Raw genomic sequence first — 57,671 nt, forward strand, 5'->3', positions numbered from 1 at the left:
ACCTTGTCAAACTCAACTGGCCGAAGGTAAGTTCCTATCATATCAGTATAATGATCAAATTTTTGTTCATGGCGGGCGTTGTCTAGAACTTATTGATTCGAATATTGTTTCTACTGCACACGCCTCACTGCTGGTCACTATTCTTTTAGAAGGTAGACTCTCGTTTGGCTACGACGATTTGCAATTTGATTTAGACGCGAGCGACGGCCCTAAGGGTGTAGTGGTGAACTTACTCAAACCTGCAAATTTTCGTCGTTCACTGCTCAAAGATAACCTCATTAATAAGATCAACATATTGGTTAAGCCCCAATGGCTAGAGGCCCGCCTTGAGCAAAATTGTAGTCATCGAGCCTTTTTTAACTCTCATCAGGCGTTTCAACAGTTGGAGCCTAACCAGACGCTATGCGAGTTGGCCGAAACGTTAACAAATAGAGAAACACCGCAAGAGTTCCAAGAAAAGCTAGAGGTCGAAAGCTTGATCTATCAAATATTACATCAAGCCACCAAGCAAATTCCTAAGAATTTCAGTGCTAAAAACAGCAGTATTGAACGACACATTGATGGTCGAATTGAGGATATTGTCAGCTATATTGAAACTCACCTTGATCAAGAACTACGCTTGGAAAAGTTGGCGAGCCAATTCTCAATGAGTGTTTCAAACCTGCAGCGTCGATTTAAACAATCACTTAATATGACCATAAACGGCTACATTCGTTTTCGACGTCTTGAGATTGCTAGGCAACATTTGGAACGTGGCCTAGTGACGATAACAGAAGCCGCCTATGAAGCCGGATACCACCACCCTTCTAACTTCACTTATGCCTTTAAAAAGGCATTTGGTGTGCCACCACATGAAGTGATTAAAGAGTAAGGGGACTCTAGGTAACTGACTGTTATTTAGGAGTGTCTTATCCACAACATCGGTATATACTCGCCTTAAACGTTATGGAGGTTAAACATGAATATTGGTGCCGTCGCGAAGCTCACTGGGCTTTCATCTAAGTCGATTCGATTATATGAAGACAAAGGGATCATATCTCCACCAGCGCGTAGCGACTCTGGCTATCGCGAATATTCAGATAATCATATTCAAGAGCTTAACTTGGTATCACGCGCAAAAAGCGCAGGCTTTTCGTTGCAAGAATGCAAAGAGTTCGTACAACTTGCTCATAACCCCAATCGCAAAAGTAGCGAAGTAAAAGCAAGAACCATGGACAAACTGAGAGAGGTTGAAGAAAAAATTGCACACCTCATGGAGATCAAAACGCAACTTGAAGGTTGGGTTTCTTCTTGTCCTGGAGATGCAGAGAGCCGATGCCCAATCATAGACGAGCTCACCAAGTAAGCCCGCCTATCTATTGATCTCGTTAAAAACGAACTAGCTCGCTTAATGATAAGTACACATGCGCTTACCGTTTAACTCTATGATGTTAAATGGCGTTTCATAGATGTCCTCTAGCGTAGACGCTTGAATAACATCTTCAACCGCACCACTCGCCACAACTTTACCTTTCTTAAGCGCCAATATGACATCTGAGTAACACGCCGCGAAATTAATATCATGAATCACGACCACCATGGCTTTATTCATGTCATGGGCTAACTGCTGCACAACTTTCATGATCTGAAGAGAGTGTTTGATATCTAAGTTATTAAGAGGTTCATCAAGAAAGACATAATCTGTATCTTGTGCAATCACCATAGCAATAAATGCAAGCTGTCGCTGACCACCACTTAATTCATCCAAGTATTTGTCTTGAATATCTTGCAAATCTAAGTAGTCGATCGCTTGTTCTATGACCTCATGATCTTCTTTAGTCAGATTTCCTTTAGAGTATGGGAAACGACCAAAAGAGACTAACTCTTTTACGGTAAACCGCATTGTAATCGAGTTAGCTTGGCGAAGTACTGCCAGTTTTTTCGCTAGCTCTTTTGTGTCCCATTCCGCGATTTCCTTGCAATCAATGATAACACTACCGCCATCTCGCTCCGTTAAGCGCGAGGCCATAGATAACAGCGTGCTCTTTCCCGCGCCATTTGGACCGATAATCGATGTTACCTTGCCCTTTTCAAACTGAGTATTGGCCTCGTCTACGACTTTGTTTGAACCGAAAGCCTTCGTTAATTTGTCTATTACTATCATATTTATACAACTTTGTTTTTCAGCAGCAGGTATAAGAAATACGCACCGCCGATAAAGTTAATTACGACACTCAACGTCGTCTCAAAACTGAACACGTTTTCGATTATCCATTGCCCAGCAAGTAATGAACTGATGGATAGAAACGAACATCCGACCAATAGCGTTTTATGTTGGTAACTTCGGAACATTTCTCGGCTTAAGTTGGTCACTAGTAAACCAAAGAACATGATTGGCCCTACCAAAGCCGTAGAAATAGCAATCAAAACCGCCGAGATAATAAACACATTTCTCGTCACTTTAGGTACATCAACACCCAAACTTTTCGCATTGTCTTGGTCGAGCCAAAACACATCTAAAGTGCGATGCATCCTAAACAACAACCAACATGCAAACATCAAAGCCGGAGCACTAAAGTAAACCAAGTTCACTTTGACATTATTGAAACTGGCGTACAGTTTCGACTGAACAATTGCATATGTGTTTGGGTCCATCAGCAAAGAAAAGAATGACGCCGCATTGGAAAATAGCTGACCAAAGATCAAGCCGACCAATAGCAACGTAATCAAGTTCTTGCTGCCTTTTGAAAAGTAAAACCCAAACAGCAGTAGCGAAAACGACACCATTACAATTACTGCAATCGCGAAATTGACGTACAAGTTAAGAACTAAGGTACTCAACCCACCAAAAATCAACACGATCAAAATTTGGGTTAACACATACAGCGCATCAAAACCCATGATACTTGGCGTTAAAATTCGGTTGTGCGTAATGGTTTGAAATACAAGTGAAGACTGAGCAATGGCCACACCCGCTAGCACTATCGCCAATACTTTAGGAACTCTACGAGACAAAAAATATTGGTAGTTGTCAGCCGTTAGCCCAATACCAATAAACAGACACGCGAAAAGAATCGCAATGCCACCTAGCAGCAGGATTTTCGTTGAATCACGCATGTTGCTTACCTCGCAACAACATTGCGATGAATACCACGCCACCCAATATGCTAATCACGATAGAGATTGGCATTTCATGAGGGAAAATAATTAAACGACTCACCAAATCGCAACACAACACTAAAATGGCCCCATACATGGCCGTAAGCGGAATGTTCTTTTTGAGGTTATCGCCATAAAAGTGACTCACGAGATTCGGTACAATCAGCCCTAAGAATGGCAACTGGCCAACAATCATCACGACACTTGCTGACATGATGGACACCAATAGCACGCCAATCGTCACAACCTGCTGATAATTCAAACCCAAGTTAATCGCGAAATCTTTTCCGATACCTACGGCAGAGATCCTTGCGGCAAAAAGATAGCTGAGGATAACCATTGGTACCGCGATGTACAGCAGTTCAAAATCACCACGCAAGATGTTGGCGAAGTTTGCGACTGTCCAAGCATTCAGACTTTGAAGTGCATCATATTTGTAAGCGATAAACGTAGTCATGGATTGGATGACATTGCCGAAAATAATCCCGACAAGTGGCACAAAAACCACGCTCTTAAATTGAATGCGCTGAATAAAGAAAACAAACGCCAGCGTCCCAAATACCGAGATGCCGAACACGAGCCAAAGGTGATTATCATTACCAAAGAAAACCACGCTCAGTACATAGCCCAGCATGGCACATTCGATCGTACCAGTTGTAGAAGGTGCCGCAAATCGGTTCTGGCTGATTTGCTGCATGACAAGACCCGCAATACTCAAGCCAGCACCAGCAAGCAATATGGCAAATAAACGTGGTATACGGCTGGTAAAGAAAAGTTCTAATGCTTTCTCATCACCTGAAAAGAGTTGTTGGGGCGTCATGTTTGCCACCCCAACAAATAACGAAACCGTGCTTAAAACCACAAGGGTTAGCAATAACTTCTTCAAAGTTAACCTCTGCTATCTTGGATTACAGTTCAACGGTTTGCTTTATCTCACTGACCATTTTTTCTGTTGCTGTCACACCAGACATCGACAAGTACCACGCGTCCACATCTAAATAAGTGATTTTATGATTTTTATATGCCGCAGTCGCTTTGACTAAGTCGTTATCCATGGATTTACGAATATCGTTATCCGGCGTACCTGTCAGAGAATTTCGGTCAACCACGAGAATATTTTTCGGGTTAGCTTCACGAATAAACTCATAAGAAATGACATCTCCGTGAGTGCTCGTTTTCACGTGCTCAACCGTTTCCAAGAAGCCAAAGTCGTTATAAATGACGCCAAATCGCGACTGGGCACCAAACGCGCTGATGTTGTCACCCATGCTCAAAATCGTTAATGCATCATTTTTGTTCGATTGGTTGTAGTCACGGATTGCTTTAAATTGAGCATCTAGCGCTTCAATTTTCTGCTCTACTTTTTCTTCGATATTGAAGATCTTACCAATATTGCGCCATTGCGCTTGCGTGCCTTCCCAATAGCCTTGGTTCTCTTTCGCCGCAAAAACAACTGTAGGGGCAATTTCACTCAGCTCTTCATATTTCGCAGACGCTCGCGGACCAACCAAAATCAAATCCGGTTTTTGCATGTAGATGGTTTCAAAATCAGGTTCAAACAAACTACCCGCAGAGGTGTAGTTATCTTTGCTGTATTTTGAAAGGTAACTAGGAAGATTAGAAGAGTTAGATACTGCAACAGGATCGATACCAAAGTTGTCCAGCGCATCTAGCGGGCCAAAGCCAATCACAACCACACGCTCTGGGGATTGTTCTAGCTCTGTTTGACCCATGTAGTGGTCAATCACAACTTTAGCAGCAAAAGAAGGAGAAACAGTAAATAACGACAGCATAGCCGCACCGACGAATTTTTTCATTTTGTTAAGCCTTAATGAGATCTATTATCATACGCGTTCGCAATATAACGCTACTCTTTAATGCATTCAACAAAATTTAAGGTACTTTACATTAGTTACGTTTACTCAAGACTTAGATATATCAAAGACTTATAAAACTCATCAATTTCAATACCTGGGCGTATCATTCATGCGCATCAATAAACGCTTTGAGTGCCAGCTCATCAATAATCTCCAAACCGTTGTCTGTTTTGGTAATCAATCCCTTTTCAATCAAGTCCTTAACTGCACGTCGATAGACTCGGCCTGAGGTGCCAAACCGCTCAGCCTCTTGGTTCACTTTATCAAAACCACCAAGCAACTTATCCGTCTGATTACGGACGAGAAGATCATAGGCAATGTTGTAAGTAATGGGATGCAACAAACGATTAGTGTAGATATCCATGGAGTCTTGATAATCCTCAGCCAATGCTGAAGCGAAGAACACCATCATTTGGGGATGATTTTGCAGTGCTTCGGTTAGTTTTTGGATACAGATAACATCAACCTGCATATGTTCATCTGCTATCACATTCCATTGACAAGGAGTCTGAGTGAAGAACTCCATTTCACCATAAATATGATAGTCGCAGTTAGCTTCCCCTAATTGAAAACGTCGTCCATTTGCGGCCAATATGTTCATCGAGACTCGACCTACTGGCACAACATACAAGTACTGAAGTTGCTCACCTTGGCGGAGAATTGCTTCCCCAGCATCAAAGTAACGCGAATTTATTTGGCATTGATAAATCAAATCGCGAAAGGTGGCACTCTTTTCTTCAAGGTATGTTTTGAAGCGACCAGTCGGATAAGGGCTGATTTTCATTTTCTGCTCTCTCAGAAAAAGTTACGGACAACTATTTAAGGTGGATTGTACCCCGTAACTCCAAATAAAAAAGCGACAGTGACCTGTCGCTTTACATCTATTCTGTTTATGTGACTTACTGAGATAGAGACTGGCTAACGCTGAGCAACCAAGGCTTCTAATGCCGTAATCGCGGCACTCTTCTCACCTTGCATCATTACTTTGGCCTCATCAACGTACTGACCAACACCTTCTTTCACATCTTGTTGATACAGCACCACGTTGTTTAATATCGAAGCCACATGAAGGCCTCGTAGTCGACCGACCGTAAACAGCGCAGAGGTTTCCATATCTGCACCTAAGATGCCTTTCTTGTTCCAATGTTGGCATATTGCATCCTCGTCATCGGTATAGAAACTGTCGTGAGAACGCACCACACCAAAATGATAATGCACTTTTTGCATCGACAAGTAACGCTCAACTTCCTTTAACAGTGAAAAGCTTGCGTAGGCTGGATAAGACGAATCGACATACGCTTTAGAGCCGCCCTCATCTCTTACCGCGCCTTCGGCAATGATCAACTCGCCAAGATGAATGCCTGATTGCATTGCCCCCGCCGATCCAACGCGTACCACATGAGTCACACCGCACTGTTTTAGCTCTTCCACTGCGATGATCATCGATGGCGCACCTATACCTGTACTACACACTGAAACAGGCTTGCCTTTGTAGTTGCCGGTAAACACACGGTACTCGCGGTTTTCCGACACCATTTCTGCATCATCAAATAATGCCGCGATACGATTCGCTCGATCTGGCTCGCCGCATACAATAACGAGGGGAGCGATTTGTGTTTCATCCACTCCGATATGAGGTTGTTTGGCCATTTTTCGTTCCTTACGCAGCAGCGTGCGCTAAGGTTTTATCGCCATTGCGCTTAGCGCTACGAGCCCACTCACGCGTGCCATTGGCAGCGATGAACATAAGAATCGCGTACTGAACAGACATTGCGTAAACACCTTGCGTCGCGTAGATACCCACACTGATAATATTAATCACGACCCATAGAATCCAGTTTTCGACGTATTTACGTGTCATCAGAATTTGTGCAACAACAGAAAGTACTGTCATGGTCGCATCCCAGAACGGAAACGCGTCAGGTTCAAGCACCGGTTCAGCCAAGCCAGCACCAAAGAGATTCAAGCTATCAACAGCAATGTTTGCTAGCGCAAAGAAAAATGGGTCGATATAGATCGTTAATAATGCGATACATGCAACGCTAATAGAGGCAGTAGTAATAAGTTTCTGTTTATTTAACCAGCGAACTTCCAGCGTTTCACCTTGTGCGTTTGGACGGGTCCACGCATACCAGCCGTAAATGTTCGCACAGAAGAAAAACAATTGAAGAAGCAATAATCCGTATAACTGAATTTGAAAAAAGATAACGGCAAAAAGCGTGACATTCAGCAAACCGAATAAGTAGTTGATGGTTTTTTCTTGGCTGGCAAACCAAATGCAAAGCAGTCCAAAAACGGTACCGAAAGCTTCGACCCAACTCATTGCGTAGCCGTCGCCGATCGGAATGTTAACGAGAGTATTATTAATATCGAGTAAGGCAAAGAGGTCCATAACATGTCCTTTATTATTTTGTTTGGAGTACGCTTATATTAGAGTGTGATCCCCAACAAAAAGGAGGACATTTGTCCTCCTCTTGATGCACTCGATCATAATTCAGTTCAATGTTTACTTGAAAGCAATAAATGATGCTATTGAACGATGTTGGAAATAGACGTGCCTATGAATCCAAGCCTAGATAGCGTTTTTTGAATGCAGAAGCTGATGCAAATAAAGCTGACGCCAAAAGTGTAATAATAAAGCCAATTGCGTACTCAAATGCTTCATTAACCAGTAGCTGATAGCAGCTCACAAAAAAAATCAATACAACTGTAATAACATTAACTCGGTGAAACCAAGGGTGTTTTACAGATAACTTAGCGTAACCTTTTGATAACATTTGACTAATCCGCCAGACAACAATTAATAGTTTTATTTATAATCAACGACGATAGTAAGGCTTTATCGTATAAAGAGAAACGACTTTTTTAATTTTTTAGCTCAACATCACACGTCATTCAGTGACGTTTGACTTTAACCTCTTGACGCTTTTTCGTTCCACTAGAGTCGGTTCTAATTGTACGACCTGTGCCTCTGTTGACTTTTCATCCAACTTTCGGACAAGAGTCTCAACGGCAGCCTGCCCCAAACGGTACTTAGGCTGATGAATGGTAGTTAGCGATGGCGACATAAATTTCGCGATATGGATGTCATCGTAACCAATAATGGACAGGTCGTCCGGCACTTTAATATCGAGCTCATTTGCGGCGTTAATCACCCCCATCGCCATCATATCGTTAGAGACGAAAATCGAGCTAGGTAATGCGCCACGCTGAGCCATTTTTTTGAACGCTTGATACCCACCCTCACATTCGAAGTCAGACTCAATGATCCAATTGGCATTAAATTCCAAGCCAGCTTCGTTCATTGCTCGCTTATAACCTTCGTATCGCATTTGCGCTTGGTGTTTAATCAAAGGGCCTGTGATGCACCCAATTTCGGTATGGCCGCAATCAATTAAGTATTTCGCCGCTAAGTAACCGCCACGAAGTGAGTTGTCTTGGATTTTATCGCTTGTAAATAGCATCGGCCCCCAGTCCATTACCACAACTGGGATATCTGGGTAACGCTCAAATACATCGATACGCTCTCCTTCTAGCGACGAGCACATCAAGATCAAACCATCGACACGCTTTTGCAATAGCGTATTAATGGATTGACGCATACGTTCGTTATCACCCTCGGTGTTACATAAAATGAGGCTGTAGCCTTTTTGGTAGCAGCTGCGTTCGACGCCTTTTACGACTTCGCCAAAGAATGGGTTGGTTGAGGTTGTCACGAGCATACCAATGGTTTTGGTACGATTGACTTTGAGGCTACGCGCCAACGCAGAGGGCGCGTAGTAGTTAAGCTCTTTTGCGGCATTGTTAACGCGTTCAGAGATCTCTTCGCTCACAAAACGCGTCTTGTTAATAACATGGCTCACTGTTGAAGTGGAAACCCCTGCCAGTTTTGCGATGTCTTTCATCGTCGCCATGTTACTACTCCTATTTTAATGAGGCGTTGTGCGCCTTATTGTTCAGCGAGAAACGCGTCCACCTCTTCGCGGGTTGGAATCGACGTTTGCGCGCCAAAGCGGGTCACAGAAATTGCAGCCGCCGCATGTGCAAACTTAATCGCTGATTCTAAAGGTAAACCTTCTAGGAGACCAGTGACGAATGCCCCATTAAATGTATCGCCCGCAGCGGTAGTATCCGTCGCTTCAACGCGGAAACCCGAGATGATTTCGCCTCGACCGTTTTGGCTTAGCCAAACGCCTTTTGCACCGAGTGTGATCATGACAATTTCTATACCTTTACCATGTAGCACATTCGCCGCTTCTTGCGCGCTTTCGTTGTCTGTTACAGTAATACCTGTCAGAACTTCAGCTTCCGTTTCATTTGGCGTAATCACGTCAATGTAAGACAGTAATTCATCTGACAATTCACGAGCTGGCGCAGGATTCAAAATTACGTTGGTTTTGGCATCTTTCGCTACACGCGCAGCTTTCTCAATGCCGCACATCGGCGTTTCCAATTGCATTAGCAAGTAATCTGCTTGGCGAATACGCTCTAAATCTGGCTCAATCGCTTCTGCTGTCAGTTTGGCGTTCGCTTCAGCTGAAATGCAAATGCTGTTCTCACCACTGTCCGACACTTGAATCATCGCGATACCTGTCGGGCAATTTGGCTGCATCTTCACACCAGTGATATCGATGCCGTCCATTTTGAAGTTTTCGCGAATGTTAATGCCGAATGAGTCGTCGCCCACACAAGCGATAAAACCGATGTCTGCATTTAATCGCGCCGCCGCGACGGCTTGGTTGGCACCTTTGCCACCTGGGATAACTTGATAGTTGCGACCATGCAGCGTCTCGCCTGGGCGAGGGAAAGAAGGCACTTGAAGAACATGGTCAGCGTTTACACTACCTAACACCACTAACTTATTCATACGGTTATCCTCGGTTCTGAATGAACCCTTTTTAAAAACTGTTTAGGAAAATACATTAGATGACTTTAACTTCTCTTCCTGATGAAGGAGTCTCGATAAAAAGCCAAAGGCATCTATACCCCACACTTTGCAGTATTTTGGGTAAGTTTGCCCTCACCTCCTAAACGACAGATATAAACGGAGGAGAGAGCAAAAATTAGGATGATTTATTGGAACTTGAAACTTACTTAGTGACTACTTTTAGTGGTACTGGGATGTACTTTTCTACTTCTTCACCTTTCAAAACTTTGTCAGCCGTTTCAACACCTAAAGCACCGATAAGGTCTGGTTGCTGAGCAATAGTTGCCGCTAGTTTGCCACGGTTAACTGCTGCAATGCCGTCTTCCGTACCATCAAAACCAACGATAACGACATCTTTGCCAGAAGCTTGAACTGCGCGAAGTGCACCTAGCGCCATTTCATCATTCTGTGCAAATACCGCTTGTACATCCGGGTTAGCCGCTAGCAGGTTTTCCATTACGTTTAGACCTTTTGTGCGGTCAAAGTCAGCTGGTTGGCTAGCAAGAAGATCCATATCGCTGCCCTTCACGGCATTCATAAAGCCTTCACCGCGCTCACGCGCTGCCGATGTGCCCGCAATACCTTCAAGTTGAATGACTTTTGCTTTTTCGCCTACTTTTTCCATGATGTAGTGGCCTGCCATTTCACCACCAATTACGTTGTCCGACGCGATGTGACTCACAACTTCACCACGGCTTGCACCACGGTCTAATGTCAACACAGGGATCTTAGAACGGTTCGCCATACGAATTGCATTAGACACTGCATCAGAATCCGTTGGGTTGATAAGAATTGCTTTTACGCCGCGAATACTTAAATCCTCGATGTTCGACAGTTCTTTACTCGGGTCATTTTGCGAGTCCAGTACAATTAAGTCGTACCCCAATTCTTTCGCTTTTGCTTCCGCACCGTCTTTCATCGTTACGAAGAACGGGTTGTTTAGCGTCGAAACCACAATCGCCATGGTATCTTGAGCTTGCGCCGCTACCGATACGGTTGAAGAAAGAAGTGCAGCAGAGATAAGAGTTGCAAGTTTTTTCATCGTTCTAGTCCTTTGTGTAGGGTGAGCCAGTACACGTCCCCTGACTCGGTTTGTATTCACTGTTTTATATATACAGATTGTTATGAATTACTTGTTTTTGTTGTCTACCAATACCGCAAGCAAGATAACCACTGCTTTTGCAATCATTTGGTAGTAGGAAGAAACATCAAGTAGGTTAAGTGCATTGTTCAAGAAACCGATGATCAGCGCACCAATCAAGGTACCCATGATACGGCCTTTACCGCCCATCAAGCTGGTACCGCCAAGAACAACCGCTGCGATAGCGTCTAGCTCGTAGCCCATACCCGCTGTTGGCTGCGCCGAAGAAAGACGAGACGTTACAATAATGCCTGCAAGCGCTGCTAACATACCGCAGATGGCGTAGACACCAATCTTCACTCGGTCTACATTGATACCTGATAGGCGAGTCGCAGACTCATTGCCGCCTAGTGCGTAAACATAGCGACCAAAGCGCGTGTGGTTAAGTAAATACCAAGCCGCAGCGAACACAACCACCATTAACCAAACAGGAACTGGAATGCCTAGCGCGTAGCCAGTACCAAACCATGCGAACGCATCTGCGGTGTCAGTAAAGCCTGTCGAGATTGGACGACCTTCGGTGTACACCATGGTCACACCGCGTAGTAACGTCATGGTAACCAGCGTAGCGATAAATGCCTGCACCTTACCCTTCGCAATAATGATACCGCTGATCGCACCTAACGCTGCACCTGCGACTAAAGCAGTTGGAACCGCCACCAGCACCGGAACCTCAAGCGCAATCATGCTTGCCGCAAAGGCACCACACAATGCCAATACCGAACCAACACTTAAGTCGATGCCTGCTGTTAAAATAACTAATGTCATACCCACTGCGATAATGGCATTCACGGAGGTTTGACGAAGAATGTTGAGAATGTTGTCGACCGTAAAAAAGTTCGGGTTCAAAAATGACACAACAACGATCAGAAAGATCAAAGCTATCAGTGATTTTTGCTCAATCAGCCACTCTTTTGTGAACAACTTCTTGTTGCCAGTTTCGGTTGGTTTGCTCATGGTATTCGTACTCATGCTGCTTCCTCATTGATCTCTTTGCCTACGGCACAGGCGAGTAATTTTTCTTGATCGGCGTCTTTCGCATCAAATTCGCCAGTGATACGACCTTCATGCATCACTAAAATACGGTCGCTCATGCCGAGCACTTCAGGCATCTCGGAAGAAACCAAGATGATGCTCATGCCTTCGGCCTTAAACTTGTTGATGAGCTGATAAATCTCTTTTTTTGCTCCGACATCAACACCACGTGTTGGCTCATCCAGAATCAGAACTTTAGGTTTCGTCATTAACCCTTTCGCAATCGCAACTTTTTGCTGGTTACCACCAGATAAGTTGCCGATGATTTGATCTCGCGTTGGGGTTTTAATGTTGAATAACTTAATAAAATCTTCCACTGCAATCACTTCGTCGCTGTGTTGAATCTGGAAGCCTTTGGTCAGCTGGTTTAGCGAACAAAGTGACATGTTCTCCTTAACTGAAAGACCTAAAACCAAACCATCGCCTTTGCGATCTTCAGAGATGTAAGCGATACCATTTGCTAAGCCATCTTGCGGGCTAACCGGGTTAATAGTTTTGTTGTCAAGATTGATAACACCATGCTCACTAGGTAATGCGCCGTAAATGACTTTCATGAGTTCAGTGCGGCCTGCGCCCATCAAGCCAGAAATTCCGAGAATCTCACCGCGCTTGAGAGTAAAGCTCACATCCTGAACGCCAGACCCAGTCAAACCAATGACTTCAAGACAGGTTTCGCCATGTTGGACATCAATACGTGGATATTGCTCTTCTAATTTTCGGCCAACCATCATTTCAATTAGGCCATCTTCATCAGTGTCGGACACCTTGCACTCACCGATAAACTTACCATCACGAAGCACTGTAATATCATCACAGATTTCAAAGATTTCTTTAAGACGATGCGAAATGTATACGATGCCGCATCCTTGCTCGCGGAGCTCATTAATCACTTTAAACAGTGATTCCGTTTCGGTATCGGTCAATGCGTCCGTTGGCTCATCCATAATGATGACTTTCGACTCAAACGAAAGTGCCTTTGCAATTTCCACCATTTGTTGTTCACCAAGGCTTAAATCGCCAAGCAATGTTTTTGATGAGTGCTTTACATTCAGACGTTTTAAAAGCTTGTCAGCTTCGTCATACATTTTGCCCCACTGGATACGCCCTAAGGAGCCAGTGAACTCTCGTCCCAAGTAAATATTTTCGGCAATCGTCAGTTCAGGAATCAGGTTCAGCTCTTGGTGAATAATGCTAATACCAGCTTCCTGTGAATCGCGTGGACCTTTAAAGGCCGCCGGCTGACCTTGATATTGAATGCTCCCCGCATCCATGTGGTAAATGCCTGTCAACACCTTCATTAACGTTGACTTGCCTGCTCCATTTTCACCCATCAGCGCCATAACACGGCCTGGATAAACATTCAGGCTTGCTTTGTCGAGTGCTTTTACGCCCGGAAACGCCTTCTCAATTTCGCTTAGTTGTAGAATGGCTTGAGTCATAATCTGTCCTCAATATCTCTGGCTTAAAAAACCACGCCCGCTTGGAAAATAACGTTCGCATATGGCGAGCATTCGCCGGTTCTTACGATAGCGCGACTTTGCGCCGTGCGTGCTTTAAACGCTTCATGTGACACGTAGCTCACTTCAATAGATTTGCCCGTTTCTTCACTCTCTTTGCTCAGTTCGTTGAGCAACGCTTCATGCAAAACTGGGCTTGCATCAGAGAACTCTTCCGCAATGATGACCCCTTCGATTTGGGACTCAGATAGAATTACGCGAACAGTATCAAGAAAACTTGGTACCCCATGCGTTAGCGCCAAATCGATTCGCTGAACATGCTCTGGGATTGGTAGACCAGCATCACATATCGTGATCTCGTCGGTGTGGCCTAGCGTCGCCACCAAGTAAGAAATATCTGAGTTAATTAGGGTACTTTTTTTCATCTCATCGACCTTTCGGTTACACGTTCATACAACCATGAGCGCCTGTCTTAAAGTGTTTTCGTTATTAACAGAAAACTCATCGAAACGTTTCGATGAAATAATAATTCGTCATCGCAATTTGACCAGTGTGAGATCGATAAGGTGTGAGAATGATCTGTAATTCAATTGTCATTGAATAGGAAAAGTGCACTTGAGTCACACTTTACCATCGAAACGTTTCGATGATGGTATTTACCTGTCATTACGGTTAGGTTTTATACAGGGAGGAAGGAAAAGAGACGTCCAACTACTGAGAAAACCTCTAGTTAATAAGCTCGAAACCTTTCACGTCATCACAATTCTTAGATAGCTGCCTGATTTTGGAGAACGCTCACCTTACAATCTGGTTACAATTTGCCAAAACACATCATCCGTTCAGTACCTTACCTGGTACGCGACGTTTGTAGGGACACAAACGGAAACTAAGAACCATAATGAAGTTAAGCAATAGAGTCATTTTGCTTGTCGCGCCAGTGATCTTATTAAGCGCGTTAGTATCTAGCTATATTATTTATAGCATTCAAAAAGTGACGCTCATCAAGCGGGAAGACAGCTATATTCAGTTGCAAATGGAAAAGCTCGCCGGGCAGTTTCGACAAGCGAATATTTTTCTTAATAGTTATGCCTATACGCTCAGTAAAAGTGATGTATTACAAGACTATTTGGTAAATCATAACAACCCCTATCGTGAACGAGTCTTGTTTAACCGATTAGACGAGACCGCTGAAGTATTGAGCCATGGTTACAAAGGCGATGCGAGCATGGCGATCCTCGACGGCAAACAAAACCTTCTCTACTACACAGAAAACAAATATTACGAATCATCGGGCGTGGTCGACCCAAAGGTGTTAGAGTACATATCACGAAGTTTCAATGAAAGAGAGGCTTTCAGTCACACTGGCTTTATTTATAACTCCAGTGGACAAAGCATTCTTCTTCAATATGAGGTCGTCGACAAAAGAACGGGGACTCACCCTTTGAGCTTTGACTCGAAAAATGTGTTTTTTGTGGTAGTTTCCGTATCACTTGAAGCCTTTAACGAGATTAAGCATGACATCGAGTTTGACACACACAGCGTGATTACTTTCGCCGACAAACCCATTTATCTTGATATTCCTCTCGCTCAAACCATTGAGCTGCTGCCGCACTTTTATGCCGTGCTTTCTCCTGCCGAATATTTAATGTGGAATAAAGTCGATAAAGTGTGGCTAGAACTTGCTTTCTCCTTTGGCGTAGCGGCGTTTTTCACCATCACATTAATCATTTTGGTGTTGTACCGCTATGTGTTGCGCCCTGTTTCTCGCCTTGATAAGCAGCTGAACGAACTTGAATCTAATCAACGTGACAATATTGAAAAGCTAGAAACAAACGATGAAATAGGACGCCTCTCTGCACGCTTTTTTGATATGTATGAGGAACTTAATGTCATCTATAAAAAGACAAAACGCCTAGCTGAAACGGATCACCTGACGCAACTCGCCAATCGCCATCGTTTTCATGAGCTTGCCACTCGTGAACTTCTCTCCCCTTCGCAGTTTCTGTGGGTTGTTTACGTCGATCTTGATAACTTTAAATACGTGAATGATAAATACGGGCATGAATTGGGAGATAACTTATTAAAAGTGTTCTCATCACACATCAAGAATGCCTGTCAAAAGTTCTCGCACGATTACAACAGCCCCTGCTTTGCCGCCAGGTTATCTGGTGACGAATTTGCAATTTTGCTGAGCTCAAATCAAGAGGTAAAACGCTTGCCTGATTTGCTTGCATCAGAGTTACTAAAACCGATTAGTAATCTCAGTTCATCTTGGAGTAATTCATTTCCCGTTACGGCAAGCGTAGGTATTGCACAATATCCTCAAGACGGTACTGACATCGCGAAGTTACTCTCCAGTGCCGATGCGGCTATGTATCAAGCAAAACGGGCAGGGAAAAATCAATACGCCTATTATTCAGCCGCTCTCAATATTGAGTCTCAAAGACGAAGTCAACTTGAACGTGCGCTCCGAAAAAGCAATGTAGAGGAAGAATTTCACCTTGTTTTTCAACCCTATATGAACAATCGAAGCAACGAAATTGAGGGGTTAGAAGTCTTGTTGCGCTGGGAAGCCGAAGGTATCGGCCCTATCCCTCCAAAGGAGTTTATTCCAATTGCTGAGCAAGCCGGATTATTTGATAAAATTGACCGCTGGGTTTTCGCCAATGCAACGGCGGAATACCATCAATTAAGGAATATTTTCGGTAAGAATATTGTTCTTTCGGTCAATCTTTCATCAGCAGAGCTAAACTCGATAGAAATGGCAAACTACATCCATGAACAAGCGACACTGCACAGTGTTAAACCAGAATGTATTGAGATAGAAATAACCGAAACCTTTGCCGCAGAACAACAAGGCACGGCTCTACTTGATGAGCTATCAAAACGTGGCTACCGTCTTGCAATTGATGACTTTGGTTCTGGTTACACATCGTTAACTCAGCTCGTTCAGTATCCGGTTCAAAAAATCAAATTTGATCGAGAGTTCCTCGTTACATTGATGAAGACCAACAACGGCCATGTGATCAAACCTATTATTGAGCTATGCCATGCCCAGAATAAAACGGTTACAGCAGAAGGTATTGAACACAATATGATGCATGAATGGCTATCGGCATACCGCTGCGACTATATGCAAGGCTATTTATTTGGCAAACCAATGACTAAAGAACAATTGAGCTTGTGGTGGCAATCGGCAAATGACGACAGTCGATTTGATGCGTCCATGGCCAGCTCAATTAGGGTTTCAAGAACATAAGTTAAGGGGAGACGTACAGCTGTCACAACTGTGGCGGCTGTATTTAGTTATATATGAGCTTCATTGATAGATGCTCAGCTTTTGTTCCCCCATACCTATATCTATGACTTTAGTCGAGTAAATCACTATTTATTCGTTTTTAAACCAGCACTTCCTTGAAATCCAAACCGGTCAAATTCAGCGCTTTGACGCTATCGTACAAGCCACCTTTTTTGTCCGTGCAAAACGTTCTGAGCCCAGCACCTTTTACTCTGAACAAGTCAGATTCATTAACGGCTTCCCTATTCAAAACGAGTTTCTTAAACGGTCTAGCACGACTTAGCTTACCATGACGAAGATTATACTCGGTAGCAGAGGTATCAATGGCATCAATTTGAGTGACAATGTTTAATGCTCGCCAAGGCTTTCCTTGTAGATTTAATGGTAAAAATTCGACATTCTCGCTCAACACATCGAGCTTATCCGCAATAGAAGCGGATACAGCAAGAGTAAAAGATCCCCATGCTGCAATATCAGGCCTGGGTAATGGCTTTTCACCCTTAACGTCTAACCATTCAATATCAATACTTTTCCAACTGGCTTTAACAGACTCTCCATAGAGTTGGATAGGTTTGCTTGCCGTTACTTGAAGAGACATTTCCAATGGCGACTCTCGCAACATTGCAAAATCATTAACATTGGGAGTGACAATAAACACTTTATTAAATGCTGTCATAACCGTCCTTAAATCAATTTGAGCGCTTTCAAACCAAACATAATAAATAGAGTTTACTTTCATGTTCAAAAATTTAATGAATTCAGATCTGGCGTTCTTATCTTTTAATTTCTAAGTTTTATTATTTATATATTTTAATCCACACGATAGAATTATTTTTTAAATTTTTACTATGTACCCTTCCTTATGTAATCGAATAAATTAGAGAATAAACAATAGCACGCATCACTTCACTTTTTTCGAGCTCATCACTCTCACTTAAACGATACATTCACAAGTTCAATTTTTGTACGACTTAGACTTGGCTTTGTCAATCGTGAATTAAAAACAACCGATTCACCGCTGTTTTACTGCCTTTTCTTACCACCCTGTTGTTTATTCATACATTATAAATGCACTTATACACATAACGATTCGGCGTTACGATTTGTTACGAGTTAAATCACAAACTTTTGAGGTATTGGATAAAGCGTAGAAAAAGAAAACACATTGAAATAAAAAGAGTTTCTAAAGTACGAAAAATAAAACGCCGTTTTTATAAATTAGCAACTTCACAAATATCCTTAAACACAGTTTTATTAATTACATATATCAGATATTATTTACGCCGAAGTTTATAGAAACCATCGTTAAACTTCATATTTTATATAAGTTTCAATTAGTTAGTTTTTAACTCGAAAACTTATCGTCAACCCAATATCAAGCACCTAAGCGTGCAATAAGAAACATTGGGAATAGAATTATATTGATGTGCATGTTGTTTTAACGAATGCATGAAGCAATCGGTAAATTTGTAACACCATAGAGTTTTATTTAGCCAAGATGAAAAAGTTAATTTTATTATTTACATGTGCGCTGTTGTCTGTCTCACCTTTTGCTTTTGCAAAACAATCAGATAACGAACCCAGGGATCATTTACGACCAAAGCAAGTTGAACATGTGTTTAAACAAGCCAAGCTAGATGGCATAGTAGACTTTAAGTTGTTCAGTGACGCTTACATCGCTTATCAGAAGACACCCGATAGAAAGAAGTCGGTACTAACGATCATCGACTATAGTAAACCATCAACTGAAAAGCGTTTTTATGTGGTTGATTTAGATAAAAAGAAGCTAATCTACAATACGTATGTTTCTCACGGCGTGAACAGCGGAAAGAAAACAGCGACACAGTTTTCAAATGTCGTGAACTCGCGAAAAACATCATTGGGCACTTTTTTGACTGATACCACTTACTACGGCTCAAATGGCTATTCACTTCGATTAGATGGGCTAAGCTCTGGATTAAACGACAAAGCTCGCGAGCGTTACATTGTCGTGCACGGTGCCGATTACGCAAACCCTTCCTTTATCAAGAAGAATGGATACCTCGGACGCAGTTGGGGTTGCCCTGCTTTACCAAAGAAGTTGTCTCGCGAGATCATTGACACTATAAAAGGCGGCAGCGTTATTTACGCAAGCGCGTAATACCGATGCGACACATATGGGGAAGACAAAAGAAGATTCTATTTCTTCCCCAGTAATAATCCTGTTAGCTTAATCGTCCTTGTGCAACGACTCTCTTTCCATTTTCGCTTACTCGAAAGCGAAAACTATTGTGTTATTCGCTGATATACCTAAGTGCGATCAGAAAACTCTGTTCATCCCCCTTCCATCTCGTTAGTATACGCTGAGTTCATCAGACACTGGCTTTCGTCGTTATCATAGTTCCACTAAGATTCCTTAATCATGGTGGGTAACTGTGGCTTTATATGTTTAGGGTTACTTCTTGCGTTATCTACACCATATATTATTGATGCTTTCTTTGTCCCTGCTCTCAGGGCTCATCACAGCTTCATATGCGCATGAGTGGCACCACACCAAACATTACACTTCCGAGCGCCTACTTAAACTCTCTCAACAAGACGATTTTGAGCTAGCACACACTGATTTTCATGCCTCAGCTTCTCTGAGCTCTTGGGGTTCAGAAAGTTACTACCTACATATAAAGCGCGAGTTGTTCGGGCTTGTCTCCTGTCGCCGAACATCAGCTACTGATGGCGTTTTATCATCAGATTTTACTCCTGATTATTTTTTACTTATTGCTTTCTCTTCTCCACCACTACTGGAGTTGGCAAAACAAGCATCTCGCTTACCTCTAGACAGTTATGGCGGACTCATGAGTCAACGCTCTCTTTATCGCCTCTCAGGAAGAAAGGAAGCGAACTTAATGTACGTCTTTACTCATGGTCGCAACGCCTTCTCTGTTGTTTAACTTTTTATGACATACAGAGAACACGAAAATGTAACGATAAGAGCCAATATGCTCATTGTTACTAGAACCAATTTGAGGTCCATATAATGACAAGAATCGCTACAACCATCGCACTAGCATTACTATTTTCAGCGGGCTCAACCTTTGCAAACACAGAAACTAAGCCAGAAGAAATGAGTAACGACACTCTGTTAGAGTGTGCCAACGTTTCTAACGCACGTATTGCAGTTCCGGAACACAGAGCGATGTTCAGACACTACTTAATGTCTGAGAGAGACTACAGCTTTGACCAGCTATCGTCTGCCGAACTCGAATTTAAAGCAGCAGATAAGAATGAGTCTGAAGTAGAGAACATCTACAAGTCTCAGTGCAAAGAAGTTGGCGAATACCTATATAGCATTGGCTATTAAATTCGAAACCCTAACGACACTCAAAAAGAAAGGCGCAATGTATGCGCCTTTCTTTTTACTGACAAAAGCCTGTCGATTAGATGTCTAATCTGCATACAAGCTTAAAAGTGCAAATCAAGTAAACTTACTGAGAAAACTCAGACACATCCTTGGGTTTACAGAACGCTCGACGTGCTTTAACAAACAAGAAACTAAGCACTCCAATCACAAGAGTAATTATTGGGGCCGCCATTAATAGCATTGTGATTGCTTTGCTCATATTTTCCGGTAGCAAAGGAAGTAATGAACCGAAACCGCATAATATCAGCGTCCATAAAATCGCACTCAGCCACGCAAAGTAATGGAATTTACTAATACGTTTCACTCGCAACCCCATCATTAATGGCAATAGGGAACGAACAACCGGAATAAACCGCGCGCACAAAAGCGCAATCAATCCATGTTTACTGAGTAATACGTCGACTTGTTCCAAACGCTTTTGAGGAACCGCACTCACCCAGCCTTGGACCTTAGGTAAGCGATTTAGCCACTTGCCTTGTAAATAAGCCGCCCAACTTCCCAACCCCGCACTAACAGCTATCACCAACATGATCATAATTGGGTCAAGGACGCCAACCGCCGCCAGCGTACCGGATAATACGACGACACTGTCGCATGGGAAAGGTGCAGCAGGAATAAAACCACTTTCCAAAAAGATAATCACAGCAACAACAAAATAAACCAAACCTGCACTGCCTGGCGCCATTAACGCCGTGAAATCTTGATGCCAAAAAGCACTCAAGACCTGAATGATCAAATCAAACATAAACCGCTCCTAAGCATAATTAACCAAAAGTTGCAAAAACATGGAATGTGTTAGCGAGCATGTATAAAGCGGTATATGAAATTCGATTCTTTTCTCACTCCGATTCTGTATTTAAAGTGAGTAAAAATACTTTCAATACAACAACCTAAAGCCTCATTGCCGATGCGTTTTAGCCGCTTCATCGAGTAAATTGCCGAACGATGCGCCCACCATGCTACATCAAGCATTTCAAACCATTCGGGTTCTACATCGTCGTTCGAGCTCATTTCCTTAGCATGGCTAACCCTCAATCTATTCCGGCTGTTTAAGCTCGGATAGTCTTGTTGTACTGGAGAGATAGGATGTTCTGAAAAGTGCTTCGACTTAGCGTCAACAGCAATATTCTGGTTATGAAAGGAAAGAAAATTTGGGTGTGAGTGCGCAAGGCTCATGCTCGGAGCCAACAAGCAGAAAAGTAGTCCGAGTAAAGCAATCAGAGTCGTACGCACAAAGGTAACCAGAACCAAAATGATAAGTTCTTTTAACCCTGTGCGTAACTATTGGCAATTAGTATTCTTAATCGTTAAGAATACTAATTATTTTTCACCGTAAGGGTAGCTTTCAAACATCTTCGCGATTTCTTCTTGGATGAGAGATTCTCTTTTCTCAGAGCTCATTGACTCAGACAGTTTACGACTTGAAACGCCTTTCCAAACGACTTGATTAGCCTTTGCATCAACCAGTTCAACCACCAACTTCCCATACTTACGTTCTTTATATCTTTCTGGGCTTGAAGTGATCACACCAAAGCTATTCCAGCCATAGCCAAAGCTCACCGACGATCCTGAAGAAACAAGCTCGGATTCTTCTACGATATCATGATGTACGTAAAGGTCACCGCCACTATTTACCTTAATTAAACCCTTACCCTCAAGCTGTTCAGCAAGCCCTTGCTCAATACGTCGACCATCAATACTGGTAGGAGCTTCCGCCTGAGCACCGAAGTCAAACGTTCTGTAAGCTGAAAAGTCGGCTTGTTTATCCACATCGGTTGTAACGGTAGTACAAGCAGATACCAGCATCACCACCAGCCCTAATATCAAACCTCTCATCATGTTAAATCTCCTTTGGTTAAGCTGACTGTTTCAGCAGAATTACCCTGTGTTATACATACGCATCAACAGTAAAAAGTAATCATTTCAATATTTAGTCTTGACCATGAAACGTGACTGTTCAATAAACGAGATTAACCTTTACACAGAAAATCTTGAATATCATCAACATCTAAACACCTAAGAATTCGGTGTTTACGACCTAATTGGAAGCCTCTAAGCTTAGTAGCGAAATCGCGAGTGCCACAAAAAACCAGAGACAATGAACACTTTAACATCAGTCCGCTACTTTTTTAGGCAACTGACAAACATTTGATGAGAAAAGACTTTTCTTTTTCGTCCAGTGTGGCATATTAACTGAGTCCTATCGATGCGCGGGCATCGTATAATGGCTATTACCTCAGCCTTCCAAGCTGATGATGCGGGTTCGATTCCCGCTGCCCGCTCCAATCTCTTTATCCCAATTTACTCATAAAAATCCGATGGCGGAGCGAACAAACGGCGGCAGCGTTGTTTCCATGATAAGTTTGGTCGAGTTACGTCATAAAACATGTCTTTCCATTCTGCAAACGTCACACGGATGGGATTAAAGCTGTTTACAGGTTTAGAAACCCCATACCGAACCGTTTCCACCTCTGGTTCAAACGTTCCGAACATTCGATCCCAAATAATTAATACACCCGCATAATTTTTGTCGATGTACTGACGGTTCACACCATGATGAACGCGATGATGAGACGGCGTGTTAAATACCCACTCTAGTGGCCCGAGCGAACGAATTGATTGGGTGTGAACAAAAAACTGTAAGCCCAGATTAAACAACACAACGAAGACAACCCATTTTGGCTCAAAACCAATAATCACCAAGGGCAACCAAAAAATCCACATCCCCGCTAGCGGATACATTAAACTTTGACGAAAGGCGGTACTGAAGTTCATTCTTTCCGAACTGTGATGAACAACGTGCGCGGCCCACATCCAACGAATACGATGGCTAGCCCGATGAAACCAGTAATAGAAAAAATCTTGCAGGACAACAAGTAAAAGAAAAGCTGAGACGCTCATTTCGATATCAAACAAACGCCAATCGAACCACCACAAATACAACTGAGCAATCAGTAAACCCGTGAGTATGTCTGTCGCTTGGTGTAAGCCCGCAAGAACAAAATTACACGCTACTTCAGGGAAGTAATACGTCGCGCTTTCAGGCAAGCGTCCCCTTCTTTGTCCGAACCAATATTCGGCAAGCATGCAGAAAAAGAAAACTGGAGCCAGAATCATCAGAAGTAATTCTGGGCGGTCCATCAACTGCGTCCAATCCATTGTGTTTCTACCATTTTGCATAGTGATCTTCAGTAAGACCCATAACTTCTTCTAACTGATGTTTGATGCCATTTCCATCGATAAGATAGCCAGAGAAATAACCGATATACTGACGAAAGTTACTTTTGAGAAGCCAAAAATTTTTCTTCTCTGAGCGTCGATTCAAAGGCGTGAACTGTAAGTTAACTCGTTTATCTTCAGACGTAATATGCCACTTTTGCCCTTCATCACTTCGTGAAAACTGAAACTGCACAGGTTGCAAAAAGTGACGCTGACCATTAATCCACAATACATTTTCGCAATAGCCAGTTTCATTAACGCCAGCTGCCAAGTTCAACCCCAGACGCCTGTCATCCTCAAAGCAATTGATACTCGCCCAGCGCCAACTTGTTTCTCGCCGCATGTACCCAGCGGAAAAATCGTAACCAGCAGCCACCTCTGAAAGATCTTGCTCTTTTCCTAATATGAACAAGTTACCGTCTACTGCTAACGCATTGTGCTTCTGAGTATATGTCCAACCCGCATAACCTGTTGGCGTACACAACATTAATGGCAAACTCATGTTTTCTGGACGTAAATAGAGATCCGCATTGACTGACTCTGTCACAAAGTGGACGTGCCAAATACCATCCTTAATAGAAAACTGAACTCTTTTGTTAGCAAGATGGGCAAGACTGCACCAACTGGAAGGCTGAGTTTGATAACCTATATTAAAAGGTTTCAACCATTGTTGCTCAATCAACTTATTCTTTTTAATATCAAACAGGTAGCAAAAGCCGGATGCTAAATACCGTATATCAGCAATCGCTACTCCAATGACGTAATCAGGTGTGACCAAATTGACGAACTGAAACTGCTTATAATCGCGGTAACGGCGCCACTTAGACACTGGCTTATCCATCTCATCGAGGTAAGTAAATTTATCTAGCTGTAACGATGTTGGAATTCCATCAAGGTGGCCAAACGCTGGTAGACCATTCTGCTGAATAAACGAGTTCAGAACCTTAAGCTCATCCATATAGTTGTCTTTTCACAAGTTATCACACACAAACTTTAACATGACGTTAACATAAACAATTTGCGTAACTGCACAACAACATCGACTAAAGTGATTTCTGCTTGTTATATGTGAAACTGATCACTCAACCACCCGCTTACTTAGCTCGCCCTACCTATCTCAACCAACACTGCCTGGGTTAGAAGCTGCACATTCTCATCCGCAGGAAAGACCACTACAACCATTGAATCTTGGTCAAAATCACTATTTAATGGAAATACATTCATATAAACTGATTGCTTATTCACATCAAGGAAGAAATCTATGTCATACATACACGATACTATTGTTGCGTTGCAACACAGTAGCCCTGCGCAAAAAGAATTTTACCAAGCGGTAGAAGAAGTATTAACTTCTCTCGCGCCGGTAATAGAAGGCAATAATAAATATAAGGAACAAGCGATTATCCAGAGGATCGTCGAGCCAGAACGTCAAATCATGTTTCGAGTTCCTTGGGTTGATGATGCTGGAAATGTACAAGTAAACAAAGGTTATCGAGTTGAATTCAACTCTGCTTTGGGGCCGTACAAAGGAGGATTGAGATTCCATCACTCAGTCAATGCGAGCATCATAAAATTTCTCGGCTTTGAGCAAATCTTTAAAAACGCACTGACTGGCCTTCCTATCGGTGGCGGCAAAGGCGGTTCAAACTTCGATCCTAAAGGAAAATCCGACGGCGAGATCATGCGATTTTGCCAATCATTTATGAACGAGTTGTACCGTCATATCGGTCCTGCCACCGATGTTCCCGCAGGCGATATCGGCGTCGGGGCGCGCGAAATTGGCTATATGTTTGGTCAATACAAACGATTGACGGGGCGCTACGAAGGTGTGCTTACAGGCAAGAGTCTGCTTTGGGGGGGCTCACTCGCCAGAAAAGAAGCGACAGGATATGGCGCCGTCTATTTTGCAGAATGCATGCTCAACGACCGCAACGATTCATTGAAAGGGAAAACTTGCCTCGTTTCTGGTGCTGGCAACGTGGCTATCTACGCCATTGAAAAACTGTACCATATGGGAGCAACGCCGGTTACATGCAGCGACTCTCGAGGTACGATCTATCATGAGCACGGTATTGATCTTAAGCTCCTCAAACAACTGAAAGAAGTGAAAAGAGCAAGCTTAGAAGAATATTTAGAAACTTACCCTGAAGCAGAATACACACCAGAGGGCGACTATCCTAATGAAGGGCATGCTGTTTGGCGATATCAGGCTGATGCTGCCTTCCCTTGTGCGACTCAAAATGAATTAACGTCAGACGACGCACTGGCTCTTATCGAAAACGGATGTATTTTGATTAGTGAAGGGGCGAACATGCCAACCACCCGTGATGCTGCCAATATTATCGTGGACTCGGACATAGCTTATGGGCCTGCCAAAGCAGCCAATGCAGGCGGCGTTGCAACCAGTCAACTTGAAATGGCGCAAAACGCCAGCATGCAAAACTGGACGTTTGAACAAGTGGATAGTCAGTTGCAAACCATCATGAAAAATATTTTCATCAATGCAAACGAAACCAGTAAAGAGTTTGGCCAACCTGGAAATTTAGTTTTAGGCGCCAACATTTCAGGCTTTAGAAAAGTCGCTGATGCAATGATTGAGCAAGGTGTCGTCTAGATGAACGAGCCAGCAGGATGACTGCTGGCTTAATATAACTCCGCAATAGGCCGCGCTTTTTGATAAAGAGCTCCACTTAATTCGCAATAAGCGTTGTCACTTCTGTTTTAACGGAGTTGGCGATAAAGCAATTCTCATGGGCCATGTGGTGCAGTTTTTCTAATTGAGATGGTGTCGGTTGTTTTTCACCTGAAAATGTTATCTTAGGGTTTAACGTTACCTTTGATACCCACTCTTTTCCGTTTTCGCCTTTTTCAAGCTCCCCTACCGCTTCATCGAAGTAACTGTCCACAACGTAACGCCGCTTTGCTGCAATAGACAGGAAAACGAGCATATGACAACTAGAAAGTGCCGCGACAAACGCTTCTTCTGGATCAACGTTTTCTTCTACGGATAGTGGTAATGGTACTACGTGGGGAGATGGAGATGCTGGGACTTGCAACCCTCCATCAAATTGCCAAATGTGTGCCCTACTATACTTATTATCCTTAAACTCTTCGCCAGCTTTACGATGCCATTTGATTAAAGCGGAATGCTTACTCATTCTAACTCCCTGATTTTCCGACGACGAATCAACACTATCCGTCCTTGCCACAGTAAACCACAACAAAATGAGTTAAGGAAAGCATCGCACTCACAGGGACTATAAAATCTGTTGAGGATCGGCATTGTTCTTCTGGATATCATCCAAAAGTCTATGAGACTGATGGATGTTGACCTGTAACCGATTGATCAGCATCTGCAACTGCTCAATCTCGGGACTTTGGTTGGCTTTAAGTTGAGTTTCCAGGGCCTCCGTTTGGCTCGCCAAAATAGGTAAACTTAGGTTCAGTGCCATCCCTTTCGTTTTGTGCAACGTCAGCTCTAATGAAGCAAAGTCTTCAGCCATAAAGTATTCAATAAGCTCATCAACAGATGTCTCAAAATCGACAATAATGCTTTTTAGCAGCTCGTCGAGCGCTTCTGGCTCATCTCGTAAAGAAGCAAACATGCCTGAGCGGGAGAGTTCTTCCTCTGTTAACCTTAAGTTCTCGATTGGCTTACGCTGCAACTGAAGCACATTGCTGTCACTCGTTAGTGGCGGATTCTGTTTCGGTTCGAGTCTGGCGGCAAACTGTTTGAGAGCGTCTGAAAAGCTCTCATGCTGTAGCGGTTTCGTAAGCACATGGTCTGCTCCTGCTTCAATAAAGCTATCGTGAGCTTCACGAAATACGTCTGCCGTGTACGCAAAGAGTAATGTCTTGATACCTAACTCTTTTCGGATAACGCGTGTCGCCTCAACGCCATTCATCTCGGGCATATGGTTGTCCATCAAGATCAGGTCGTACTCGTTCTCTTTCGCCTTTTTAACCGCGATTAATCCATTTTCTGCAACATCCACTTCATGCCCAAGCTTTTCGCAAAACCCCTTTGCCACAATGGCATTCACACGGTTATCATCAGCAAGTAGTATCTTTAAATGGTGTGATTTTGCGCGAGGTTTCGGTGCTTCTTGCTGCTTTTTCGGAGCAGATTCTACCCAAGGAATCGGCAACTCAACGATAAATTGACTTCCAACGCCTTCTATACTCTTCAGAGTAATATGGCCACCCATCAAATCGGTTAGTTTTTTGACGATGGCTAACCCAAGCCCTGTTCCGCCGAACCTTCGAGTCGTTGATGAGTCTGCTTGCTCAAACGAGTTAAAAATATGCTCGTGCTTGTCTGGCGCAATACCAATACCGGTGTCGCTCACGCGCATGACCAACAACTGATTCGATTCATCTAACTCAGTTCTAACCAGCACGTGCCCTTCATTAGTAAACTTCACCGCGTTACCGGCGAGATTAAACAAGATCTGTCGTAAACGCGCACAATCCCCAGTAAATTCAGTATATTCAGAAATCTCGTTTTCCAAGATTAACTCGATATTTTTTTCATCAACAAGTGGTTTTATTGCGCTACACACCGGAGAAAGCACTTGATCGAGCTTAAACTTAGCTTGCTCAAATTCCAGTTTGTTTTCTTCAACTTTAGAAAAATCCAAAATATCGTTGAGGATAGTCATCAGATGCTGGCCAGAGTCAAGAATAACCCTAATGTGCTCTTTCGTCGTCGGCTCTTTGGTCTCTTCTGCAATCATTTGAGAAAGCCCTAGTACGCCATTCATCGGCGTTCTTAGTTCGTGACTCATTGCAGCGAGAAAATTTGATTTCGCTTTTGCCGCTCGCTCGGCTTTGTTTCTCGCCTCTTCAATTTCAAGATTCAACTGTTTTAAGTTATGCATTCGGTGATGCGACTGATAAACAAACGCGCTAACTAGAAACATCACCGCGATAAATACAAACAGCCACGTAAAACGCGCCTCACTTTGAGCAATATTGAGTAACCGATGCTCTGAGCTTTCGACAAACTCAATATAAGTGTGATCAAGCAGTTCATTCGTCAGCAATTCAATTCTTTTATCACTCGTTTGAAGCCGTTTAAGGAAGTTCGCTTCCTTTTCACTCTCAACTTCAGTTTGTGTTAGAAGCAACTGGTTGAGAAATTCAAAATAACGACTGCCACCCAATGATTGGCCGCGCTCGGTAGAAACATCTTGCTGATATAAATTGAACAACATGAGTAATGCATACCGATTTTCTACCTGAACACCAATTAACATATCAAGCTTCAACGTTGTTTGAAGCACTCGCTCCTTAAACTGTTCAAGCGTATCCCTAACTTTTATACGATTGGGTGTCACGGGAAACCAAACAGATGCCTTTGATGATTCCAACAGTGCCTGTGCTGCGATTTCTATCTCTACTAAAGATGTTGTTAACTCATAGTTTTTCCTATCTTCAACGGCATATCGGTTCACGATAACATCACGCTCTTCAATCAACTCATGTCCGATATTCATTAGCCCTGCATGAAATTCTTGAGCGTTTTTTGAATTCATATACGACATATACGCCAGTGTGCAGCACGTCAGTATCCCAATAAAAAAGCAAAAGTTGATCAGTTTGAATTTATTCATTTTCCAACACCTCTAAAATTATGGGTCTAGGTGCTGTCAACGACTGCAAGAATGCTTCAATGTCCGCGACATTCTCATCGTTCATCGTTATACCGAGCTGGGTTTTAGCCATGATTTGTATCGCGTCGGATAACTTATCGACTTGCCCATTATGAAAATAAGGACTCGTTAGCGCGACATTGCGTAAACTGGCTACTCTAAAATAGAATCGCTCTTCATCTTCTATCGTAACGAGTTGCCTGCCCGAGTCCTCTACTACTGGCTTATCCTTGAAATAGGCGAACCTTTGGATCATCGCTCCGCCGATATTTTTGCCCTGATGACACTGCACACAACCTGAAGTCTGAAATGTTTTCCAACCTCTGATTTGCTGTTCACTCAGTACATGCGTGTAACCCAATAAGTAAGCATCGAATGGTGCGCCAGGCGTCTGCAGCCCTTCAACAAACTCCACAATAGCGGACTTGATATTATGAACGTTAATCGGCAATTCACCGTCACGATTAAATAGAGCTTGATAATGTTCACTCTCTTTTACATATTGCTGTATTGTTTGCCAGTTTGAGTCCATTTCCATTGGATTATGGATTGGACCATCAATCTGAGCCATCAAGGTGTTTTCCGTACCATCCCATAAAAAACGATAATTTAACGCCGCATTAAACACTGTTATAGAATTTCTAATTCCATCACCTTTCACCCCCGTAGAGACTGGTGTATTTTCAGCGCCATTGGTTTGCAGATTGTGGCATGTCGCGCAGCTGACATTACCATTTGACGATAATTGAGGATCGCGGAAGAGATGCCAGCCAATTCTCGCTAGCTTAATATCTACATTAGGATCACCCTGTATGGGCTGAACTAGAGAGATATCACCTAACATCTTCGCGTTTCTTGCGATTGTTGTTTGGCTCAAAATGAGTGTTACAACAGCTAGTGCGATTGCGCTGAATTGCCTCATCAACTACATACCTTAAACTTGTCATTGATATGAATTTAGTTGCATTTTGGCATTTTTTCCACCGACAGGAAGTTGAAAAACCGAGTTAAGTATTGCTTTGTTTAAGGCTTTGGTTGAAGAGGGAGTAATAAGGCGAATAGGAAGAAACCTATCGCCTTATGAGTAGCTAACGTATTGAAATCTGAGTTTAGTGTAGAAAAGCCAAAAACCGTTGAAACCAAGTCACCTCTCCATACGAGATCAGATCGAAAATAGTAAAGAATACGGCACAGATAACGGCCAACTTAATCAAACGCTGAACAATAAACATAAACGTCACAATTACCAATAATTTGCTTTAGTTTACTATCTCACACAGCGTTTATATATAAAAAAGTAGTCTCCTAATTAGCCTCGGCAACTTATTCATTAGAACCTATACTCAAGCATCTCTAAGTTATTTGGATATACTTGAATTAGGATTTCAAAAAGTCCCTGTGACCACACAAGGAGGACTGCATGAAACGACTATGGATATGGTTCTTACCTTTACTCTTGATGGCCAGTCAAGCACTGGCGAATACCGTTTGGATTGTTCCTGTCAAAGGCGCTATAGGGCCTGCTACTAGCGACTATTTATCTCGTGAAATAGAAGAAGCTCAACTAAACGGTGTCAGTTTAGTGATCTTAGAGATGGACACACCAGGCGGCTTAGATAGCGCAATGCGAGATATTATTCATGCGATTACCACCTCCTCGACTCCCATTGCGACTTGGGTCGGCCCATCTGGTTCTAGAGCCGCCAGTGCCGGAACATACATCTTGCTCGCTAGTCACGTAGCCGCCATGGCTGAAGCGACAAACCTCGGAGCTGCAACGCCCGTCGCGTTAGGTGGTGCGCCTCAACCTCCTTCATCGGATGATGGCAAAGATCAAAACGCGGAAGAAACGCCAGAAGGAACCAACGAAAGCTCAGAGAAAGTTCCCGCTAAAACCGCAATGGAGAAAAAGGTAATTAACGACGCCAAAGCCTACATTAAAGGCTTAGCAAAACTTCATGGACGAAATGCAGAATGGGCAGAGAAAGCAGTAAGCGAGGCGGCGAGCTTGGATGCAACAGAAGCATTAGAATTAAACGTGATCGATTACATCGCCAATTCGCCAGAAGACTTAGTCAAAGCCATAGATGGGCAAACTGTTAAAGTAAACAATCGCACTGTGACATTGTCACTTGAAAATCCAACATGGGTTGAAAGAACGCCAGATTGGCGAGCAGAAATGTTAGCCGTTATCACCAACCCAAACGTTGCCTACATTCTAATGCTCATCGGCATCTACGGTTTACTTCTTGAATTTTACAACCCAGGAATTGGCTTACCCGGTGTGCTAGGTGGGATTTGTCTGCTTCTTGCCATGTACGCACTACAAATGATGCCCGTCAACTACGCAGGTCTTGGTCTGCTGTTACTCGGTATTGCACTAATGATAGCGGAAGCATTCAGCCCGAGCTTTGGTATTTTGGGCTTAGGCGGCGTTGTCGCCTTTGTTCTCGGTTCAATATTTCTCATGGACAGTGAGTTACCAGGATTCCAGGTCGCCCTTCCTTTGATTTTTGGTATTGCCATATTTTCCGTAGCTCTAATCGTGCTGACTGTCGGCCTGCTGCTTAAAATTCGTCGCCGGCGTGTAACGACGGGTTTAGAGACATACCCTGGGAAGGTCGCCGTGGTAAGCGATGACTTTATCGATGGCGAAGGACGCGTTCAACTCAACGGTGCGTTATGGCGAGCTAAAGCCAAAGACCATCAACAATTCAAACAAGGTGATCACGTCACCATTGTTAATGTTAAAGGGCTGACCTTAACTGTGATGCCTGATGACCGCCAAAATAAATAGGAGGCGCTTTATGATGCTCTATACCGTTGCGGTGATCGTGGTGCTGCTGTTCGCACTAGCGACCCAAATGTTCAAGGTTTTGAGAGAATACGAACGTGGGGTTGTGTTCTTTCTTGGTCGATTTCAAGAAGTCAAAGGACCTGGTTTGATCATCCTTATCCCATTTATTCAGCAAATGGTGAGGGTTGATTTACGTACTGTCGTTTTGGATGTGCCGACACAAGATTTAATTACCAAAGATAACGTTTCTGTGCGCGTCAACGCGGTCGTTTATTTTCGCGTAGTCGATCCTCAAATGGCGATTAACAATATTGAAAGCTACAGCGATGCCACCAGCCAGTTAGCACAAACCACGCTGCGCTCGGTATTGGGTCAGCATGAACTCGATGAATTGCTATCAGAGCGAGAACGCCTCAATAAGGATTTACAATCCATTCTCGATCAACAGACTGATGACTGGGGAATCAAGATTGCTACGGTTGAAGTCAAACATGTTGATTTAAATGACAGCATGGTCAGAGCCCTAGCCCGTCAGGCAGAAGCAGAACGTAACCGTAGGGCGAAGATCATTCACGCTACTGGTGAGTTAGAGGCTTCAAATAAATTAAAAGAAGCAGCGCAAATGCTCAACGAAGCACCGAATGCACTGCAATTACGTTACATGCAGACACTCACTGAAATCACTACAGACAAAACATCCACTATTATTTTTCCAATGCCGATCAATCTTGTCGAAGCTGTCAGTGATATCGCCGAAGCGGTGAAAAAGAATAAAGAGACACAAGATAAGTAAGATTCTGCCCCTAGGAAGTAACGACCACTCACGTTACTTCCTTATTTGGTACTCGCTTTAAGGATGTGCCCATCTTCTTTATCACATTCTTGTTTCATTACTTCTAAGCCCGTTTTAAAGCATGTTCGCCAAGCGGTTTCAACATCGGCATCGTACCCGGAATCACACTGTCGAACCGTTTCTAACAAACTCTCAAGCCAAACATCAAAATCCTGCGGCTCTATACCAATATCTGCACTTGCATGCTTTTTCCCATACTTTTCCACCATTTTGTGCGCTTCGGTCGAGGTATCTGCCATCATAAAAAATACGATAGACCCTCTAAGCATTCTCACTTGTTGGTGCATGTCTATACCGTCAAACTTCTGTCTAAAGTTGGCACTTTTCGACCATAAATTTTTGTAGAACAAGTCGAAAAACTCCTGATCTGAAGTACAACGTTCATAGCTATCATTAAAAACTTCAATCACGTTCATGTTGCTTTCCCCTACGCCTCAATATGAGTTTAATTTAATATCAAATAAAAGCTTCCAAATAAGGACTTTTAAGTTTCAAATCGATCAACTCACATCGATTTTCAACAAAAAGTAAAAAGTGATTTAAATAAACACCCTCTTATCAATGAAAAAATATCCATTATCATGAACCCATATTCGAGGTACGCATGGTTGTCGATGCTAGTGCATCCTCATCTGTCATCACATAAAGAGGATATAAACGTGTCCCATCAAATCATTACCGATCTAAATAGCCGTTACACTGCAAAAAAATATGATGAAACCAAGCGCGTTTCTCAAGAAGACATGGCGATAATCAAAGAAGCACTGCGTTTGTCGGCGTCTTCTATCAACTCACAACCATGGAAATTCATCGTTATTGAAAGTGATGAAGCGAAGCAACGTTTCCACAATACGTTTGCAAATATGCATCAGTTTAACCAACCACACGCGAAAGCCGCATCACATACGATTCTGTTTGCTTACGATCCTAAATTTACTAAAGAGAAATTTGCGAAGCGTGTGGATGCAGAAGTAACATCTGGCCACTTGCCAGCGGAGATGTACAACAACTTTATGGGTGCTTACGCTTTTGCCGATGCAAATACGGACGAAAATGGCTTCAACGGAAACTGGACAAAAGCACAAGTCTATTTGGCACTAGGCAACCTACTACACACATTGGCACGACTAGGCATTGATTCAACACCGATGGAAGGTGTCGATCCGGCTCTGATTGGAGAAGAGTTTAAAGAAGAGCTCGAGGGCCATATTTGTGAAGTTGCGCTGGCAATTGGCTACCATAAAGATGGGGAAGATTATAATCATGGTCTTCCAAAAGCACGCCTTGCAATGGATGACGTAATTACGACTCTATAGTCGACCATTGTCTTAGCTTAGCGACTTAAATCATTGTTTAAACTAAAAAGAGCCGCATTAATGTGCGGCTCTTTTTTACTTGGTTCTGCGTCAACGTTACGCAACTTGCTCTGACTTAAAATTACCAAGCAATGCATCGTAAAGCTCATTGTCGCTTAACACACCAACCAACTTATTATCTTCAACCATAAGCAGAGGCTGATTGCTACGCTGTTTAAGTTCAATCGCTTCTCGCATACTGATTTCTGGACTAACCTGAACCAGAGAGTTTTCATTAACTTCGTCAAGGTTCGAAGAGTCGCTCTTCCATTGAATCAACGATTTATCTTTATCCGCTAAACTTAACCCCTTGCTCTCTTGTATCACCCAAATATCTTTGTCAGGGCAAATCAGAACACGCGTATCTTCGCGAACCAAATCGTCACGCATTAAGGAACGTCCCTTCAGTACATTTAATGGATTAGTGTGAGCAACAAAGTCCGCCACATAATCGTTTTCTGGAGCAAGAATGATCTGTTCTGGCTTGCCATGTTGAATCAGCTTTCCTGATTCCATAATGGCGATGTTGTTGCCGATTTTAAGCGCCTCATCCAAGTCGTGACTTACAAAAAGAATGGTTTTGTTTAGCTTTTCTTGAAGCAGAATCAATTCATCTTGAAGCTGAGCACGAATCAATGGATCAAGTGCTGAAAACGGTTCATCCATTAACAAGATATCAGTGTCCATCGCAAACGCTCGCGCTAGGCCAACACGCTGCTGCATACCACCAGAAAGCTCGTGCGGGAATTTGGTTTCCCACTCAGATAAACCGACCATTTCGAGCTGTTCACGCGCCTTTTTACGACGCTCTGCTTTACCAATGCCTTGCATCTCTAGACCAAACGCTACATTGTCTAACACCGTTAACCAAGGCATCAATGCAAACTTCTGAAACACCATGGACACGCGGTGCGTACGAAGGTGGCGCAGTTTCTGTTCGTCACAGTTAGAGAGCTCAACCATATCGTCGCCATCTTTAATTTTCAGAGAGCCACGAGAAATATCGTTCAATCCGTTAACCGTTCGCAGCAAACTTGATTTACCCGAGCCTGAAAGCCCCATCAAGACACAGATCTCACCCTGTTTCACGTTCAGCGAAACATTATCAACCCCAACCACTTGGCCAGTTTCATCAATGATTTCTTGTCGAGACTTCCCTTGATCTAGTAGTGCTAGCGCCTGTGCTTGTTGCTGACCAAAAACGACATCAAGATTTTTAATAGTAATAGCGTCCATGATTATGCCTCCTTCTGGTTTGGTGCTTTACACAAGCGATCAAGAATGATGGCAACGAGTACAATCGCTAAACCAGCTTCAAAACCTTGCGAGATGTTTACCGTATTCAGTGCGCGTACGACTGGTTTACCAAGTCCATCAGCACCAACAAGCGCCGCAATGACTACCATAGACAGAGACAACATAATGCACTGCGTAACGCCAGCCATAATACTTGGCAATGCCGCAGGTAACTCCACCTTAAACAGTAGCTTCATACGGCTGGCACCAAATGCTTTACCCGCTTCAAGTAGCTCCTCCGGCACTTTAATAATGCCGAGGTACGTCAATCGAATTGGCGCAGCGATAGCGAAAATGATGGTCGAGATTAGACCAGGGACAATACCTAAGCCAAACAGAACCAAGGTTGGAATTAAGTAAACGAATGTCGGGACGGTCTGCATTAAATCGAGTATTGGCCGCAACAAGGTGTATAACCAAGGACGGTGCGCCGCCATAATGCCCAACGGCACGCCAATTAATACGGAAATCGTTGTCGCTGCAAACACAAGGACAAAGGTTTCCAGCATTTCTTGCCAGTAACCAAGGTTGAGAATTGCGAGTAAGGCCAACACGATAAATACGACAAGAGGAATGCTGCGATGTAAGAACCAAGCAATTGCCGCCGTCATAATGATTGGCGCTGCAGGTGGCATCCATTTAAAAATGTCCACCACGAAAAGAATGATCGTTTCAAGTGTAATAGAGATTGCATCGAAAAAACCCGATGCATTGATGGTTAACCAATCGACGCCAGTTTCCATCCATTGGCCCAACGGTAGTTTGTTGTCCGTAATAAAATTCAAAATAAAACCTTTGTGTTAATGAAGCGGGCAAAACTGCCCACTTTTTAAAAAAAACGAGCTCAAATACTGCTTATTAAGCGTTTGTTTTTAAGTAGTTTGTAATAGCTGTTAGCGCATCTTGGCCATCTACCGTTTTCACGCCCTCTAGCCACGCTTCAATTTGCTCTTGGTTTGCATTCAACCATGCTTGCGCTGCTTTTGATGGCTTCTGTTTCTGGTTAAGAATCGCTTCCATCAGTTCATTTTCCATTTCTAGGTTAAACTCTAGATTTTTCACTAGCTGACCTACATTTGGACACTCAGCGAGGTAATTTTTACGTACGTTTGTGTAGACGTTCGCGCCGCCGTAGTTAGGACCGAAGAAGTCATCACCACCCGCTAGATATTCCATTTCAACGTTACTATTCATTGGGTGCGGCGCCCAACCTAGGTACACAATCCATTGATTGCGGCGTGCGGCACGTGATACTTGAGACACCATGCCAGCTTCACTGGACTCAACTAGGCTGAAATCTTTTAGGCCGAATGCGTTGCTATCAATCATTGACTGAATTAAGCGGTTGCCATCGTTTCCTGGTTCAATGCCGTAAATGCGATCTTTAAATTTGTCGGCATGTTTTACTAGGTCAGCGAAGTTGGTTACGCCTGCGTCATAAACGTATTTTGGAACCGCTAGCGTGTACTTTGCGCCAACGAGGTTCGCGCGTACGGTTTCAACAGTACCTGCATCACGGTATTTCGCGATATCACCTTCCATCGTTGGCATCCAGTTACCTAGGAAAATGTCGATATCGCCATTAGCCATAGAGGAGTAAGTTACAGGCACAGACAGAAGATCAGTCTTCGTTTTGTACCCCAACCCTTTAAGTAACTCTGATGTAACGGCAGTGGTCGCAGTGATGTCAGTCCAACCTACATCTGCGAAACGAACCGTTTCACATTGGTTGGCGTAAGCGCCTGTTGCTAAAGTACTTAGTGCAATTGTTGAGAAGATTTTTGTCATCTTAGACATGTTGAATTCCTTGTAATGATTACTGACTTTTTCATTTTATGAGATCGAATCGAGATCTCTTTTTGGCGGATGCATTCGTTGCATCTCTTGCCAGTCCGGTGCAATCCAAACTGGTACGTTGTTCGACGTTTCTAGGGCGTTATCCAAAATCATGTCCGCGGCGCGTTCTGCCACCATAATCGTTGGCGCATTTAAATTACCGTTCGGAATAGTTGGGAAAATAGAAGAGTCCACCACACGCAAGCCTTGAATACCGCGTACTTGGCATCGCTCATTTAAGACGGCTAATGGGTCATTATCTGCGCCCATTTTGCAGGTACAAGATGGATGGTAAGCACTCTCGACGTTTTGCTTCACCCATTCATCAATCTGTTCATCCGTTGTGATGTTCAGACCGGGTTGGATCTCATCCCCACGAAACTCATCCATGGCTGGCTGATTGAGGATCTCGCGAGTAAGGCGAATACAATCACGCCAATCCTGCTTATCTTGTTCAGTGGAAATGTAGTTAAACTCAATCTTCGGCTTATCATTCGGATTCGCAGAGACAACTTCGACCGACCCGCGACTTTCTGGCTTGTTAGGTCCAACGTGCACTTGGAAACCATGACCATCAAAAGCAGCTTGCCCGTCATAACGCATTGCCGCTGGCAAGAAGTGATATTGAATATTTGGCCACTTTAGCCCTTCTCGAGAGCGGATAAATGCACACGATTCAAAGTGGTTAGTCGCACCAAGGCCTTTGCGAGTTAATATCCACTCAGTGCCAATCAAGCCCTTGCTCACCAAACCTAATTTGCTGTTGAGCGTGATAGGTTGTTTACAGTGATATTGGAAGTACACTTCTAAGTGATCTTGCAGGTTTTTACCTACCCCCTCCAACGAGTGTTTCACCTCAATGCCCGCTTTTTCTAATACTGCCTTAGGGCCAATGCCTGAAAGCTGCAACAGCTGAACGGAGCCAACCGAACCCGCACTCGAAATCACTTCATTATTCGCAAAACATTGCTGAATTGAACCTGACTTTTCAAATTCAACGCCTACCGCTTTCTTGCCTTCTGCACCAGTTTCTTCTAATAAAACTCGATGAACCGTCACCCTCTTCATTAGGGTGAAGTTTTTGCGTTTTTTAGCGCGGCTTAAGTATGCATTAGAGGTCGAAGCGCGTACGCCTTTGTCGACGGTCATATGCATTGGGCCAAAGCCCTCTTGCTGATAACCGTTGTAATCTTTTGTTTCTGGGTAGCCCGCTTCTTTGCCTGCATCAATAAAAGCTTGGTACAGTGGATTGAGCTTCATATCGTTGCCGTTACATGTGCCGACTGGACCGTGATCGCCCCGATATTCATCAGCACCACCAATCCAAGACTCTGCTTTACGGAAATAAGGCAAACACGACTGATAATTCCAGCCTTTCGCGCCTTCCTCTTCCCACTGGTCAAAGTCACAAGCGTGTCCGCGAACGTAAACCATGCCGTTGATAGATGAGCTACCGCCCAGAACTTTTCCGCGAGGACAATGAAGTTGGCGACCATCCAACCCTTGCTCTTCAACCGTCTCAAACTGCCACGCGTATTTTTCAGTGTTCATCGGGTAAGAAAGCGCTGTTGGCATTTGGATAAAAATACTTTTATCCGACCCACCCGCTTCGAGTAATAGGACCGAATTTTGACCACTTTCACTTAAGCGATCCGCTAACACACAGCCGGCCGAACCCGCACCGACGATGATGTAATCGTAGTGTTGTTGCATTTTTATTCTCCTAGGAGTTAATACTCATCACCGTAGATAAGTGAACGAAATTAGCGTAGGAAAAATGCTTGAGAACAAGGCGGAAATTTTGATAAGTAGTTAACCTACAATCAAAATTGACAACGTAGTTATCGAGCATTTTAACAAGCTAAAGTGGTCAGTTATCTACTATGAGTAGTATCATTTGTAAGGGCTTTCGAAGTCGCTTAGCTGAACCAGAACACTCTTCGTTTGTGTGTAATGTTTAAGGGTTTCGACTCCGTTTTCACGGCCAACACCTGATTGCTTGTAGCCGCCAACTGGCATTTCCGCAGGTGAGTCACCCCATGTGTTCACCCAACAAATACCCGCTTGAATTTGATGGATCACACGGTGCGCACGAGATAGGTTTTGAGTAAATACACCTGCCGCTAAGCCATAATCGGTGCCATTTGCACGCGCAATCACTTCCGACTCATCGCGGAATTTCAGAACTGACATTACCGGGCCAAAGATTTCTTGTTGAACGTGGCTCATGTCATCATCGCAATCGACAAATACGGTTGGAGCAACAAAGTTACCATTGGCTAGGCCATTGTCTGTTACTTTGTAGCCGCCAGTCAGTAACGTCGCGCCACTCGCTTTCGCGGCTTCAATCGCTCCTAGAACTTTCGATTCATGATCTTTAGAGATTAGCGCGCCAATTTGCGTGTTCTCATCAAGCGGATCGCCGACGACTAACAGCTCGGTTCGGGCTTTAAGCTGTGCGATAAAGTCGTCATAAATACCTTCATGGACAAATACACGTGTACCGTGCGTACAAACCTCACCTTGGGTGTAGAAGTTCGCCACCATGGCCGCAGAAACGGCATCGTTTAACTTCGCATCATCAAAAATAATCAGTGGAGACTTACCACCAAGCTCCATCGTTACTTGTTTTAGTGTCTTAGCGCTGTCACTCATGACGACTTTACCGGTGCCTGACTCACCCGTGAATGACACTTTTGCGATATCAGGATGCGCCGTTAGCATCTGTCCTACTCGGTAATCCCCTTGCACGACATTAAATACGCCATCTGGCATGCCCGCTTCTGAATAAATTTCGGCGAGCTTAAGCGCCGTTAATGGTGTTTCTTCTGATGGCTTGAAGATCATTGCGTTGCCCGCAGCCAGTGCTGGCGCCGATTTCCACATCGCAATTTGAATTGGATAATTCCAAGCGCCAATACCCGCGCAAATGCCCAATGGCTCACGACGTGTATAGAAAAACTGATCGTCGCTGAGCGGCTGCTGTTCACCTTGTAGACTTGGAGCAAGGCCAGCGTAGTACTCAAGAACATCGGCACCTGTTGTGACATCAACCGCGATAGCTTCTTGAATGGGCTTACCAGTATCTGCCACTTCCAATGCAGCCAGCTCGTCATTACGCTCACGTAAAATGGCAACGGCTTTGTGTAAAATACGGCTGCGCTCAATCGCAGTCATCGCCGACCATGCAGCAAAACCTTTCTTTGCCGATTCAATCGCTGCTTGAAGATCGTCTTGGTTCGCTTGTTTAATGTTGGCCAATGGCTCACCATTCGCCGGATTGTAAGTGGTGAAGTGTTCATCTGAACACCCGTCGTACATCGCACCATTGATATAGTGTGCTTTCATTTCCATTTTGAAGACCTGTAACTTTTATATTTTTTCAGAATAAAACGTAAGTTGTTTTTCGAGATAATCGTTGATGATGATTCTCGCTCTTTCTGCATCAATGCCTTGCGGGTTGAGCGTTCCGCGCAGCCAAATTCCATCAATAAGTGATGCAATACCATGAGCAACCAATTCAGCCTGCTCTGCATTTAATAATGCTTTGAGTTCTTTTCTTAGGTGGGACAATAGACGTCGTTCGTTGACACGCTGCAAACGCTTGAGCTGCTCGTCATGCATTGAGTACGACCAAAACGCCAGCCAAGTCTTGGCAACTTGGTTTTCTGCCTGATAGCCGACAAAATTACCATCAATGATGGCGTTAATTCTTTGGTGATGAGCATCACTTGGCAGCTCACGTAACTTCTGTGTGATAGTGGACGAAAGCTGACGCAAGATTTCGCGCATCGTTTCCTCCAGCAATCCGTGCTTACCACCGAAATAGTGGTTGATAATCCCCGTTGATACACCGGCTTCTTTGCTGATTAACGAAATACTCGCCGCGTGTAAACCGACTCTATCAATCACTGACATTGTCGCTTTCACAAGCTGCGGTTTTCTGATTTCAGGCATCCCCACCTTTGGCATTTTGCGTCCCTGTTATTTTTAATTGAACGGTTAGTTAAATATAAAATGCCTGAAAATTAATTCGAACTCAAATTATTTTTAAAGAAAAATGTTAGTAAAAAAGGATGAAAAGTTGAGGGTGTACGAAAAATTGCTCGGTAAGAACTTGTCGGGATAACTAGATTTCAGTTTAAGAACAAACAAATAAAGCAAGCAAAATCAGCCACTTAAATGTCGATCCATTTTTAAAACGATGATGAACGAGTTGATTTTTGAACAACAAAAATCTGTGCCACAAAAAATTTATATCGACCACTAATCATTTCACCTGTACATGGTTTGTTTGTACAAAGAATAGACACTCTAGTTTGTTATAGTTTTGTAGACACAAGTGGCATTCGCACTTTGAAGGTGAAGGAGGCAAAAAGAGAGGTTATATTGAACGCCATGAATATGCGATTCGATATCTCCTTAAGCCATTTTTAAGTAATATCGCCAAGTGACTTTAAGATTTTAGATTCAGCGTTTTATATTCGAAGCAAGGATCTCAAAGTCACTTGGCTATCAAAGTAAATGGGAGGGATAAGTTCAGATTCATCGTGCGATGAGCCTGAACTTTTGATTTCTGTTACGCTAGCGAGCGACCTTTCACGCAGTTGCGTCCGTTCGCTTTCGCTTGATAAAGCAATTTATCGGCCTGATCGCAAAGTGATTTAAAGCTCATCTCATTATCTTCAGTGGTAACGACTCCAAAACTACAGGTCACTCTCACTTCTTCTTTCTGTTCCGTAACAAAGCCATGTAGGGATAAAGCGCTACGTAAACGTTCGGCAGTAATAAGGGCGTTTTCATGGTCTGTATTGGGCATAACAACAACAAACTCTTCACCACCAAAGCGAGCAACAATGTCGTTCTCACGTACAGTTTCCTCCAACACTTTGGCAACGCCCGTTAGTACGGTATCTCCAAACACATGCCCATAGGTATCATTTACCTGCTTGAAATAATCCACATCGATTAACGCTAAAGTTACTGGCCCCGATTGTGGCTTATTTGGCACCATTTTCTGTTTATCGAGTTTGCTATCTACCCATTTATTTAAAGCTAGATAACCGTACTTAACTTGCTCGACTTGCTCAAAAACAAAGTGTTGTATTTTTTTTTGCTTAGATTGAGGTACCGGTTTCTCTTTTCGCTCACGCCTCACTTCTACTGGCTTAGTGAACCAGTCCTCTAAAAAACGGCGATTGAACAACCCTGTCAATGTGTCTGTCTTTGCGAGGCGACGCATTCTCAAACGCGAGCGATTGACGACGAGAAATACTACCGCCATCAAAAATAGAACACCGATGAGCGCAAGTAGCGCTTCACCCAATAAGTAAAAAGTACGACGGTTACTTTCTAGCTCCATACGCTGCAAAACATTGTTCCAGTTGAGATCTTCGTTCTCATATTCAAGTCGTTCCAACTCAAATAACGTCTGCTGGCGCTCAAGATTTTCAACTTCTCTTTGATTGCTAAATTGGATAAATTTATCGTGATAGTTACCGTAAGTTTCGAATGCTAGTTTAAAGTCATTGCTTCCCGCATAGGCCATAGCGGCGACTTTTAGTAGCTCCATTTGCTGTTGCTTGACGTATCGACTCTCTATAATCTCCGGCAGCATTGGCGCGATCATCGCTAAAAGTATTTCAAATTGCTGCTGCTCTAACATATATTCGGCTTGTAACAACTTAAATGTTGCCAAATACGCGCTAGACGTTTCTCTGTACTGTAAATTCTCCGCCAGCTTCAAGTGGTTAACCATCTTCTTTTCTTGTTTCGTCTCGCGATATAAAGCTGCAAGTTCAAGGTTAACTCGAAATCTAAAGCGTCCATCACCGATAATTTGAGCCAGCTTTAACGCTCGCTGATATGACGCTATCGCCTCTTCGTATTGGAACTGTGCTTTATGAAGTTTCGCTATCGTCAAAACGCTCAACAACTCATTGAACGACATACGCCTATCCCTAAAATAGCGATATGCTTGTTCCAAAAGCGCCTCAGATCGGTCGTAACCCTGAATTTTGACAAGTACGTCACCTAGCTCTAGTGCTGCACGTTCGACCAGCCCGTGAACACCTGAAGATTCAGCCGCATCCATGGACGACATAAGTGCAGCATAGGATTTTTTAAACTCACCTTGCTCATCGTAATAGCGTCCTTTTAGCAACAGGATTTCTGATTCAAGTTGCTTATCACCATTCTCACGCGATGTTTCCAACAAGCTATCCAACGCAGAAAGCGCGGTATCGATATCGCTCTTTCCAACCATAGTTCGCATCTGAATCAACTTAAACAGGAGATACTCATGGCTCTGTGGACGCACAAGCTCCAATCCTTTTTGAACGACACTCTGACTCTCTTCTACGCGCCCTAGCAGCTCTAAAACCGTGGCCTTGGCAAGCCAGTAACGCACCAACAGCGCTGTTGGTTGGTTTTGTAGTAAAGACTCTTCTTCTAACGCTTCAATCAAAGCTAAAGAACTCTGAGGTAATGCGTAAATTTGATTTTCGATGCCTTCTAACGACTGTAAAAACTTACCTTCCTGTTCCACCTTTTCTGTGGAGGCCTGAACAGAAAAACACAGACACCCCAATAATAGCGGCATCGTCCTAAGCGAATGAAATAGTGACATTATTGCTCTTCCCTAATGGGTAGTTACTTCAGTGTAATTGAGAATTCTGATTATTTATTATTAAGACAACTGAAGGTTATTCAGTCAGCCTCATATTCCCATGTATTTTGCGCTGAATAATAAATCACCATCTTTAGATGCCGAAATAGTTTTCGGTTACAATATGACCAATAAGAATGTTTTTTACACACCAAGAATGACGATCTCGTTAGTGAGACAAAAGATCGTCTTAGTTGTGAGTTGATACATTTACATGACAAGCAATATAGAACTAACCATTCACATTAGAAATAGAATCAATTTTTATACCGTTCGATGAGATAGCAGTCGACCATGCATCCAATACATTTTTCAGATAGAAGCAATAAAAGAAAGGAGAAAATGGAAGGAAGCGGACAATCAAACTCGCTCCCCTTTTTTATGTTGCAGAAGGGGTTACATTCGCATTCCGCCATCGACTTCGAACACTCTTCCGGTCACGAATTCGTTGGTTAACACGTATTTTATGGTCGATGAAATTTCATCCGCCAAACCTAAACGTCCAACCGGAATCATTCCGATTAAACGTTCCATCGCTTCAGGTTTTATTTGGTCTGTCATGGCAGTTTTGATGACACCCGGAGCAATCGCCACTGAGCGAATTCCGAAACGCCCTAACTCTTTCGCCCACACCGTTGCCATGGTGGCTACCGCCGCTTTAGATGCTGAATAGTTGGTTTGACCAATATTCCCGGCACGCGCAACGCTGGATATGTTGATCAGAACCCCTTTGCTATCGGTGTTCAGCATTACCTTGCTCGCTTCACGGCCACACAGGAAAGTGCCTGTTACATTCACATCTAGAACAGACTGAAATTGTTCCAGCGACATCGTGTTAACCTGACCATCTTTGACTTTAATGAACATACCATCACGCATAATACCTGCGTTATTGATAACGCCATTGAGCTGCTTGAAATCTGCCTCAATTTGCTCAAAAGCACTGCACACCTGCTGTTCGTCAGTCACGTTCGTCACATAAAAACGAGCGGTAACGCCGAGAGATTCACATTCCGCTTTCGTTTCAGCCAGTTGCTCTGAATTGAGGTCGATAAGCGCAAGATGAACGCCATTTTCCGCCAGTGACAGTGCCATTTGTTTACCCAGCCCCTGCCCTGCCCCCGTGATCGCAATGACCTTATTTGCTAACTCCATAAGCGCTCCTTAGGCCTGATTTTGCTTTTGGTAGAACTCAAACAAGCTTGAAAAATCTTTTTGCCCGTTGCCCTGACCGTTGTGAAAATTAAACAGATTACGAGCCAAGCTGCCCATTGGCGTTGATGTTTGACAGGCAACTGCCGCTTCCATCGCAAGACCCAGATCTTTAGCCATTAACTGGCTCATAAAGCCGCCTTGATAACCATTGCTTGCAGGCGTATTTTCCATCACACCTGGACAAGGGTTATACAGCTCTAGCGCCCAGTTACGCCCTGAACTTTGCAACATGATGTCGGAAAGCACTTTGGGATCGAGTCCGTTTTCCATCCCTAAATTGAGTGCTTCACAGGTGCCGCTCATCAAAATGCCCAACATCATGTTATTGCAGATCTTCGCCACCTGACCAGCTCCAGCATCGCCTGCATGGAAGATGTTTTTACCCATGTGGCTAAGCACCGCTTTGGCTTGAACAAAGTTCTCTTGTGAGCCGCCAACAATGAAAGTTAACGTACCTGCTGCTGCGCCCGCAACGCCACCAGATACTGGTGCATCAACAAAACTGATACCAAGTTGCGATGCTTTTTCGCCAACCAAACGAGCAGTCGCCGGATCGATGGTGGAAGAATCAATCAGCAAGGTACCTGATTCGACGCTATCTAAGATGCCATCTTGACCAAGATAAACGCTTTGAACGTGTTGGCTCGCTGGCAGCATAGTGACAACCACGTCAACACCTTGTACTGCCTGCTGAACGGAATCGGCACTTGAAGCGCCCAATGCGGTCAACTCCTCAACTGCGTTTGGGTTCAAATCAAATACTTCGACGTTCAAGCCCGCTTTGAGTAGATTCTTAGCCATAGGCGCACCCATGTTACCAAGGCCAATAAATGCAATTTTGTCCATATCGTATTTCTTCCTTGTACTAAAGTGCCGCTATAGCTACCGACGATGCGGTCAGTGGGTATTCTGCTGAGTCAATTGGCGAGAAGAAGCGCTCCAAAACTTGTGGCGTTACGTCAGAAACCGTGCGATGTTGCCAAGTCGGTTGATTGGTTTTATCAATAATCAGCGCACGAACCCCTTCTCTAAAATCACCTTCTAAGCCACAACGTAGTGTTAGGTTAAATTCCATATCAAAACACGCTTTCAAAGAGAGGTTTTGATACTGCGTTAACTGCTGATAAGTGATACTGAGCGACAACGGACTGCCATAGTTCAGTGACTTCTGCGCATTGACGAACCACTTGTTATCAACGTTAGCACGGCTGATTGCATCAACAATTGACGCTAAGTCACCCGAACATAACTGCTCAATCAATTCCGCATAGGGCATCAACATCCCTTCGGTTGGCTCGTCCACGTGTACCGAACGCAGCGTAGTGGCGATTTTTTCGTTGATGTTCGCTTCACCTTTCCAACTTACCGATGCAAGCAGATCCAGCAGCACTTGCTTGTTTTCTGGCTGTGCAATCCATTGGCTTAACCCCAACGCTTTCATATCTGTTGCGTTAATTTGGCAAGCCGTCAAACTTAAGAACAGTGCCAAATGTTTTGGCAACTGGTTCAGGAAGTACGTCGCGCCTACATCTGGGTAAAGGCCAATTTTAATCTCTGGCATTGCAAAGCGTGTGGTGGTTTCTGCAACGCGATGACTTGCTCCCATAAACAGGCCAACTCCCCCGCCCATCAAATAACCATGTCCCCACGCAATGATCGGTTTTGGATAAGTGTGAATAAGATGGTCACAGCGATATTCGAGGTCAAAGAAGGTTTCCATCGCTGAAAATGCAGAATCAAAGTCTTGCTCTTTGTTTTCAAGTGCACGGTAGATCGCTTGAATATCGCCACCAGCACAAAACGCTTTTTCACCTTGAGCATGCAAGAATACCGCGACGATGCTGTCGTTCGATTGCCACTCTACCAGTTGGTTATAGAGCTGCTCGATCATCACGTAACTCAGCGCGTTGAGAGCAGCTGGATTATCAAGCTCCAACACACCAATGGCAGAACCGTCAGCACATTCTATCTGTGAAACATTTACTGTACCTGTCATTTGGCCTCCGCTAGCTGTTTGTCCATTGTGGCTTACGCTTCTGCAAGAAGGCATTCACACCCTCAGTCTGATCTTGTGTATTGAACAGCTGTAAGAAGAGTTCACGCTCCAAGACCAATCCGGCCGCGTGAGTTTGGCTGCGTCGGCCTTGAATAAGCGTTTTGCATGCAGACACGGATTTCGGCGATTGGCTCGCAACACGCTGTGCAAGTTCCATAGCCGCTTCCAGTGCTTGGCCTTTCGCCACCACTTCTTCGACTAAACCAATTTTTTCCGCTCGCTCGGCCGTCACACGCTCACCACACAAGATCATACGCTTCGCCCAACCTTCACCTACCAACGCGGTCAGGTTTTGTGTCCCACCCGCACACGGCAGCAAACCTACCGACGCTTCAGGAAGTGCCATTTGTACTTGTTCTTCTGCGATGCGAATGTCGCACGCCATTGCCACTTCCAAACCGCCACCCATCGCGTAACCATTAATTGCCGCGATGGAAACCCCATCGAATGCAGAAAGCGCTTCAAACGCTTCACCAAATGCGAACGCCATATCTGCTGCTTGCGATTTATCGCCGGATGCAAAGTTGTTGAGATCCGCTCCAGCAGAAAAGAATTTCTCACCTTCGCCTGTTAATACCAACGCATAAATAGAGCGATCATTGCTAAGTTCAATCGCCAACTCTTTTAGCTGATTTAGAGACTCCAGCGTCCAGGTGTTTGCTGGCGGGTTACTAATCGTGAGCTTGGCAATGTGCGCTTCACGTTCCAATTTGATTTGTGCAATCATAATCATTTCGTCCTTTAAACAGTATCAATCTAAACCAGCTCAACGCCCTCGGTGAGTAAACGTCTTGCAACGATCAAACGCATAATTTCGTTGGTGCCTTCGAGGATTTGATGAACGCGAACATCTCTGAAGTGGCGCTCTACTGGATATTCTTTGATGTAGCCATATCCTCCGTGAATCTGCAGAGCTTGGTCACATACCTTAAAGCCAACATCGGTGGCAAAGCGTTTTGCCATTGCACAGTACGCGCTTTTTTCTGCATGTTGGGCATCGAGTTTTGCGGCAGCAAGTCGCACCATTTGACGCGCGGCAACCAGCTCAGTAGCCATATCAGCCAACTTGAATTGCAGGGCTTGGAATTGCGCCAGTGAACGTCCGAACTGTTTGCGTTCAGTCATGTATTGTTTGGCTTCGTTCAGTGCTTGTTGTGCCGTGCCGACGGAACAAGTAGCAATGTTGATTCGGCCGCCATCCAGACCAAGCATGGCAAACTTAAAACCTTCGCCCTCTTCACCCAACAGATAGTCGGCAGGAATGCGGACATTTTCGAAGGTAATCATGCGAGTTGGCTGGCAGTTCCAACCCATTTTGGCTTCTTTTTTACCGTAGCTAATGCCTTCGCAATCAGCAGGAACAACGAATGCAGAAACGCCACCCGCTCCTTCACCACACGAACGCGCCATCACGACCAATACATCTGTATCACCCGCACCCGAGATAAACACTTTTGCTCCATTGAGGACAAACTCATCGCCATCACGCACTGCGCTAGTCGTTAGAGAAGCGGCGTCAGAGCCGGCATTAGGTTCGGTTAAACAGTAGGAAGCGAGCTTTTCACCCGAAATTAGATCCGCGCTAAATTGCTGCGCCACTTCTGCTTTGGCAAAGCTGGTGATCATCCACGTCGCCATGTTGTGAATGGTCATAAACGCAGTAGTCGCGGTACAACCCATAGCCAACTGCTCGAAAATGATCGCCGCATCCAAACGAGATAACCCTAAGCCACCATGCTCTGGCGGCGTATAGATGCTCAGAAAGCCCAGCTCACCCGCCTGACGCAGTACATCTTTAGGGAAGTGATGGTTTTCATCCCACTCGGCCGCATGAGGCGCTAACATTTGGTCTGCAAACTGCTTTGCTACTTCGGCAAACGCGAGTTGATCTTCGTTTAATTCAAAATCCATCTTGAAGTCCTAAGGTCTAATTCGTTGCATTTGTATCCGAGCCAAGCCCACTTAAACGGTGGCGCTTGGCTAGAGGTGTCGCTAATCCAGTAATTAGCTAAGTTGAATGGTCATGTTTGGACCGCTTGGAATGTCATCTTCAAACCAACGCGCGGTGACAGTTTTCGTCTCGGTGTAGAAGCGAACCGCTTGTTTACCGTAAGCATGCAGGTCGCCGTAGAAGCTGCCTTTCCACCCAGTAAATGAGAAAAATGGCAATGGCACTGGAATCGGCACGTTGATGCCTACGTTACCTACTTCGATATTGTGTTGATACTTTCTCGCGGCAGCGCCGTTCGCCGTGAAAATAGACGTACCATTACCAAAGCGGTTTGCATTGATCAGTTCAATCGCTTCATCTAGGTCATCCACTTCCATAGTTAACAGCACAGGCCCGAAAATTTCTTCCTGATAAATCGACATGTCTGTGGTCACGTTGGTAAATAGTGTTGGCCCCACCCAGTTACCGTTCGGAAAGCCAGGCACTTGGCAGTCTGTCCCGTCCAGAACACAATTCGCGCCTGACGCTTTGCCTTCATTAATCAGATTCACCACTCGCAGCTTCGCTTGAGGGCTAATCAGCGGACCATAACCGGCGGTTTCATCATCCCACGCGCCAGGCTGAACCTGAGCTAACGCCTCTTTAAGCTCTGGAATCCATTCTTTGGTTTCGCCGACAAATACGGCAACCGAAATCGCCATACAGCGTTGGCCTGCAGCACCAACTGACGCGCCAACTAGGTTATTGATGACTTGCTGTTTGTTTGCATCCGGCATGATGACCATGTGGTTCTTAGCACCTGCAAATGACTGCACGCGTTTCAGGTTGTCTGTACCTGTTTTGTAGATGTACTCACCAACGGGCACAGAGCCAACAAAAGAGATCGCACGAACAGCTGGATCAGTCAGAATGCGGTCGACTTGCTCTTTGGTCCCGTGAACAACTTGCAATACGCCTTTTGGTGCGCCAGCTTGTTCAAACAGCTCCGCCAGTTTCATTGCCGTTAGTGGCACTTGCTCTGACGGCTTCAAAACAAAGGTGTTGCCACAAGCGATCGCCATCGGGAACATCCACAATGGAATCATCGCAGGGAAGTTAAACGGTGTAATGCCAGCACAAACGCCGAGCGGTTGAATGTAAGAGTAACCATCAATATTGGTCGCGACGTTCTCAACCGTTTCGCCCATCATTGAGCTACAAATGTTCGCCGCTTGTTCTACGACTTCAATCCCACGCCAAATGTCACCCTTTGCATCCGCGAGGGTTTTGCCTGTCTCACTTGAAAGCAGTATCGCCAACTCATCGTGTTGCTCTTTTAACAGATGTTGGTAGCGCAACATCAATCTAGCACGCTCCGGCGCTGCAACTTCTTTCCAGCGTTTGAACGTTTCTGTTGCGCTGGCAATCGCCGCATTCATTTCCGATTCCGTGGCACAAGGTACTTGTGCAATCACTTCGTTGGTTGCCGGGTTGGTTACATCTAGCCATTGTTTTGAATCGGAGATGGCAAATTCACCACCGATATACTGCTTTACTTGTTCTGTCATGATGACATCCTTGTATTTTTCAGCTTGTTACTGACTACTGTTATGTAAGTGAAACTTTGTTGAGAGTGATTTAGCAGATTTCAATCGCGATAGCGGTAGCTTCGCCGCCGCCAATACAAAGCGATGCAACGCCACGCTTACCACCAGTTTGTTTTAGCGCATGAATCAAAGTGACAAGGATTCGATTGCCACTTGCGCCTATTGGATGCCCCAGCGCACACGCCCCTCCGCGAGGGTTCACTTTGCTCTCGTCCAGTTCGAGAGCTTTCACCGCGTATTGAGTCACGACAGCAAAAGCTTCATTGATTTCCCAAAGGTCCACGTCTGATTTGTCCCAGCCCGTTTTTTCCAGCAGCGATTCAATCGCGAAGACTGGTGCGATGGTGAACTCATCAGGCTGTCTTGCATGCGTGCTGTACGCGACAATTTTGGCTAGAGGCTGAAGGTTTTCCTGACGACCAAACTCACTATCGACTAAGATCATTGCCGACGCACCATCCGAAATGGAACTAGAGTTTGCTGCGGTTACGCCGCCATCTTTGGCAAACGCAGGGCGTAAGGTAGGAATTTTAGTGACGTCGAGTTTGCTCGGTTGCTCATCATCTACAACCAAGGTTTCGCCGCGCCGACTTTTTACGTTAACAGGCACGATCTCTTCTTTGAACAAACCTTGCTCGATTGCTTGCTGCGCACGAGTCACCGACTGCTGCGCCCAGGCATCCATACTTTCACGGCTGAACTGATACTTTTGCGCCGTCTGTTCTGCAAAGACACCCATCAGCTCGCCTTGGTAGGCATCCTGCAAACCGTCATAAAACATGTGATCAAGCACTTGCTCGTGACCTAAACGGAAACCATCACGCGCTTTCTTTAATAGATAAGGAGAAGACGACATGTTTTCCATGCCACCAGCGATGACAGCATGCGCATTACCAGATTGAATAAGGTCATATGCCAGCATCACGGTTTTCATACCCGATCCACAAACTTTGTTCAGTGTCGTACAACCAATCGATTGTGGCATTTCAGCTTTAAGGCTTGCTTGTCTTGCAGGCGCTTGCCCCACACCGGCGGGTAAAACGCACCCCATCAACACTTCGTCTATTTTGTGCACATCGAGTTGGCTTTCGGCTAGCGCCCCTTGAATGGCTTTCGCACCGAGTTCCGTGACATCTGTTGAAGCTAATGCACCTTGAAAAGAGCCGATAGGCGTTCGCTTAGCGGCAACAATCCATGTTTCATTTTTCATTCCATTAACCTTTTGTTGACGTTTACGTCATAACTATACTAACATTTACGTTAACGTCAAGTTTGAGGTTATTGTTTGTTCGAGTGATTCTTTGATTTCGAGTAAATGCGAGTGATATCAAGGCTCAAGAGTGGATGTTGTTTGTTTACTTTAACGTTAACGAATTGTATATTCATGTAAATGTTATACGAAAGTCGTAAGGTTAAGGAATGAACACATTTAAGATCAGCGAGCTCGCGAAAGAGTTCGACATTACTACTCGAAGCATTCGCTTCTACGAAGATTTAGGTCTCCTAACTCCAGAACGTAAAGGCAACACTCGAATCTACAATGGTCGTGATCGAATTCGACTAAAACTGATTTTGCGAGGTAAGCGATTGGGCTTTTCTCTTGCAGATATCAAAGAGTTATTTGAACTCTACGATACCGATCAAAGTACTGAGCAGTTGAACTATATGATTCGGTTGATCGAAGAGAAGAAGGCAGCATTGCAACAGCAAGCAAACGACATTCAAGCGGTAATGATGGAGTTAAATGCTGCGCAGTTGCGATGCCAAAACACACTGAGATCCATGAAAGGCGAAAAAGTCACCTAACACCTCAACTCTGGGATGTAGGTGACGTAAAGGCAAGGACACGCAATGAAATCTACCTACTCTTCCCTGAACTTTGTTTATGACGAAAATACCGATTTGCTTCGCGAGCAAATCAATAGTTTTGCTGCAAGAGAAATTGCGCCGCTAGCGCAATCTATCGACCAAACTAACGACTTTCCAAACCATCTTTGGTCCAAATTAGGTGACATGGGTCTTTTAGGTGTGACCACCAGCGAAGAGTTTGGTGGTGCAGGCATGGGCTATCTCGCCCACGTTATCGCTATGGAAGAAATCAGCCGAGCATCCGCTTCGGTTGCGTTAAGTTACGGCGCCCACTCCAACCTTTGCGTCAACCAAATCCACCGTAACGGCACACAAGCGCAAAAAGAGAAATACCTACCTAAGCTCATCTCCGGTGAACATATCGGCGCCCTTGCTATGAGTGAACCCGGCGCCGGCTCTGATGTGGTCTCTATGCAGCTTAAAGCCGAACGTAAAGGCGATATTTTCCTGCTAAACGGCAACAAAATGTGGATCACCAACGGCCCTGATGCACACACCTATGTTGTCTACGCAAAAACCGACCCAAGCCAGCACTCCAAAGGCATCACGGCATTTATTGTGGAACGCGGATTCCCTGGATTTACTCAAGCACAAAAACTCGACAAGTTGGGTATGCGCGGCTCGAATACGTGTGAGCTGGTCTTCCAAAACTGCGAAGTCCCTGCGGAAAACATTCTCGGCGAAGAAAACCAAGGCGTGAAAGTATTGATGAGCGGCCTCGACTACGAGCGTGTGGTGCTTGCAGGCGGCCCACTTGGCATCATGCAGGCGTGTATGGATATCGTTGTGCCTTACATTCACGACCGTAAACAGTTCGGTAAATCCATCGGTGAATTCCAGCTAGTTCAAGCAAAAATCGCGGATATGTACACACAAATGAATGCCGCTAAAGCGTATGTTTACGCCGTCGCTGCCGCTTGTGATCGTGGTGAAACCACACGTAAAGATTCTGCTGGCGCGATCCTCTACAGCGCAGAGCTGGCAACCAAGATGGCACTGGATGCGATTCAACTACTTGGCGGTAACGGCTACATCAACGAGTTTGATACGGGCCGTTTGTTGCGAGATGCCAAGCTGTATGAAATCGGTGCGGGCACTTCAGAAATTCGCCGCATGCTTATTGGTCGCGAATTGTTTAACGAAAGCGCCTAATCAACATACCTAGGCGTTCTGAATCTAAATAAATTCCTTATTCAACCTAAATCTTATTCAACATAGATAAAGGCGGGTGGTGTCACCCGTCTACCGAATGGAGATCGGCTATTTATGGCTTGTTTGACGACCAATATTAATACCCACTCAGAGCAGTATCAGGAAAACTACCGCTCTATGGCGTCACTTGTAGATCAACTTTATACCGTGACTGCCCAAATAGAAGATGGTGGTGGTGAGAAAGCCCGCGAGCATCAGCAGAAGAAAGGCAAACTTCCGGTACGTGAGCGCATTCTTGCCCTCCTCGATCCCGGTTCATCCTTCTTAGAAATTGGCCAGTTCGCGGGTTGGGATGTGTATCCAGATTACGTTCCATGCGCGGGCGTAGTAGCGGGTGTTGGCGTAATTGACGGCACCGAGTGCATGATCGTCGCCAATGACGTGACGGTAAAAGGCGGCAGTTACTACCCACTTACGGTGAAAAAACACTTACGCGCACAAGAAATTGCAAAAAAATGCCAACTGCCGTGTGTTTACTTAGTCGATTCTGGCGGCGCTAACCTACCCCGCCAAGATGAGGTCTTCCCAGACAAAGACCACTTCGGTCGTATTTTCTATAACCAAGCCCGAATGTCAGCCAAGGGTATCCCGCAAATCGCTGTGGTCATGGGGCTATGTACCGCTGGCGGCGCTTATGTTCCTGCGATGTGTGATGTTTCCATCATAGTCAAAGAACAAGGTACGATTTTCTTGGCAGGTCCACCTCTTGTAAAAGCAGCGACAGGTGAAGAAGTCAGCGCGGAAGATCTTGGTGGCGCAGACGTTCACTGTCGCACCTCTGGTGTGGCGGACTATTACGCAGAAAATGATCACCACGCGTTAGAGTTGGCAAGACAAGCGGTTTCACAAATCAACCACTTGAAACCCGTTCAACTCAAGCAAAAAGCACCTCAGGAACCACGTTTTCCTGCCCAAGAGCTGTACGGCATCGTCGGAACCGATCTTAAAAAGCCGTTTGATGTTAAAGAGGTCATTGCCCGAATTGTTGATGATTCCCAGTTCGATGAATTTAAAGCCTTGTTCGGCGAAACCTTGGTCTGTGGCTTTGCCCATATTCACGGTATGCCGATTGGCATTGTCGCTAACAACGGCATTCTATTTTCGGAATCAGCACAAAAAGGCGCGCATTTTATTGAGCTGTGCGCACAACGCAAAATTCCTCTGCTCTTCTTGCAGAACATCACGGGCTTTATGGTCGGTCAGAAGTACGAAGCCGAAGGCATCGCCAAACATGGTGCGAAAATGGTAACTGCTGTTGCGTGTGCAGACGTGCCGAAGTTTACCGTGGTTATTGGTGGATCGTATGGCGCAGGAAACTACGGCATGTGTGGCCGCGCTTATGATCCAACCATGATGTGGATGTGGCCAAACGCGCGCATCTCCGTCATGGGTGGAGAGCAAGCGGCTGGCGTGATGGCGCAAGTGACCCGCGATATCAAAACTCGCAAAGGTGAAAGCTGGAGCGCGGAGGAAGAAGAAGCGTTCAAACGTCCAATTGCGGAGCAATATCAGACTCAAAGTCACGCTTATTACGCCAGTGCTCGTTTGTGGGACGACGGCATTATTGACCCTGCGAAAACCCGTGATGTTGTCGGCATTGCTCTGTCTGCTGCGCTTAATGCGCCAATACCAGACAGCAAATTTGGCATCTTCCGTATGTAGCCGGATGCAAGGCAAACCTTAACTCCTCGCGAATACCGATGTTTATACAAGTAACGGTTAGCGAGCATTGGAATAGAGACTGAAATGTCAGACAAAGGAAGTCACATGACCGGACTACTGCTTGAAAAAGACAGCAATGGCGTTGCTTGGTTGAGCCTCAATCGACCAGAGAAACACAACGCGTTTAATGATGAATTAATTGCTTCACTTATCGAAACCTTGGAAAAACTTGAGAGAGACGACTCTCTACGTGCATTGGTACTAACGGCGCAAGGGAAACACTTTTCTGCGGGTGCGGATCTTGGCTGGATGCAGTCAATGGCCACCAAAACCGAGAGTGAAAACCTGCAAGATGCACAGCAACTAGCAAAACTTTTGCATACGCTGGATACCTTTAGCAAACCGACTATTGCTATGGTGCATGGCGCTGCATTTGGCGGCGCACTTGGGCTTATCTGCTGCTGCGATATCGCTATTGGTACACCTGAAAGCCGCTTCTGTTTGAGTGAAGTGAAGCTCGGTTTGTTACCCGCCACCATCGGACCTTACGTAATCCGAGCGATTGGACAACGACAAAGCCGACGCTACTTTTTAACCGCGGAACTGATTGATGCCGAAACCGCGCTATCGATGAGTATTCTTCATCAGATAGACGCTCAACCACGTGAAGCCGTCAATCGCACCATTGATCACCTGCTCAACAACGGTCCACAAGCCATGCAGGCTGCAAAAGCACTTTGTTTACGCTGTGATAACCAACCTATCGATCATTCATTAATTGAATACACCAGCCAAGCTATTGCAACCGCTCGCGTGTCCAGTGAAGGACAAGAAGGACTAGCTGCATTTTTTGAAAAGCGCGCCGCCAATTGGAGGAATCATGTTTAAAAGAATACTGATCGCAAACCGCGGTGAAATTGCCTGCCGAATCATTAAAACCGCAAAAAGCATGGCTATCGAGACGGTAGCCGTCTATTCCGAAGCGGATCGCAGCAGCTTACATGTTAAACAAGCGGATTTCGCTGAATTCATTGGCCCCGCTCCTGCGAGTGAATCGTATCTCGATATCGATGCGATTATCGGCGCTGCGAAAAAATGGCAAGCCGATGCTATCCACCCTGGGTATGGTTTTCTTTCCGAGAACCCGAAACTAGCCAAAGCGTGCAGCGAAAATGGCATCGCCTTTATTGGCCCTTCCACCAGCGCAATTGAAGCAATGGGTTCGAAGTCGCAAGCCAAAGCCATCATGTCTGAGGCGAACGTACCATTGGTTCCGGGCTATCACGGCACAGACAACAGCGTAGAGCATTTATTAGCAGAAGCGGAAAAAATCGGTTACCCAGTGATGCTTAAAGCAACCCAAGGGGGCGGCGGTAAAGGCATGCGAGTGGTCAATAGCGCAGCCGAAATGCCTCTGGCCATCGACGGTGCGCAGCGTGAAGCACTTTCAAGCTTTGGCGATAAGCAGCTTCTAATCGAAAAATGTATATTGCAGCCTCGCCACGTTGAAGTTCAGGTATTTGCTGACCAACATGGCAACTGTGTCTATCTTTCTGATCGCGATTGCTCCATTCAACGCCGTCACCAAAAAGTAGTCGAAGAAGCACCAGCTCCCGGTCTTAGTGATGAACTGCGTAAACAAATGGGTGAAGCTGCGGTTCAGGCCGCTCAAGCGATCGACTATGTTGGCGCTGGCACGGTGGAGTTCTTACTCGATAGCCGAGGTCAGTTCTACTTCATGGAGATGAATACCCGTCTGCAAGTTGAACACCCTGTCACTGAATTGATCACTGGCGTTGATTTGGTGGAGTGGCAATTCAAAGTCGCAGCTGGCGAGCATTTACCTATTTCACAATCTGAAATCACCCACAACGGTCATTCAATTGAGCTGCGAATTTACGCAGAAGATACAGACAATGACTTTATGCCGTCGACTGGCCGCATTGACTACTTAAAAGAACCCGTATCAGACAGTAATGTGCGCCTAGCGTGCGTACGCGTTGATAGTGGTGTTACCCAAGGCGATAGCATCAGCGAATATTACGATCCAATGATCAGCAAGCTGATCGTCTGGGGGCAAACTCGTGATATCGCTCTAAACCAGCTTAAGCAGGCGTTAACTCAATATCACGTACGTGGCGTAACGACAAACATTGGTTATCTGCACAGTATT

At 44.6% G+C, this 57,671-nt stretch carries 52 protein-coding genes and 1 tRNA gene (2 of these 53 cut by a window edge); 16 read left to right on the plus strand and 37 right to left on the minus strand.

Annotation, left to right across the window (positions count from 1 at the left end; genetic code table 11):
* On the plus strand, positions 1-871 hold the 3' portion of the coding sequence (locus tag R7190_RS07340; protein WP_053349178.1) for a helix-turn-helix domain-containing protein. It extends 98 nt beyond the left edge of the window; the window shows 871 of its 969 coding nt (coding positions 99-969); its start codon lies off the left edge, out of view; the stop codon is at positions 869-871.
* A gap of 87 nt (positions 872-958) precedes the next feature.
* Positions 959-1,345, plus strand: a complete 387-nt coding sequence (cueR, locus tag R7190_RS07345) for a Cu(I)-responsive transcriptional regulator (protein WP_005376627.1) — start codon at positions 959-961, stop codon at positions 1,343-1,345.
* Between the two features lie 42 nt (positions 1,346-1,387).
* Here cueR and vctC read toward each other — a convergent pair whose 3' ends face one another.
* The 13 genes from vctC to rbsD all read right to left on the minus strand — a co-directional run bounded on the left by vctC (position 1,388) and on the right by rbsD (position 14,000).
* A complete protein-coding gene (vctC, locus tag R7190_RS07350; protein ID WP_025767868.1) occupies positions 1,388-2,143 on the minus strand; it encodes an iron chelate ABC transporter ATP-binding protein VctC in 756 nt (251 codons plus the stop codon).
* A 2-nt stretch (positions 2,144-2,145) separates the two neighbouring features.
* Complete coding sequence (gene vctG / locus R7190_RS07355; RefSeq protein WP_005376631.1) at positions 2,146-3,096, minus strand: iron chelate uptake ABC transporter permease subunit VctG; 951 nt, start codon at positions 3,094-3,096, stop codon at positions 2,146-2,148.
* Positions 3,089-4,024: an iron chelate uptake ABC transporter permease subunit VctD gene (gene vctD / locus R7190_RS07360; RefSeq protein WP_017820306.1), complete on the minus strand. Its 936-nt coding sequence runs from the start codon at positions 4,022-4,024 to the stop codon at positions 3,089-3,091. The genes vctG and vctD overlap by 8 nt, the downstream gene beginning before the upstream one ends.
* Before the next feature lie 22 nt (positions 4,025-4,046).
* The gene (locus tag R7190_RS07365) at positions 4,047-4,955 is read right to left on the minus strand and encodes a siderophore ABC transporter substrate-binding protein (protein WP_318137535.1); all 909 of its coding nucleotides are present in this window, start codon (positions 4,953-4,955) and stop codon (positions 4,047-4,049) included.
* Between the two features lie 163 nt (positions 4,956-5,118).
* Positions 5,119-5,799 carry a Crp/Fnr family transcriptional regulator gene (locus R7190_RS07370; RefSeq protein WP_186585383.1) on the minus strand — a complete coding sequence of 227 codons (681 nt, stop codon included), beginning with the start codon at positions 5,797-5,799 and terminating at the stop codon, positions 5,119-5,121.
* Between the two features lie 134 nt (positions 5,800-5,933).
* Positions 5,934-6,665 (minus strand): nucleoside phosphorylase, encoded by a 732-nt coding sequence (locus R7190_RS07375; RefSeq protein WP_017635382.1) that lies wholly within the window; start codon positions 6,663-6,665, stop codon positions 5,934-5,936.
* Between the two features lie 10 nt (positions 6,666-6,675).
* The gene (gene pnuC, locus R7190_RS07380; RefSeq protein WP_213986367.1) at positions 6,676-7,407 is read right to left on the minus strand and encodes a nicotinamide riboside transporter PnuC; all 732 of its coding nucleotides are present in this window, start codon (positions 7,405-7,407) and stop codon (positions 6,676-6,678) included.
* A 499-nt stretch (positions 7,408-7,906) separates the two neighbouring features.
* On the minus strand, positions 7,907-8,929 hold the full coding sequence (locus R7190_RS07385; protein ID WP_025767871.1) for a substrate-binding domain-containing protein: 1,023 nt from the start codon (positions 8,927-8,929) through the stop codon (positions 7,907-7,909).
* A gap of 35 nt (positions 8,930-8,964) precedes the next feature.
* Positions 8,965-9,882: a ribokinase gene (gene rbsK / locus R7190_RS07390; protein WP_017820311.1), complete on the minus strand. Its 918-nt coding sequence runs from the start codon at positions 9,880-9,882 to the stop codon at positions 8,965-8,967.
* Between the two features lie 223 nt (positions 9,883-10,105).
* Positions 10,106-10,984 (minus strand): ribose ABC transporter substrate-binding protein RbsB, encoded by an 879-nt coding sequence (gene rbsB, locus R7190_RS07395; RefSeq protein ID WP_186585385.1) that lies wholly within the window; start codon positions 10,982-10,984, stop codon positions 10,106-10,108.
* A gap of 87 nt (positions 10,985-11,071) precedes the next feature.
* Positions 11,072-12,055, minus strand: coding sequence for a ribose ABC transporter permease (gene rbsC / locus R7190_RS07400; RefSeq protein WP_005382618.1), 984 nt, complete (start codon positions 12,053-12,055; stop codon positions 11,072-11,074).
* Positions 12,052-13,557 carry a ribose ABC transporter ATP-binding protein RbsA gene (gene rbsA, locus R7190_RS07405; RefSeq protein ID WP_005373147.1) on the minus strand — a complete coding sequence of 502 codons (1,506 nt, stop codon included), beginning with the start codon at positions 13,555-13,557 and terminating at the stop codon, positions 12,052-12,054. The genes rbsC and rbsA overlap by 4 nt, the downstream gene beginning before the upstream one ends.
* A 23-nt stretch (positions 13,558-13,580) precedes the next feature.
* Positions 13,581-14,000, minus strand: a complete 420-nt coding sequence (gene rbsD, locus R7190_RS07410; protein ID WP_005382620.1) for a D-ribose pyranase — start codon at positions 13,998-14,000, stop codon at positions 13,581-13,583.
* Between the two features lie 473 nt (positions 14,001-14,473).
* Here rbsD and R7190_RS07415 point away from each other — a divergent pair, with 473 nt between their 5' ends.
* Positions 14,474-16,834 (plus strand): EAL domain-containing protein, encoded by a 2,361-nt coding sequence (locus R7190_RS07415; RefSeq protein WP_025767875.1) that lies wholly within the window; start codon positions 14,474-14,476, stop codon positions 16,832-16,834.
* 139 nt (positions 16,835-16,973) lie between these two features.
* On the opposite strand, the gene R7190_RS07420 is transcribed toward R7190_RS07415, so the two are convergent.
* On the minus strand, positions 16,974-17,549 hold the full coding sequence (locus R7190_RS07420; RefSeq protein ID WP_025767876.1) for an imm11 family protein: 576 nt from the start codon (positions 17,547-17,549) through the stop codon (positions 16,974-16,976).
* Positions 17,550-18,371: 822 nt separating this feature from the next.
* Here R7190_RS07420 and R7190_RS07425 point away from each other — a divergent pair.
* From R7190_RS07425 to R7190_RS07435, 3 genes are all read left to right on the plus strand, one after another.
* Complete coding sequence (locus tag R7190_RS07425) at positions 18,372-19,013, plus strand: murein L,D-transpeptidase catalytic domain family protein (RefSeq protein ID WP_025767877.1); 642 nt, start codon at positions 18,372-18,374, stop codon at positions 19,011-19,013.
* Positions 19,014-19,341: 328 nt separating this feature from the next.
* Positions 19,342-19,800 carry a hypothetical protein gene (locus tag R7190_RS07430; protein ID WP_017633653.1) on the plus strand — a complete coding sequence of 153 codons (459 nt, stop codon included), beginning with the start codon at positions 19,342-19,344 and terminating at the stop codon, positions 19,798-19,800.
* Positions 19,801-19,886: 86 nt separating this feature from the next.
* Positions 19,887-20,210 (plus strand): hypothetical protein, encoded by a 324-nt coding sequence (locus R7190_RS07435; protein ID WP_042522561.1) that lies wholly within the window; start codon positions 19,887-19,889, stop codon positions 20,208-20,210.
* A 124-nt stretch (positions 20,211-20,334) separates the two neighbouring features.
* Here R7190_RS07435 and R7190_RS07440 read toward each other — a convergent pair whose 3' ends face one another.
* The 3 genes from R7190_RS07440 to R7190_RS07450 all read right to left on the minus strand — a co-directional run bounded on the left by R7190_RS07440 (position 20,335) and on the right by R7190_RS07450 (position 22,109).
* On the minus strand, positions 20,335-21,015 hold the full coding sequence (locus tag R7190_RS07440) for a DedA family protein (protein ID WP_042522560.1): 681 nt from the start codon (positions 21,013-21,015) through the stop codon (positions 20,335-20,337).
* Positions 21,016-21,065: 50 nt separating this feature from the next.
* Complete coding sequence (locus R7190_RS07445; protein WP_231972281.1) at positions 21,066-21,446, minus strand: hypothetical protein; 381 nt, start codon at positions 21,444-21,446, stop codon at positions 21,066-21,068.
* 144 nt (positions 21,447-21,590) lie between these two features.
* Complete coding sequence (locus R7190_RS07450) at positions 21,591-22,109, minus strand: DUF4136 domain-containing protein (protein ID WP_005382627.1); 519 nt, start codon at positions 22,107-22,109, stop codon at positions 21,591-21,593.
* Positions 22,110-22,480: 371 nt separating this feature from the next.
* On the opposite strand from R7190_RS07450, the gene R7190_RS07455 reads away from it, so the two are divergent.
* Positions 22,481-22,555 (plus strand) — tRNA-Gly (locus tag R7190_RS07455).
* A 16-nt stretch (positions 22,556-22,571) separates the two neighbouring features.
* Here R7190_RS07455 and R7190_RS07460 read toward each other — a convergent pair.
* Entirely contained in the window at positions 22,572-23,429 is an 858-nt protein-coding gene (locus R7190_RS07460) for a sterol desaturase family protein (RefSeq protein ID WP_005373167.1), read from the minus strand.
* A gap of 7 nt (positions 23,430-23,436) precedes the next feature.
* The gene (locus R7190_RS07465; protein ID WP_053307607.1) at positions 23,437-24,447 is read right to left on the minus strand and encodes a DUF2804 domain-containing protein; all 1,011 of its coding nucleotides are present in this window, start codon (positions 24,445-24,447) and stop codon (positions 23,437-23,439) included.
* Between the two features lie 303 nt (positions 24,448-24,750).
* On the opposite strand from R7190_RS07465, the gene gdhA reads away from it, so the two are divergent.
* Complete coding sequence (gene gdhA, locus R7190_RS07470) at positions 24,751-26,103, plus strand: NADP-specific glutamate dehydrogenase (RefSeq protein WP_025767881.1); 1,353 nt, start codon at positions 24,751-24,753, stop codon at positions 26,101-26,103.
* 76 nt (positions 26,104-26,179) lie between these two features.
* On the opposite strand, the gene R7190_RS07475 is transcribed toward gdhA, so the two are convergent.
* The 3 genes from R7190_RS07475 to R7190_RS07485 all read right to left on the minus strand — a co-directional run bounded on the left by R7190_RS07475 (position 26,180) and on the right by R7190_RS07485 (position 30,065).
* Positions 26,180-26,647 carry an OsmC family protein gene (locus R7190_RS07475; protein ID WP_025767882.1) on the minus strand — a complete coding sequence of 156 codons (468 nt, stop codon included), beginning with the start codon at positions 26,645-26,647 and terminating at the stop codon, positions 26,180-26,182.
* Positions 26,648-26,746: 99 nt separating this feature from the next.
* Positions 26,747-29,104, minus strand: a complete 2,358-nt coding sequence (locus R7190_RS07480; RefSeq protein WP_186585386.1) for an ATP-binding protein — start codon at positions 29,102-29,104, stop codon at positions 26,747-26,749.
* Positions 29,097-30,065: a cytochrome-c peroxidase gene (locus R7190_RS07485; protein WP_182015896.1), complete on the minus strand. Its 969-nt coding sequence runs from the start codon at positions 30,063-30,065 to the stop codon at positions 29,097-29,099. Before R7190_RS07485 ends, R7190_RS07480 begins: the two co-directional genes overlap by 8 nt.
* Positions 30,066-30,563: 498 nt before the next feature.
* Between R7190_RS07485 and R7190_RS07490 the strand changes: the two genes are divergently transcribed.
* Together R7190_RS07490 and R7190_RS07495 are read left to right on the plus strand one after the other, a co-directional pair.
* Positions 30,564-31,940 (plus strand): NfeD family protein, encoded by a 1,377-nt coding sequence (locus tag R7190_RS07490; protein ID WP_186585387.1) that lies wholly within the window; start codon positions 30,564-30,566, stop codon positions 31,938-31,940.
* A gap of 10 nt (positions 31,941-31,950) precedes the next feature.
* On the plus strand, positions 31,951-32,733 hold the full coding sequence (locus R7190_RS07495; protein ID WP_005373196.1) for a slipin family protein: 783 nt from the start codon (positions 31,951-31,953) through the stop codon (positions 32,731-32,733).
* A gap of 41 nt (positions 32,734-32,774) precedes the next feature.
* On the opposite strand, the gene R7190_RS07500 is transcribed toward R7190_RS07495, so the two are convergent.
* The gene (locus tag R7190_RS07500; RefSeq protein WP_017633662.1) at positions 32,775-33,209 is read right to left on the minus strand and encodes a globin; all 435 of its coding nucleotides are present in this window, start codon (positions 33,207-33,209) and stop codon (positions 32,775-32,777) included.
* A 243-nt stretch (positions 33,210-33,452) separates the two neighbouring features.
* On the opposite strand from R7190_RS07500, the gene R7190_RS07505 reads away from it, so the two are divergent.
* On the plus strand, positions 33,453-34,109 hold the full coding sequence (locus tag R7190_RS07505; RefSeq protein WP_064354707.1) for an NAD(P)H-dependent oxidoreductase: 657 nt from the start codon (positions 33,453-33,455) through the stop codon (positions 34,107-34,109).
* A gap of 96 nt (positions 34,110-34,205) precedes the next feature.
* Here R7190_RS07505 and choV read toward each other — a convergent pair whose 3' ends face one another.
* From choV to R7190_RS07575, 14 genes are all read right to left on the minus strand, one after another.
* Positions 34,206-35,384, minus strand: a complete 1,179-nt coding sequence (gene choV / locus R7190_RS07510) for a choline ABC transporter ATP-binding protein (protein ID WP_042523602.1) — start codon at positions 35,382-35,384, stop codon at positions 34,206-34,208.
* Positions 35,385-35,386: 2 nt separating this feature from the next.
* Positions 35,387-36,229, minus strand: a complete 843-nt coding sequence (gene choW / locus R7190_RS07515; protein ID WP_005392552.1) for a choline ABC transporter permease subunit — start codon at positions 36,227-36,229, stop codon at positions 35,387-35,389.
* A gap of 73 nt (positions 36,230-36,302) precedes the next feature.
* On the minus strand, positions 36,303-37,241 hold the full coding sequence (locus R7190_RS07520; RefSeq protein ID WP_005382646.1) for a choline ABC transporter substrate-binding protein: 939 nt from the start codon (positions 37,239-37,241) through the stop codon (positions 36,303-36,305).
* A 36-nt stretch (positions 37,242-37,277) separates the two neighbouring features.
* Positions 37,278-38,993: a choline dehydrogenase gene (gene betA / locus R7190_RS07525; RefSeq protein WP_005373209.1), complete on the minus strand. Its 1,716-nt coding sequence runs from the start codon at positions 38,991-38,993 to the stop codon at positions 37,278-37,280.
* 180 nt (positions 38,994-39,173) lie between these two features.
* Positions 39,174-40,634: a betaine-aldehyde dehydrogenase gene (gene betB, locus R7190_RS07530; protein ID WP_025767886.1), complete on the minus strand. Its 1,461-nt coding sequence runs from the start codon at positions 40,632-40,634 to the stop codon at positions 39,174-39,176.
* Positions 40,635-40,652: 18 nt separating this feature from the next.
* Entirely contained in the window at positions 40,653-41,252 is a 600-nt protein-coding gene (betI, locus tag R7190_RS07535) for a transcriptional regulator BetI (RefSeq protein ID WP_017820329.1), read from the minus strand.
* Between the two features lie 607 nt (positions 41,253-41,859).
* Positions 41,860-43,881, minus strand: a complete 2,022-nt coding sequence (locus R7190_RS07540) for a diguanylate cyclase (protein ID WP_390904749.1) — start codon at positions 43,879-43,881, stop codon at positions 41,860-41,862.
* A 462-nt stretch (positions 43,882-44,343) separates the two neighbouring features.
* A complete protein-coding gene (locus R7190_RS07545; RefSeq protein ID WP_054576059.1) occupies positions 44,344-45,102 on the minus strand; it encodes an SDR family oxidoreductase in 759 nt (252 codons plus the stop codon).
* A 9-nt stretch (positions 45,103-45,111) separates the two neighbouring features.
* A complete protein-coding gene (gene mmsB, locus R7190_RS07550) occupies positions 45,112-46,008 on the minus strand; it encodes a 3-hydroxyisobutyrate dehydrogenase (protein ID WP_138940142.1) in 897 nt (298 codons plus the stop codon).
* Positions 46,009-46,027: 19 nt separating this feature from the next.
* Entirely contained in the window at positions 46,028-47,158 is a 1,131-nt protein-coding gene (locus tag R7190_RS07555; RefSeq protein ID WP_042523593.1) for an enoyl-CoA hydratase/isomerase family protein, read from the minus strand.
* A gap of 10 nt (positions 47,159-47,168) precedes the next feature.
* Positions 47,169-47,945, minus strand: coding sequence for an enoyl-CoA hydratase (locus tag R7190_RS07560; RefSeq protein WP_042523591.1), 777 nt, complete (start codon positions 47,943-47,945; stop codon positions 47,169-47,171).
* 29 nt (positions 47,946-47,974) lie between these two features.
* Positions 47,975-49,129, minus strand: coding sequence for an acyl-CoA dehydrogenase family protein (locus R7190_RS07565; RefSeq protein ID WP_053307598.1), 1,155 nt, complete (start codon positions 49,127-49,129; stop codon positions 47,975-47,977).
* A 93-nt stretch (positions 49,130-49,222) separates the two neighbouring features.
* Positions 49,223-50,716: a CoA-acylating methylmalonate-semialdehyde dehydrogenase gene (locus tag R7190_RS07570; RefSeq protein ID WP_213986365.1), complete on the minus strand. Its 1,494-nt coding sequence runs from the start codon at positions 50,714-50,716 to the stop codon at positions 49,223-49,225.
* 70 nt (positions 50,717-50,786) lie between these two features.
* Complete coding sequence (locus R7190_RS07575) at positions 50,787-51,965, minus strand: thiolase family protein (RefSeq protein WP_046264876.1); 1,179 nt, start codon at positions 51,963-51,965, stop codon at positions 50,787-50,789.
* Positions 51,966-52,174: 209 nt separating this feature from the next.
* Between R7190_RS07575 and R7190_RS07580 the strand changes: the two genes are divergently transcribed.
* From R7190_RS07580 to R7190_RS07600, 5 genes are all read left to right on the plus strand, one after another.
* Entirely contained in the window at positions 52,175-52,561 is a 387-nt protein-coding gene (locus tag R7190_RS07580) for a MerR family transcriptional regulator (protein ID WP_005373242.1), read from the plus strand.
* A gap of 45 nt (positions 52,562-52,606) precedes the next feature.
* Entirely contained in the window at positions 52,607-53,776 is a 1,170-nt protein-coding gene (locus R7190_RS07585) for an isovaleryl-CoA dehydrogenase (protein WP_005373245.1), read from the plus strand.
* A gap of 114 nt (positions 53,777-53,890) precedes the next feature.
* Positions 53,891-55,498, plus strand: a complete 1,608-nt coding sequence (locus tag R7190_RS07590) for a carboxyl transferase domain-containing protein (RefSeq protein WP_137282718.1) — start codon at positions 53,891-53,893, stop codon at positions 55,496-55,498.
* Between the two features lie 105 nt (positions 55,499-55,603).
* Positions 55,604-56,386 (plus strand): enoyl-CoA hydratase-related protein, encoded by a 783-nt coding sequence (locus R7190_RS07595; protein ID WP_017633676.1) that lies wholly within the window; start codon positions 55,604-55,606, stop codon positions 56,384-56,386.
* A protein-coding gene (locus tag R7190_RS07600) for an acetyl/propionyl/methylcrotonyl-CoA carboxylase subunit alpha (RefSeq protein WP_186585392.1) crosses the window boundary here: on the plus strand, positions 56,379-57,671 show its 5' portion. Its footprint extends 756 nt past the window's final position; 1,293 of the gene's 2,049 nt are visible here — the first part of the coding sequence; the start codon lies at positions 56,379-56,381; its stop codon lies off the right edge, out of view. Before R7190_RS07595 ends, R7190_RS07600 begins: the two co-directional genes overlap by 8 nt.

This window comes from Vibrio sp. 1078-1, from assembly GCF_033340475.1.

Coding starts and splice junctions, on each gene's coding strand:
- R7190_RS07435 (WP_042522561.1), top strand. CDS start 19,887: ATGACAAGAATCGCTACAACCATCGCACTAGCATTACTATTTTCAGCG.
- rbsA (WP_005373147.1), bottom strand. CDS start 13,557: ATGACTCAAGCCATTCTACAACTAAGCGAAATTGAGAAGGCGTTTCCG.
- rbsC (WP_005382618.1), bottom strand. CDS start 12,055: ATGAGTACGAATACCATGAGCAAACCAACCGAAACTGGCAACAAGAAG.
- betA (WP_005373209.1), bottom strand. CDS start 38,993: ATGCAACAACACTACGATTACATCATCGTCGGTGCGGGTTCGGCCGGC.
- R7190_RS07375 (WP_017635382.1), bottom strand. CDS start 6,665: ATGGCCAAACAACCTCATATCGGAGTGGATGAAACACAAATCGCTCCC.
- R7190_RS07585 (WP_005373245.1), top strand. CDS start 52,607: ATGAAATCTACCTACTCTTCCCTGAACTTTGTTTATGACGAAAATACC.
- rbsB (WP_186585385.1), bottom strand. CDS start 10,984: ATGAAAAAACTTGCAACTCTTATCTCTGCTGCACTTCTTTCTTCAACC.
- R7190_RS07465 (WP_053307607.1), bottom strand. CDS start 24,447: ATGGATGAGCTTAAGGTTCTGAACTCGTTTATTCAGCAGAATGGTCTA.
- R7190_RS07595 (WP_017633676.1), top strand. CDS start 55,604: ATGACCGGACTACTGCTTGAAAAAGACAGCAATGGCGTTGCTTGGTTG.
- mmsB (WP_138940142.1), bottom strand. CDS start 46,008: ATGGACAAAATTGCATTTATTGGCCTTGGTAACATGGGTGCGCCTATG.
- choV (WP_042523602.1), bottom strand. CDS start 35,384: ATGGACGCTATTACTATTAAAAATCTTGATGTCGTTTTTGGTCAGCAA.
- R7190_RS07540 (WP_390904749.1), bottom strand. CDS start 43,881: ATGCCGCTATTATTGGGGTGTCTGTGTTTTTCTGTTCAGGCCTCCACA.
- R7190_RS07575 (WP_046264876.1), bottom strand. CDS start 51,965: ATGAAAAATGAAACATGGATTGTTGCCGCTAAGCGAACGCCTATCGGC.
- R7190_RS07415 (WP_025767875.1), top strand. CDS start 14,474: ATGAAGTTAAGCAATAGAGTCATTTTGCTTGTCGCGCCAGTGATCTTA.
- R7190_RS07570 (WP_213986365.1), bottom strand. CDS start 50,716: ATGACAGAACAAGTAAAGCAGTATATCGGTGGTGAATTTGCCATCTCC.
- R7190_RS07580 (WP_005373242.1), top strand. CDS start 52,175: ATGAACACATTTAAGATCAGCGAGCTCGCGAAAGAGTTCGACATTACT.
- R7190_RS07590 (WP_137282718.1), top strand. CDS start 53,891: ATGGCTTGTTTGACGACCAATATTAATACCCACTCAGAGCAGTATCAG.
- R7190_RS07445 (WP_231972281.1), bottom strand. CDS start 21,446: ATGAGCCTTGCGCACTCACACCCAAATTTTCTTTCCTTTCATAACCAG.
- R7190_RS07520 (WP_005382646.1), bottom strand. CDS start 37,241: ATGTCTAAGATGACAAAAATCTTCTCAACAATTGCACTAAGTACTTTA.
- rbsK (WP_017820311.1), bottom strand. CDS start 9,882: ATGAATAAGTTAGTGGTGTTAGGTAGTGTAAACGCTGACCATGTTCTT.
- R7190_RS07385 (WP_025767871.1), bottom strand. CDS start 8,929: ATGGCGACGATGAAAGACATCGCAAAACTGGCAGGGGTTTCCACTTCA.
- R7190_RS07495 (WP_005373196.1), top strand. CDS start 31,951: ATGATGCTCTATACCGTTGCGGTGATCGTGGTGCTGCTGTTCGCACTA.
- cueR (WP_005376627.1), top strand. CDS start 959: ATGAATATTGGTGCCGTCGCGAAGCTCACTGGGCTTTCATCTAAGTCG.
- R7190_RS07365 (WP_318137535.1), bottom strand. CDS start 4,955: ATGAAAAAATTCGTCGGTGCGGCTATGCTGTCGTTATTTACTGTTTCT.
- R7190_RS07430 (WP_017633653.1), top strand. CDS start 19,342: ATGCTTTCTTTGTCCCTGCTCTCAGGGCTCATCACAGCTTCATATGCG.
- R7190_RS07425 (WP_025767877.1), top strand. CDS start 18,372: ATGAAAAAGTTAATTTTATTATTTACATGTGCGCTGTTGTCTGTCTCA.
- R7190_RS07500 (WP_017633662.1), bottom strand. CDS start 33,209: ATGAACGTGATTGAAGTTTTTAATGATAGCTATGAACGTTGTACTTCA.
- R7190_RS07475 (WP_025767882.1), bottom strand. CDS start 26,647: ATGAGTAAGCATTCCGCTTTAATCAAATGGCATCGTAAAGCTGGCGAA.
- R7190_RS07485 (WP_182015896.1), bottom strand. CDS start 30,065: ATGAGGCAATTCAGCGCAATCGCACTAGCTGTTGTAACACTCATTTTG.
- R7190_RS07460 (WP_005373167.1), bottom strand. CDS start 23,429: ATGGATTGGACGCAGTTGATGGACCGCCCAGAATTACTTCTGATGATT.
- betB (WP_025767886.1), bottom strand. CDS start 40,634: ATGGAAATGAAAGCACACTATATCAATGGTGCGATGTACGACGGGTGT.
- vctG (WP_005376631.1), bottom strand. CDS start 3,096: ATGCGTGATTCAACGAAAATCCTGCTGCTAGGTGGCATTGCGATTCTT.
- R7190_RS07545 (WP_054576059.1), bottom strand. CDS start 45,102: ATGGAGTTAGCAAATAAGGTCATTGCGATCACGGGGGCAGGGCAGGGG.
- R7190_RS07490 (WP_186585387.1), top strand. CDS start 30,564: ATGAAACGACTATGGATATGGTTCTTACCTTTACTCTTGATGGCCAGT.
- R7190_RS07370 (WP_186585383.1), bottom strand. CDS start 5,799: ATGAAAATCAGCCCTTATCCGACTGGTCGCTTCAAAACATACCTTGAA.
- R7190_RS07555 (WP_042523593.1), bottom strand. CDS start 47,158: ATGACAGGTACAGTAAATGTTTCACAGATAGAATGTGCTGACGGTTCT.
- R7190_RS07560 (WP_042523591.1), bottom strand. CDS start 47,945: ATGATTGCACAAATCAAATTGGAACGTGAAGCGCACATTGCCAAGCTC.
- gdhA (WP_025767881.1), top strand. CDS start 24,751: ATGTCATACATACACGATACTATTGTTGCGTTGCAACACAGTAGCCCT.
- R7190_RS07420 (WP_025767876.1), bottom strand. CDS start 17,549: ATGACAGCATTTAATAAAGTGTTTATTGTCACTCCCAATGTTAATGAT.
- R7190_RS07565 (WP_053307598.1), bottom strand. CDS start 49,129: ATGGATTTTGAATTAAACGAAGATCAACTCGCGTTTGCCGAAGTAGCA.
- R7190_RS07480 (WP_186585386.1), bottom strand. CDS start 29,104: ATGAATAAATTCAAACTGATCAACTTTTGCTTTTTTATTGGGATACTG.
- pnuC (WP_213986367.1), bottom strand. CDS start 7,407: ATGGACCTCTTTGCCTTACTCGATATTAATAATACTCTCGTTAACATT.
- R7190_RS07440 (WP_042522560.1), bottom strand. CDS start 21,015: ATGTTTGATTTGATCATTCAGGTCTTGAGTGCTTTTTGGCATCAAGAT.
- betI (WP_017820329.1), bottom strand. CDS start 41,252: ATGCCAAAGGTGGGGATGCCTGAAATCAGAAAACCGCAGCTTGTGAAA.
- vctC (WP_025767868.1), bottom strand. CDS start 2,143: ATGATAGTAATAGACAAATTAACGAAGGCTTTCGGTTCAAACAAAGTC.
- R7190_RS07450 (WP_005382627.1), bottom strand. CDS start 22,109: ATGATGAGAGGTTTGATATTAGGGCTGGTGGTGATGCTGGTATCTGCT.
- rbsD (WP_005382620.1), bottom strand. CDS start 14,000: ATGAAAAAAAGTACCCTAATTAACTCAGATATTTCTTACTTGGTGGCG.